Genomic DNA, 57,671 nt, shown 5'->3' with positions numbered 1-57,671 from the left:
GTCGTGATTGACTGGCGCCTAACGACTTTCGAATTGCTGTTTCGCGTCTTCGGGCAATTACGCGTGGCAGAAGTGCGCCGGCAAGGTTGGCACATACAACGAGCAATACCAATCCGGTCACGATCGTGAGAAACCCGACAGCTTTACGTAGCTCTTCACTCAGGCTTTCCGGAAGAGCGCTCGCTTTGATTACACGGAAAGCCAATCCATCGTTGTATCGTGGCAAATCCTTTTGGATTTGCGGCGCGACTTGATCGAGCTCAGATTGAGCCTTCTCGATATTGATTCCATCCTTCAAGCGCACGGTCAGGCTCAGCCATCCCCACCCGGGACTTTCCAGTGGAATACCACGCGGCCTCACTTGTTCATGCATTGCGATGGAAGTCCACACGTCTGCATCGGCAGTCAAATAGGTACCATGAAAACTTTTTGGCAAAACACCAATGACGCTGAATGGATGTCTGTTCAAATAAATTTTCTGACCTAGAATCGCAGGATCCAGATGAAAATGACTATTCCACAAACGATGGCTGATCAGAGCCACCGGACTAGCCCCTGCCTGATCATCTTCAGGAGAGAGAATCCTCCCGGCCAGTGCCTGGACTTGAAACGTTTGAAAATAGTTTCCGCTGACCAGCTCCGCATTCAGGGTGGTTGAACCTTTTCCCGTTCCAAAACTGATCGCTGTGTGTTGGTGTGCTGCAAGCTCCAGACTCCGCAAGCGATAGCGAAGCTGTCTGTAATTCGGATACGAAACTATTTCAGAACCACCATCTGTTTGTAGTGGGTAGATTCGAACCATCTGATCCGGTGAGGGAACAGGGAGTGGGCGCAAAAAGAGTCCGTTGGTGACGCTAAAAATGGCGGTATTCGAGCCGATTCCTAAAGCAAGGGTCAGGATAGCAACTATGGTGAAACCAGGGTTTGTGCGCAGAACGCGCAACGCATACCGAAAATCTTGAAACAAGATTTCCATGTGTTGAGGCAAGGCAAGGACTGTGCCAATGGATTGTAGACGGGCGAGTCGCCCGCACTACATCCCTCCCGTCCGGTTACGGGATTTTGCTGTCCGCGCGCGAACTATTTTTTGCTTTGAATCCACCGATCGATTTTGCGTTCCAAAACGTCCAGAGGCAAGGCGCCGTCCAGCAGAACCTGGCTATGAAATTCGCGCACGCTGAATTTGTTTCCCAGCGCTTTTTCGGCGCGTTCGCGAAGTTCCCGAATTTTCATTTGTCCGATCTTGTATCCAAGCGCCTGACCTGCATTTGAGATGTATCGCTCAGCTTCACTGACGGCGCGGGCTTCCTTCACCGCAGAATTCTCGTACATATAGTTCAGGACATCCTCGCGAGTCCAATCCTTCGCGTGCAAACCGGTATCCACCACCAGGCGGATGGCGCGCCACAATTCCGCGTTTAGCGATCCGAAGTACTGGTATGGATCCGTGTAAACGCCAAGCTCCTTGCCGAGTGATTCCGCGTAGAGTCCCCAGCCTTCTATGAAAGCGCCATAACCCCCGAAACGCCGGAACCGCGGCAGATTGTCCAGCTCTTGCTGGATTGCAATTTGAAAATGATGACCTGGTGCCGCTTCATGAAGAGAGAGCGCTTCCATTGCCCATTTCGGCCGGGCAGAAAGGTCGTAAGCATTCACATAAAAAACACCGGGGCGTGAGCCATCAGGGGAGGCACTATCGTAGGAGCCACCGGACGCAGACTTCTCACGGAATTCTTCCACAGCGCGAACTTCATAGTCCGCTTTCGGCATCACATCAAAGAGCTTTGGCAAAAGCGGTCGAATTTTTTCTTTCAACTGGCGATAGCCATTGAGAAGATCTTCACGTTTTGTGTAATAAAATCGGGGATCTTCATTCGCAATCTTGAAAAAAGCTTTTAGATCTTCTTCAAAACCGACCTCTTTCATGACTTTGCGCATTTCATCGTGGATTCGTTTTACTTCCGCCAACCCTATCTGGTGAATCTGTTCCGGCGTGAGATCGGTTGTTGTATAACTTTTCACATTGTACGCATACCAGGCGGCTCCTTCCGGCAAAGCATTGAGGCCGACAGTCGGACGTGTTTTCTTCATGTAATCGTCACGAACATAGTCATGCAACTTGCGATATGCAGGAACAATCTTGTTTTGAATCGCATTCTGGTATTCTGTGGTCAGACGCTTGCGATCTTCCTGATTGAAACTTTTCGGAAAATTCCGAATCGGTCCCCAGAAAATGCTTTCTTCCGGATTTTGCACAACGTGTGCTTTCAGCTGCGGCAAGACCTTCTCCATCACGACGGCCGGCTGAACGTAATCCTTACCGGCGCCTTCTTTCATATTGACGATGGCTTGATTCATCCAGACTTCAAAACCATCGATCCGACGAAGAAAGTCTTCGTAGTCTTTAACCGTCTTGAACGGATGCGAACCTTCGCCTGACCCTTGCAGAGCAAAAAAACTCGGAATACTGCCCGATTGATCCACTGGAAGCAGGTGATTCGGAAAACGATAAGCCTCGATTTGTATTTCGCGATCCCTTTTGAAAATCTCGTACGTCAAAAGGTCCTGACCCGTTAACTGAGACGCGTCGAGAGTTTTGATTCTGGCGAGATATTCCTTTTCCAGATTTTCCATTTTCTTTCGATGCTCCGGTCCAATGGAATTTGGAAATTGATCGTTATACCGCTTATCCCCAATGGAAGTCGCCATAAAGGGATCCAATTTCAAAAGTTCTTCAAAGTAATTCTCAACGGTATCCTTAACCTGTTGATTCTCTTCAGCTGCCAGATTAACCGCGATGAAGAGAATGAGTAGTATGCAAAGATGTGCAATCTGCTTCATTTTTATTCCCGCTAATCTTAGTTTGTGTGTTCGGATTTCCCCTCCTTATGAAGGAGGGGATTAAACGGAGGTTGGGAACTACCAAATTATACAAACCCCCTCTTGATCTCCTCCCTTAATAAGGGGCGAGAAAAGGCAAATCAGCATTATGACACCACTTTTATTCCCTTTTATTCTTTTGTTGAAATTTACAGTATAGTAATAAATTTCAATGGATGAAGCTGCCACCAAGAGGGTTGTCATTATCGGCGGGGGGCCAGCCGGGCTGACCGCTGCATATGAGCTTTGCCATCGCGGGATCGAATCGATCGTTTTGGAAAAGGATCCACTCGTTGGCGGTTTGGCGCGCACCGTCAGCTATAAAGGTTATCATTTCGATATCGGCGGGCACCGGTTTTTCACCAAAGTTCGCGCTGTGGAGAAAATGTGGCATGACGTTCTCCAAAGCGATTTTCTCCATCGCGGACGCCTCTCACGGATCTACTACAATCACAAATTTTTCTATTACCCCCTTCGTGCGTGGAATGCGCTTCTAGGCCTCGGTTTTTTCAATAGTTTCTTGATTGTCACAAGTTACATCTGGGCTCGCCTTTTTCCTGATCCAAAGAATGATACTTTCGAACAATGGGTATCCAATCGTTTTGGGAAAAGACTCTATCGAATTTTTTTCCAGACTTATACGGAAAAGGTTTGGGGAATCCCTTGCAGCGAAATACGCGCGGAATGGGCTGCTCAGAGAATCAAAGGACTATCTTTGATAACTGTCTTGAAAAACACGCTCCTGAAGCAACAAAACCAGAAAAAAGGGGACGTAATCAAATCACTTATTGACGCTTTTCACTATCCCAGATTCGGCCCTGGCATGATGTGGCAAAGGGTTGCCGGTATCGTAACTCAAAAGGGTGGCGCGATCAGGCTGAATTCGGACGTGGAGAAACTGATTTGGGATGAAAATGGAATTCAGGCCGTTGAAGTGCGAAGCGATGGGAATCAGGAAATCATTTCCGGAACACATTTCATCAGCACAATGCCGATACGGGAGCTAATCCACAAACTCTCTCCCGAAGCGCCTGAAGAGGTGCGGCAGGCGGCATCCGCATTGAATTACCGTGATTTTGTTACCGTCGCTCTTATAGTGAACAAGAAGGAACTGTTTCCGGACAACTGGATTTACATTCATGATCCACAGGTGAAGGTCGGACGGATTCAAAACTTCAAGAACTGGAGCCCCGAAATGGTTCCGGATCCGGAGAAGACCTGTCTTGGTCTTGAGTATTTTTGCTTTGAGGGCGACGGTTTGTGGAATAAACCAGATGCGGAATTAATCGATCTTGCACGGAAGGAGCTGGAAGTTCTTGGGCTCTGCGCTCAACGGGACGTGGAAGACGGTACGGTTGTGAGGATGCAGAAAGCGTATCCGGTCTATGATTCCACCTATAAGCAAAGTCTGCAGTTGATACAGGATTTTCTGGAAAGGTTGAATAATCTACAGCTGGTGGGGCGTAACGGTATGCACAAGTACAATAATCAAGACCACTCCATGCTGACTGCGATGCTCGCGGTTCGAAACATTGAAGGGGAAACCTACGACCTCTGGGCCGTCAACGCGGATCCTGATTACCACGAAGAAGTGACAGGATCGCAGGCAGAAGATGAGTTTGCAATGCTTGCGTCTAAACAACCGATGGTTCCGGAACGTCTCACGCCGGCTCTGGATCGCGCGGTGATGAAAACACTTGCGAGAATGGATAAACTCGCATTTGCGACCGCTATCGGAACCGTTTGCGGGCTCTGCGTATTCATCGCAACCATCTGGGTCCTTATTGTGGGAAGGGTAAGTGGAGGACCCACGCTCTGGTTACTGAAAGAGTATTTTTACGGGTATACTTTATCGACGAAAGGAGCTTTCGTGGGTTTTGGTTACAGCTTCTTCTGGGGATTTTTCTTCGGGTGGTTAGTTGCGTACTTGCGGAATCTGGTGATTGGTATCTTTTTGTACTATGTGAAGAAGGAAGCCGAAGCATCTTCGTTCAATAATCTTCTGGATTATCTATGACACCGACCGAGCCACGTGAAGAAGAAAGACTAGTTCACGCAATCGTCATACTGAACGCCAAAATTTTTGGATTGATTCTAGGCATAGTCTTTGGCCTCATTATTTTTATCGCTACAAACTGGCTTGTCCTCAAAGGGGGCGACGTCGTTGGTCCGCATCTTCAATTGCTAAGCCAGTTTTTCATAGGTTATAGAGTCTCTTTTCTGGGTAGCATTATCGGTTTCTTCTGGGGTTTTGCCGTCGGCAGCTTGATTGGAACCACCATTGGCTGGATCTATAACCGCATTGTCGAACTCCGTAACTGAGTTTCACCATGGAGGGCGGGCGTCCCTGCCCGCCAAGCCGCGGGCACGGAGGCCCGCGCTCCGAATTTAATAAAATGCGGATTGGCGTGGACGCATGTTGCTGGTCGAACCGGCGCGGATTCGGACGTTTCACAAGAGAGCTATTGACCGCCCTGGCGGAAATCGATGATCGAAACGAATACTGGTTTTTTGTGGATCATCAGACCGCGATCGAAAATCAATTCCCCCAAAACGTCAACCTTGTGACGGTTTCCACGCAGGCAGCTCCAACTCAAGCCGCCTCTTCTTCCGGCCGGCGATCGATTTCTGATCTCTTGAGAATGACTCGTGCTGTCGCAAAACATTCACTCGATCTATTCTTTTTCCCTGCCATTTATTCTTACTTCCCGGTGTGGAATAGGACAAAAATTGTGGTCACAATTCATGACATGACCCCTGCGCGTTTTGCGCACTCAGTGTTTCCAAACAAAAAATTGGAATTCTTTTGGAACCTGAAAGAAAAAATCGCATTACGCCAGTCAGACCGGATCGTCACCGTTTCTCATTATTCCAAGCAACAAATCATGGAACATCGTGGCATTGCAGAATCACGAATCAGCGTTGTTTCGGAAGCTGCAGGCGAAGCTTTTCGGGTTATGCCGGAAGATGAAAAACGGTCAAAAGTTCTGTCCCGGTTCGGATTATCCGGCAACCGCTACCTGCTCTACGTTGGTGGAATCAGTCCGCACAAGAATCTTCAGATGCTCACGAAAGCATTTGGTGAATTGACGCAAACAGCTTCCTTTTCAGATTACAAACTGGTGTTTGCGGGGGATTTCGAAAAGGACTCTTTCTATTCTGATTATGAGGCTCTTAAAAACCTGGTGGAGCAGCTGCAAATCCGGAAAGGAGTCATTTTCACCGGCTATATTGATGATGGTGATCTGGCTCATCTGTATAACTCAGCTACGTTGTTTGTCTTCCCTTCATTGCAAGAGGGATTCGGCCTTCCTGCTGTGGAAGCAATGGCCTGTGGAACCCCGATCGTTGCCAGCAAGGCAGGATCTCTCCCCGAAATCATTGGTGAAGCAGGCGAATTTTTTGATCCTGACGATTCCAATCAAGCGCTTGAGACGATTCGACGCGTGCTTGCCGATGATTCGCTCAGACAACAAATGCGTTCCAGAGGATTGGAACGCGTAAAACACTTTCAATGGGAGAAAACTGCCCGTCAAACTCTTCAGATTTTCGAAAGCATGATGGAACCGCCAAGACGCCAAGACGCCAAGTTTTAAAAAAGATCATATCTTTGATATTCTTGGCGATCTTGGCGCCTTGGCGGTCCAATCATATGCGGTTTTGCATGGTTACCACGTTTTACCCTCCCTACAGTTTTGGCGGGGATGCAATCTACATTTACAGGCTGGTCCAGGAGCTCGCTCGGCGTGGACATAACATCGATGTCATTCATGACGCCGATTCTTTTTACCTGTTGGAAACAGAAGGCTTGAAAGGGGATTACCCGAATCACGATAACGTTACGGTTCACATCCTGAAAAGCAAAGCAGGGTTTTTGTCTCCGCTTCTGACTCAACAGACGAGCGTTCCTTACCTGAAACAGAAAAAGATACGGGAAGTGTTGGAGAAAAACCGTTACGATGTGATTCATTATCACAATATGTCTTTGATTGGACTTAAAGCGCTTCAATATGGTGATGCGGTTAAACTCTACACAACACACGAACACTGGCTGGTTTGTCCCATGCATGTGCTCTGGAAATATGATCGCGAAGTTTGTACATCGCGCAGTTGCATTGGCTGTCAGATTTACGGAAAAAGGCCTCCGCAATGGTGGCGCTACACGGATCTGATGAGAAAGATGTTGAACCATGTCGACATGTTTATCTCACCCAGTCGTTTCACTCTGAAGAAACATCACGAAATGGGATTGGATATTCCTATGGTCCACATTCCTTATTTCCTCGCAACAAAAAGTGGCGAAGATGAAGAATCTGCGTTTCCGCATACGGGTCCGTACTTCCTTTTTGTGGGAAGACTGGAGAAGATCAAAGGACTTCAGAATATAATTCCTTTGTTTCGGGATCATCCCGAATTTGAGCTCCTCATCGCTGGAGAGGGAACTTACACGGATCAACTAAAACAGATGGCGGCCGTATCGGAGAACATACAATTCCTGGGAAAACTCGGTCATTCAAAATTGCGCAATTACTACAAACACGCAAGAGCTGTGATTGTTCCTTCCATTTGTTATGAAGTTTTCGGAATTATCATCATTGAAGCTTTCTCACAGGAAACACCGGTGATCGTGAACAATTTGGGAGCTCTCCCTGAGGTGGTGGATGATAGCGGCGGTGGGATCATTTACAATAGTCAAGACGAACTTCTGGCAGCGATCAGGCGATTGGCCGAAGATGATCCTCTGCGGGAAGAACTTGGCCGAAAGGGTCACGGAGCATACTTGCAATACTGGAATGAGGAAAGTCACATACAGCAATATCTGGGATTGATTGAGCGAGTTCAGCAAAAACGTCTTGCGGGAGCAATGTCATGAAAGCGTTGATCACGGGCGGAGCCGGTTTTATTGGAAGCCACCTTGCTGAAAAGCTAATGGGGATGGGACATAGCGTTGATGTGATCGATGATCTTTCCACGGGCAACATCCGGAACATGTCTGGTTGCCAGGGCAAAGCGGAATTCCGTTTCATTCATGGTTCCGTGATGGATGAAGGGCTGATGCATATGCTGATCGACCGTAATGATATGGTCTATCATCTCGCAGCCGCAGTCGGCGTCAGCCTGATCGTGAAGCAGCCGGTGCGAACGATTGAAACCAACATCAAGGGCACGGAAGTCGTTTTGGAAATTGCAAAAAAATTTCGAAAGCGCGTGCTGCTTGCCAGCTCTTCAGAAGTTTACGGTAAGAGCGAAAAAGTTCCGTTCAGTGAAAATGATGATTGTGTTCTTGGCAGCACAAGTTTTTCACGCTGGAGTTATGCCTGTTCCAAAGCAATTGATGAATTCCTGGGGCTTGCCTATCACCGCCAGTTTGGTTTGCCTGTATTGATTCTGCGTTTCTTCAACACGGTCGGAGAGCGACAGACCGGACAATATGGAATGGTGATACCACGTTTTGTCAAGGCCGCGCTCCGTGGCGAACCGATTCAGGTGTACGGCGATGGCAAACAAACAAGGTGCTTTGCTCACGTAAAGGACGTTGTGAATGGAATGATTGCTCTGACCGAGGATGCCGGCTCGTACGGTCACGTTTACAACATCGGTTCGATCGAAGAAATTTCCATTGAGGACCTGGCCATACGGATCAAGGCATTGACCGGCAGCAACTCCGAAATTCGTTATGTTCCGTACGAAGAAGCATACAGTCACGCATTTGATGATCTCAGAAGAAGAGTCCCTTCGCTGGATAAGATTCAGAAGCGGGTCGGCTATAAACCGGTAAAGACGCTGGATGAAATACTGAAAACCATCATCGAATGGATGCGCGCTGAACCGTATGACGACAAATGATTTGCATTCCAATACTCACTTATCATTCCTTAGATTCCAGCGGTTCGGTGATTTCCACGGCGCCTGAAAAATTCCGACGCCAGATGAAAAATCTTTCCGATGCTTCCTTTGAAGTTATGAAACTTCGCGATGTTGCCGGGCGAATCCGCGAGAATCGTGATCTACCTTCAAAAAGCGTAGCCATCACGTTCGATGATGGATTTCAGAGTGTCTATGATGTCGCCCATCCTGTGCTGAAGGAATATGGATATCCTGCCACCGTTTTTCTGGTCACTTCGTTTTGCGGGAAAAATAACCGCTGGTACGGCCAGCCGGACAACATTCCCAGCTTTGATCTGCTCACATGGGACCAGATTGCGCAGATGAAGGAAGAGCAAATCGAATTCGGAGTGCATACAGCAACACATCCAGACCTTACGCGGCTTCCGGGGTCAAAGATATCGGAAGAAATAGTCGGCGCGCGCAAGACTCTGCAAGACCGGACAGGGCAACAGGAGGTTGCGTTCGCTTACCCTTATGGAAAACAATCGGCTGCCGCAAGAGCCATTGTGGAGTCTCATTTCTATGCAGCCTGTTCTACAAAAATGGAATTTGCAACGCCTCAGTCGGATGTTCATTTTTTGCCGCGCATTGACATGTACTATTTTGCCAACAACGATCTTTTCTCCACAATCGGCACTCCTTCCTTCGATCGATTTGTAGGGTTTCGCAAAACGCTTCGCGGTTTTAAGCGAATGATCACAGGGGGTTTGTAACGCCGGCTTCTAGCCGGCAAAATTGCTTATACTAACGTTTCAATGCCTCTAAGACTTTTACTTTTCGGCGGACTGTTGCTGCACAAATTGATCTGGGAGATCTGGAAAAGAAAATATCCTTCAGCCCAGCAGGTTCAACTCAAACCGCGTAACCCATTGCAAATTGTGCTGAAGTTGATAAAAATCGCGCTGCTGATTTTTTTTCTCGTTCAAACACTGTTTTTGGATGTGCTGCCGATCAAGGATCCTCCCTCTTTTGTGCGGAATCTCGGTTTGATTCTGTTTGTCCTGGGACTCTGTATGTCGATTAGCGCGCGCATTCATTTGGGTCCGAACTGGCGGAATGTTGAGGATCTACAGCTGGCGGAAAAACACTTGCTGGTGACAAATGGAATCTATCGTTTCGTACGGCATCCGATTTATGCGGGTGATTTGCTGCTGGTCATCGGCCTGCAGCTGGCGTTGCAGTCCTGGTTGTTTCTGCTGGGACTATTGATCGCGGTGGTGATCGTCCGCCAGGCAATTGCTGAAGAGAAATTGCTTTTAACGAAATTCCCGGAATACCATGATTACTGTGTGCGAACAAAACGATTTCTCCCCTTTCTTATTTAGACTTCGATGAAACGGCCTCATGTGGTAGTTTTGGGGGCCGGACCGGCAGGTTTAGGCGCAGCGTTTCATCTGGCTCGGAGGGGAGTGACCGACGTAACTGTCCTTGAACAGAACCCGCACGCCGGAGGCAATGCAGGAAGCTTTGAGATTGAGGGCATCCGCGTCGATTTTGGCAGTCATCGTCTGCATCCGGCCTGCGATCCGGAAGTGCTGAAGGACATACGAAGTCTGTTGGGCAACGATTTACTCGAACGGCCCCGTCACGGCCGGATTCGCATGCAAGGGCGGTGGATCCACTTCCCGTTGCGTTTGATCGATCTGGCTCTTCGTCTTCCTCCCAGTTTCGTTGCAGGAGTGATTACGGATCGGATCGGCAAATTTTTCCGGAAGAGTACAAGGAAGCAGGACTCTTTTGCGAGTGTTCTGGAAGCCGGCCTTGGAAGCACGATCTGTCGCGATTTTTATTTTCCCTACGCGCGAAAATTGTGGGGTGTGCCTCCGGAAGAACTGGCTGCAGTTCAGGCTCATCGAAGAATCTCCGCAAGCTCTCTGACGAAAATTTTGTGGAAAATCCTTTCCACCATGCCGGGACTTCGTTCACCCGGAGATGGTTACTTTTTTTATCCGCGCCTGGGCTACGGACAAATCTCCGATGCGTTCAAAGATGCTGCGCTAAAAGAAGGCGCCCAAATCCATTTTCAAGCGCGTGTCGAGCAGGTGGAGCTATCAGAGAACAGAATGACGGGTGTGCGCTATCAAAAAGACGGCACTTCACATGAACTGAAAGCCGGCAATGTTTTCTCCACAATTCCTGTGAATGTGCTTGCCCGAAGCGCTTCGCCTGGTCCACCGCAATCCGTGTTGGATGCGGCGACAAAAATTCGCTTCCGCGGAATGATTCTGGTGTATCTCGTTTTGGATGAGGATCGCTTTACAGAATACGATGCTCACTATTTTCCGGAACCGGAGATTACCATCTCGCGTCTTTCCGAGCCCAAGATTTTTTCCAATGGAACAGGAACGGCGGGAATCACCGTTTTGTGCGGTGAGATTCCGTGTGACGTGAATGGCCCTATCTGGAAGCAAGCGGATGAGGAACTCGGGCAGGTTGCGCTGGAGTCGTTGCGGCGCGCTGAAATTCCGATTACGGCGAACGTCCGAAAGATTCTAGTTCGCCGGTTGCCCAACGCTTATCCCGTTTATTACCAGGGTTATGAAAAATATTTTGAAGGGTTGGATCGGTGGTGCAATCAGGTAGAAGGTCTTGTGAGCTTTGGCCGTCAGGGACTTTTTGTGCATGACAATACACACCATGCTTTATTCATGGGTTACGCGGCGTCAAAATGTCTTTCAGACGATGGACAATTCGATCGCAAACGCTGGGAACAATACCGCAAGATGTTTGAATCCCACGTGGTGGAAGATTGAAAACAAAGTAGCGCGGACGTCTCGTCCGCGGGCATATGGAGCGCAGGCTTCCAGCCTGCATTACGGGCCGCGGGCATCCTGCCCGCAATCTTAGAGCTATGGAATACCGCTTTCTTGATGACTTCGACCTGATTGATTTACATCCTATCTTCCTCCGCGCTTTTTCCGATTATTTCGTTCCGATGAATCTTACGCGGGATCAGTTTTCCGAACTTTTAACGCGAAGAGGAGGACAAAAGGAATTATCCGTTGCGGCATTTCAGGAGGACGAGCCGGTTGGATTCACAATCAATGCGTTCGATCACTATCAAGGGATTCCTACCATCTATGATGTAGCAACCGGAATTGTTCCTGAAGCGAGACGAAAAGGAATCGCTCAAGGAATATTCGAATTCAGCTTATCCAGACTGAAAGGAACGGGAGCCACTCGATACGTGCTTGAAGTATTCGCGAAAAACTCCGCGGCGTTCACTTTATATAAAAAGACAGGTTTTTCCGTTGAGCGAGATCTCGAGATTTTCTCCGGTCCAAAAGAAGCGCAGTCCCGCCAGTCTTCTTTCACCATAAAAACGATCGAGCCGATGTGGGAACTCTTTGAACGATTCTGGGACTGGCATCCCTCCTGGCAAAATTCAATATCATCGATACAGCGAAGCAAAATGCCAAAAATTTTGCTTGGCATCTTTAGTGGATCCCAGCTCATTGGTTACGGCATCGTATTTCCTGACACTGGTGACATACCGCAATTTGCCATTCAACATGATCACAGAAAACAGGGCGCAGGCGCAGCACTGCTGGCCGCTCTTCAAACACACGTTCAACCGGGAAGATCCGCGCGCATTGGAAATGTGGATGGATCGGCTACCGGAACCATCACCTTTTTGCGGCGAATCGGTTTTGAATGGTCTTCCGCGCAATACGAAATGCAGATGAATTTTAGTGAAACCTTAGACACCAGTTGAACACCGATTCATTTTCCTGCCGCAAACTATGCGGCTTCAAAACGGAAGCGGTCACCGGATTTGGCCAGCTCGGTAAGGATCTCGGAAACATCCTGAAGATCCTGGAATAGGGCATCCACCAGTTCGTTGTGCGGCCCTCGCATTCGGAATTCTATCCTGGAGGAGGAATCTTTTACCGATGCTTTCAGTCCCTCAATTGACTTCAATCCTTCTTCAGCACTGTGCCATTCCAGCTGATCGCGCAATCGTTTCTTCAATTTTTCAGCTTTTTCTCCTTCCACCATATCAATTGCTGAACGAAGTAAGTCAGGTTCCATATAAGTGAAAGAATCGATGGTAGGGATATTCAGATTCCTGGCCAGTTCCTCAAGACTCGAAATTGCATGGGGGATAATGTTTCCGTATTCCCGGTCAGGAAAAAAGACCGGCCCCTTTTTCTCCGATCTAACCATCAATGCGGTCGACATTGCACCACTCCTTAGCGTCGCTCTTGCGCTATTTTACCAAACTATAAATGGAGTTCATCGCGTGTATGTCCCGAACGGCGCCAGGTAAAATAGAGAACACAGGCGGTTACCAGAAAGACTGGCAAGGGAGAGGCGCCGAACGGTAGTAATTCTTTCAGAGCTTGCATGCGGCTCAGGGTTGTGAAAACAGGCAACTCCAAGCCGTCACTAAGAATCTGCTTCACAGGTTCCAGAATTCCTGAGCCTCGTTCCACGTCGCGGTACATCGCGAGACACCAGGATTGAAACAGAGCCACCAGTGACACCAGCAATGCAAGTGCGCGAGGCAAGGCCATGAGTACCATCACAGCCGGTATAAACAAGAAAGGGACGATCGCCACCAGATACCGGATTCCGGTATTGAATTGCAAGTTGGTGTAATTGACTCCACTAAAAAAAATCCAAAGACCGAGAAAGAAGAGGAAAAAGAACGTTTTTTCCAATCGCGGGAAATTGTAACGCCGGATCAAGAAGGAAAAGGGAGCCAACAATAAAAGGGGACAGCTCAAAAACAAACCGTAACGGTAATCAAACAACAGGGACCACATCAAATGTGGTCTCGGACCCACAAACCCGCGAAACCCTGTTTCCACCCATGGGTTGATCACCGGCATGTGGTATTGCGGTGGATAAAACGGATGCCCAAAACTCCTCCATTGATAGAACCACAGTAAGAGAATCGGAAGAAACGCGCTCGCAATAAATAGCAAGCTATTCCCCAAACGATTTTCTTTGTTCTTAAACCATCCGTACACGAAGAGTAAAGTAAGTAAGATGACGCCGCTGTAATCCAGCAATACGGCGAGTCCGCCTGCGAGTCCGGCCAAAGTAAAGCGCCATTCCACTTTCCAATTCGTTCGCGTGGCTGGATTCCACAAAAGCGTGAAACCGGCAAAAACGATGTGTGCCGTCATTAAGTTTTGATTCAGCGTTCCGGTGCGAAAAAAAATGGGAGTAGCAAATCCATAAAGAATGGATAGCCAGAAAGCGATTCGGTTGGAATCAAAAATGCGGCGCAAAACGTAAAACATCATCACAACACCGGCAGCCGATAAAGGCGCCATGCAGAAAACTTGCATAACCAATGCGGCGAGTCCCAGCTTGATGTCCAGTCCGCGCTGCCACGCTTGCGCATAAAACTTGCGCGCCATCGGCCACGGGGAATCATAATGAGGCGGACTCACCGATCCGGACGCGCTCCGGCTGTTCCGTACGCGATCGACAAGAGGATCGATCCAGAACCGGTTCAAGAAATAGGGCAGCGATGCGATCATCGAAGCGCCTGGATTGTTATTGATGTGCCATCCGTATCCTTTCTTCTCAAAAAGATCCGGATGTAAACCGGCGTACTCATCCACTCGAAACGAGCAATGATCTCCTAGCGAGGCAGCAAGATAAATTTCGCGAACGATGTTTGTCGCAAAATGCAAAGCGTAAAGGATCCAGCAGGTGAAGAACAAACGAACGGCAATTCCGCGCGTTGAAAAGCGCCATGCTGACGGCTGAGAAGCCATAGTTTTCCAGCTTAGAATAGGGCAAAATAGCGGCATGAACAACGACCATCGCGATGCATTATTCAACATGCTGTTTCTCTTCACTCTTGGTGTCGCGACTTTTTTACGCATGTACCGTTTAAACGAAGGTCTGTGGTTTGATGAAGTGCTCACAGCCGTTCGTTACGTAAGGCTTCCGTTCAACGAACTGATATTTGCATTTGATTCTGAGAATCAGCATTTCTTTTATTCCATCCTTGCTCATTTATCTATAGTGCTGTTTGGTGAAAGTGAATGGGCCCTCCGTTTGCCGGCAGTCATCTTCGGCGTAGGCGCCCTCTGGCTCGTTTCCCGGTTTGGATGTGAGGTTACTAACCGGTTAGAAGCCCTTCTCACGGTGGGCCTGTTGTGTGTTTCGTATTTCCACATCTGGTTCAGTCAGAATGCAAGAGGCTATACGGGCCTTCAATTCTGGACCATGGCAAGCGCGCTGCTTCTCTTGCGCTGTCTGGCGTCCAATGACCGCAAGAAATGGATGCTTTACGGAGTAACGCTCGCTTTAGGAATGTACACACAGCTGACGATGTTATTTGTTCCTGCAGGTCACTTTGTTATTTATTTGTGGAAGGTCCGGCGCGAGATAAAAGTACGGCCATGGGACGGACTTCTGTATGGATTTTGTCTTGGTGGCCTGCTCACGCTCCTTTTGTACTCACCTGTTCTCGGGAAAATGTTTCTGACAATGGGCGAAGAAAGTACGGTGGCCATGTGGAAGCAGCCCCTGTGGACCCTACTTGAGATCGTTCGAGGAATGAAATTGCATTTTGCTGGAGGCATCGTCGCTCTGGTCGCTTTGCTCATCTTCGGAGCAGGCCTCTTCAGCTATAGCCGCACAAAGCCAATCGTCGTTCAATTGTTGATCCTGCCCGTTTTGATCGGGTCAGTGATTACTCTGGCTCTCGGACATCCCCTGTGGCCCCGTTTCTTCTTTTTTAATTTTGGTCTGGCAATGCTTGTTCTGGTTCGGGGAACCATGTCCCTTGGAGCTCTTTTGGTTCCGGAGAAGTACGGCCGGTTTCCAGGCACAGCCATCTGCATCCTGTTGATTTTGCTTTCCGCGCTTGCATTGCCTCGAGCATATGGCCCGAAACAGGATTTTCTCGGAGCCAGGATTTTTGTGGAAAAGAACAAATCGCCCCGCGACGTGATCGCGACAGCCGGGAGAATTAGGCTGGTCTATCACGGGTACCATCGCCTTCCATACGAGAAAGTAGAAACACCGGAATCCCTGCGCGCTTTGCAATCTGATGGTTCACAGTTGTGGGTGCTGTACATATTTCCGGAAGATGCAAGAACTCTGTATCCGGAAATGATGAAAGCGCTGGAAAAGGATTTCGATCTGATCAAGACCTTCGATGGTTCGCTGAACGGCGGAACGGTTTATGTGCGACGAAACCGCCAAGACGCCAAGGCGCCAAGATAGAGAGGATTTTTTTTCTTGACTTTATTTTAGTTTATACTAAAATATAGCACATGGAAGTATTTCAAGCATTGCAAACGCCGAGAAGGCGGGAGATTTTGCGATTGGTTTGGGACGAAGAGCTCTCTGCCGGTGAGATCTGCCGGCGTCAGCGTGATGTCACGTTCGGAGCTGTTTCCCAGCATCTTCGCATTCTGGAGGAGGCTGGCCTCGTGTCAAAGCGTGAAGAAGGAACGTTCCGTTTTTACCTCGCAAGAAAGGAGGAGCTGGGAGCTCTCCGCAAATACCTGGAGCAAATGTGGGACGACGCTTTGTATCGCTTGAAGATTCGCGCCGAGCTGGAAAGTGCCCGGCGTGGGCCACGACAAAAGAAAAGGAGTAAATCATCATGACCACCGGTCTGACACACAATCTGGAAAGGAAGATTCTGATTTGCGCAAAGCGGTCAACGGTATTTCGATATTTCACCGATTCGAAACGTTTCGCCGATTGGTGGGGCGAGGGATCCACTATAGAAGGGCGGCCGGGAGGGTCAATGAAAATCCGCTTTCCCAATGGAATCCAGGCTTCAGGGAAAATCCTGGAGATCGAGCCACCCGAAAGAATTGTGTTTTCTTATGGTTTTGATTCGGGCAAACCGATTCCACCGGAAGGCTCGCTGGTCACGATCACATTACAAGAACTTTCGGACGGCACACAGGTTACGCTGCGGCACGAGTTGTCTGATGCGGCTGTGCGTGATGAGTTCATCCAAGGATGGCGTTATCAGCTCGCTCTCTTTGCAAACGTTGCTTCCTGCGACCAGCATTCCGATATCCAGAACAAAGTGGATGCTTATTTCGAGTTGTGGAATTCGAAAGATCCGGAGGCACGAAGGCAGAAGATGGAGACGCTCCTGGAAGGAAATATGAGTTTTCAGGATAAGTACAGCTGCACATCCGGACTTGAGGATTTGAATGGGCATCTTTCCGCGATCCATCATTTCATGCCAGGCTTGACGATTGTTAGAGATGGCGACGTCCACGAATGTCAGGGCGCTGTGCTTGCGCATTGGAAAGTATTGAAAACGGATGGAACAGAAATGAGCAAAGGCACGAACATTTTTCTACTCTCGCCGGCAGGAAGAATCCGTTGGGTCACAGGCTTCTGGGGATAGTTTGTAGTTTGCGAGTCGTCCGCACCACATCGGGAATGCTGTATGATAAAAAAGCGCTCCTGCTGCTATGTTGCTCATACCTTATGGTCATGAAGATCAAGTTGTCAGACGACGATCCTGGATCACTTACTTTTTGATCGGACTCAATGTTCTGATTTTTGTTACCCTCTCATCCTCTGCGCCCGATGAAGTTGAAATAGACAAAGCTGCACAGGATATGCTTCGCTACTACCGGGACCACCCTTACCTGGAGCTACCGCAGAATCTGCTGAAACTTTTCGATCAGGAATCACTTAAAGAAGTCGGGGAGAAAGACATCTCGGGTCTGACGGACCAGCAAATCGCAGAGGAGCAGGCGGTTCTGGATAAAAAAGCTGAAAACGTTTGGAAGATGATCGAGGAATCCCCTGATTTTCAATACGGTCATCGTCCGGTTAAGCCCCACTGGTGGAGTTTTATCACCAGCATGTTTTTGCACGGTAACTGGGAGCATCTCCTTGGAAACATGCTTTTCCTCTACATCGCCGGTTGCACGATTGAGGATCTTTGGGGAAAACCTCTTTATCTCACCTTTTATCTGAGCGGTGGAATTCTGGCTGCGTGGACGCATGATTTGAAATTCCCGGAAAGCGAAGTCCCTTTAATCGGCGCATCCGGAGCAATTGCCGCGATCATGGGCGCGTTTCTTGTGCGGCTGTATAACACTCGTATCAAGTTTTTCTATTTGATTGGAATTTGGATTCGCGGCACTTTTCTTGCTCCCGCATGGATTGCTCTTCCTTTGTGGTTACTCATCCAGTTCTGGTCCGCCGCGACTCTTGGAGAAAGCGCCGGTGTGGCTTTCTGGGCTCATATCGGCGGTTTCCTTTTCGGAGCGGTATTCGGAATTGCGATGAATGTGCTCCGGTTCGAAGAAAAATTCATTGACCCATACATTGAGAAGAAGATTGGAATTGTTCAGGATTCCCGTTTCCTTCGCGCGATGGAATTATCGCAAAAATCAAATTATGTGCAGGCAAAAGAACTTTTGCATCAGGTAATCCAATCGGAGCCGGATCATGTCGAAGCATATATGGAATTAAAGAGGATTGCGCTCCTTAATGGAAATGAAGAAGCGGACCGCCAATATACGGCAAATTTATTGGAAGCATTAATACGCAAAAGGGACGTTAATTTGATATGGGATATTTACAGCGAATACGGACGAGGCACTATAAGATCAAAAGCGCTTCCGCCAAAAACGTTACTCGGATTGGCCGCTTTTTATGAACATTTACCGGATTATAGAACCAGTCTTGAAATATATGAAAAGTTGATCGGGATTTACCCCGATGATCCTTTGACGATCCAGGCCTTAATCAAAGCAGGTCATCTTTGCATGGATAAGTTGGATCTCAAGCAAAGAGGCATCGAGTTTTTGTCAAAGGCGTATTCGCATCCAAAGGTGGATTCGCAATGGCATGCCATATTGAAATCTGATCTGCAACGATATCGCATCTTCATTACGCCTAAGACCCCGGAGTTGGATGAATCAATATTCGATCCGCACACTATCGAAACTCCGAAGGACGCCGACTTTGTGCTTCTGCCGGATCCCGGTTTCAATCAAAATAGCACAACCGTTTCCTGTTGGATTGAAAGATGCACAGTGGAAGGGATGCAATTACGAAATGAGAAACAGGAACACGGACTCCTCCCGTGGAAACAGATTCGTTATATTTCTGTTGGACGGATCAAGAATCCATCTCCCACTGCGCCAAAGGCTGAAAAAGATTACCTTGTCCTGGATCTTGTTGTGCCTGATCCAACCAACAGGGGCAAGTATATTCATTACCGGACATTCAGTTACCGTTTTGATTTCAAAAAGATGTTTCCTGGCGCGCCGCTAACTTCCGGCGAATCTTACAAGAAGATGATTGAAAACATTCTCGCCAGCAGCAATGCCACGCCGATGCCGGATGAGAGCAAATGTCTCTCCGGTTTTGCCACTTATAGACGGTTAAAGGAATATGAAAACGAACTCAAGCAACAGCTCGGGCTGTAAAGTTTACGCCATTCTCTTTATGTTGCTCTTTGGTTTCCTTCAGGTTTGCCACGCCGACTTTCTCGTACATTTGAAGGATGGGACGTCAAAAAGAGTTAGTAAGATGGAGTTCCGCGGTGAGAAAACCTACTTGTTTCTTTCTACCGGGATAACCACCACCGTGCGGACCGACGCAATTGATTATCGCAATATGGGCTTGAAGCGTCCGGATTTTCCGTATGGTTTCTCCACCGATGGCATAACGGTCCACAAGATCGAGCAAGTCGAGGTAAAGACTGGTCCCTCACAGGAGGAGCTAAAAGCTCAATGGGATTCTGCTGCCCAAACGGCCGTTGCTGTTCGACCGGCCGGCTCGGTCGGAAAAGGTCAAACGGTCCATATTGTTCAGAAAGGTCCCTTTTCCACGACCGTCATTGTTCGTGACAAAAGGACAAATAGTTATAGAAGAATCGTGCTGAGCGACGAAATGTTTCAGGAAAATTTTGAGCTGACAACGCAGAAGGTAGCCGCCAGAACTAAAATAAAGAAACCCGAGCCGACCGAGGAACCGAAAGAGCCCGAACCGGTTCAGGTAGTCAGCCTACCTGCAAAAAAGATCGCACCAGTCGAAAAGCGATCACCTGCGTCTCCCTGGATTCCACTCGGAATGAGTTTCGGGCTCCTCGCACTTGGCTTCGCTTCGACAATATTCTTATCTAAACAAGGTCGTAGTGGCAGAGCATTTTCCATCCCGCGTGTATACAAACGTTAACTAACTAAAGGTTCTCCCTCAACTCTAAATTGTATTTGCATGAAAATGGTCTGCTAGCCTCCCGGACGAAGTAGAGCATTTGTTGGCAGGACGTATGCTCGTGCTATGACAGGCAGCGTGAGAGAACAATCTCATTCGAAGACAATGGCAAATGCTCTGCCACTACTTTTCTATTTTTCCTTAAGTTGTTTTTCGATTGCCCCGCGATCAATTTCGCTCTTTTTGTTTTCTGTTGCTTCGATTTTTACCGTAGGGGCTTCTTTTTTCACAAGTTCCGCTTTTTCATTTGCAATCTTTTCGGCCATGATTTCGGGAAATTTGTCCGGTTTAATCCAGCCCTGTTCGATTGCATGTCTTGCAGCTGCAAGAGTGTCATCCGTCAGGATCAACGTGCTTCCCGCGTCAATTACTTTTTTGGCGAGCTCCCGAATTGCCGCCGGCCTTTTTAGATTGCGACTTACGTTTCGTATGTAGATTGCGAGAATCCGTTTCGGGTACATCGACAGGACCTCATGATAGATCTCAGGGTCCTTTTGTCCGCTGTCGCCAATCAAAAGGAAAGGAAGACCCGGCAAGAGATCCAGAATATGCCGGATTGATTGCAATTTATGCTCGCGATGTTTGTGAGGAAGACCGCTGCGGTAAGTTCCCCAATCCCGAAGCAGTAAAGGTCCAATGGGAATATTCTGCAAGTTAAAAAATTCCATCAACAGATCATATAGATTCCAGGGGCTGCTTGATACATAAAAAAGCGGATTGGTCGGTTTGCCATCTTCTTCGTGCAAGGCCTGGTAAAATGCTGCGACGCCTTTGAATGGCATCCGGGTCCTGGCATTTCCCAGCGCCACGTTTTTTACCATGCGAAGAAAATTGGTGGCATCCGATTGCAACACGGTGTCATCCATATCACTGATAACTCCAAATCTCGCACCTTTAGGAGCTACCATGACAAGTCCCGTTTCACGAATCGGTTCTTGAGCGGGATGGAACGGACTTAACAGCTGCAAATCCACCGGATGCCAGAGATTCTCATCCGGTAAGGGCTCTGGTGTTTGCAAAGTGACCGTAAAGTACCCTTCTTCATTTGCCGTTACTTCTTCGGAAACCTGATTCATCGACGCGATTAATCGCGCGCCGGGAATCTCATCGCTTTCAAATCTTTTCCAAACATTTCGAAGATTTTTCCATGCCGAATCGTGTTCCGTGGAAAGACCCACGTTTTTGTTTTCCAGGACCCGGCCTTTGAGAAAGATTTTGAATGAGCTCCCGTAACCCCTGTACGGAACAATCTGCGGATTTTTGATGCGAGACATGATTTTGCCGTTCTACGTTAGCGAAGTAGCGCGGACGTCCCGTCTGCGTATGCCTCAGGCGAGACGCCCGAGCTACTTTGATTACGAATTGTATCCCCGACACAGGGTTCCGTATACTATTTAGGATAGGATCTCATGCCAAAGAAGAAACACAAAAAGACGGCTGCGGAGAGAAAATCAAAGTTGCTTCTGACGATTGTGATCAGCGGGGTGATTATCCTAAGCGTGATTCTTTTTTTGCTCAATTACGTCTACGGACCTCCGGTAAATAAATGAAGCTTCCTGTTCAGCCTCCCATTCAGCCAATGCTCGCTGTTCTTTCACGCCAACTTCCGGAAGAAAACGGATGGATATTTGAGCCCAAGTGGGATGGGTTTCGTGCGCTGGTTTTCTGGGATGGCGATGAGCTTATGATCCAAAGCCGCGACCTGAAACCATTGGGCCGGTATTTTCCGGAGCTTGAGGAGCACCTGAAGAGAATTATTCCTAAAAAAATCGTCCTGGACGGTGAAGTTGTAATTGCGAGCTCAAAAGGTCTTGATTTTGATGCTCTGCAAATGAGAATTCATCCGGCCGCATCGCGCATCGCCAAGCTCGCAAAAGAAATTCCTGCGTCTTTTGTTGCTTTTGATCTGCTGGCGCATCTTGGTACGAATTACATGAACCTTCCTTTCGAGAAACGGCGGAAAAAACTGGAACTGATCGCTTCGAGATTCAGACCACCGGTTTATTTGACTCCCGCTACAACGGACATCGCCACGGCAAAAGATTGGTTTGTTCGTTTTGAAGGAGCCGGGCTGGATGGTGTGATCGCCAAAGAGGCGAATGAGATTTACATTCCCGGCAAGCGCGTGATGATGAAAATAAAACATCAGCGCACGATCGATTGTGTTGTCGGTGGTTTTCGCTGGTACAAAGATCAAAAAGGGAAGGCGATCGGCTCATTGTTGCTGGGATTGTATCGTGGGAAAACGTTGCATTATGTGGGGCATGCTTCGAATTTTCAAAAAGAGGAACGCCAGAAACTCGTAAAATTCTTGAAACCATACCGGGACAAAACGGGTGCTGACGGATTTGGAGCAGGCCGAGCGCCCGGCGGAATCAGCAGATGGTCGCAGGCCGACGCCGCTACGAACTGGGTGCGTTTGCGTCCGGAGCTTGTCTGTGAAGTCGCGTTTGATCATTTGCAGGGGGAACGCTTTCGCCACGCTGCCTCATTCTTGCGTTGGCGTCACGACAAACCGCGCAAAGAATGCACGTTCGATCAAATCGAGACGGCCGTTCCTTTCGAACTCCAACAAATCTTTAAATGGGGCACCTAAATTCACCGCAGAGCACGCCGAGAGCGCAGTGATAAGAAATGAAAATTCTCTTTTTACCTCTGCGCCCTCAGCGATCTCTGCGGTAAAAATTTATGCACTATAATGGAAGGAACTTCCAATGGCTGAGCCGCAAAAAGACTCTTTGATCGGTTCCAGGATCCGGGAATACGAAATCCTCGAACTCTTAGGAAAAGGCGGAATGGGCGCCGTCTACAGGGCACGCCACGCATTTCTGGACGAAGAGCGAGCGATCAAGGTGATTCACGCCCGGCTAGCCGGCGGCAGCAGTTTTATCGATCGTTTCATCCGTGAAGCAAAGATTCTCACCAAACTTCGTCACGCGAATCTCGTGCAGCTTTACGAATTTGGAACTCTCGAAACCGATTCTTTTTTTATGGTGATGGAATTGATCAGGGGAGAGAGTGTATGGCACAGGATCCGCAGAGTCGGACGAATTCCGATTTCGGACGCGATCAGGATCATGCGGCAAGCGGCATCCGGACTACAGTGTGCTCACCAAAATGGAATCATCCACCGGGATATTTCTCCGGATAATCTCATTCTCTTAAATGACCGGGAACCGGAAGTCACAAAGGTAATTGACTTTGGAATAGCGAAACCTCTGTTGGAGACTTCCTTGCAATTAACGGCGGTCAATCTGTTCATCGGAAAACCGGAATACTGCAGTCCGGAACAGTGCACACTTTCCGGAGAAAGACAGACGTTGGACGGTCGATCGGACATATATTCGCTCGCCGTAACTTTTTATCAAATGTTAACCGGGAATCTGCCCTTTTACTCGAAGAGTCCTCAAGGTTATTTCATGAAACATGCGCATGAAATGCCGAGTCCGCCTTCCTTTTATTTTCCCGCGGGAACCTTTCCGGAATCGTTAGACCGTCTAATTTTAAAAGCTCTGGCAAAACGTCGCGAAGAACGTCATCAGACGATCGACGAATTTCTGGCGGAGTTGGAGTTGTCTACGACTCAACCGGTTCCGCTTGTACCCCTTCTTTCCGAACCGGAAACGGGCGAAGTCTTTGCGGGACGCTACTTAATTGAAGGCAAACTCGGTCACGGCGAAATGGGAATGGTCTTCAAAGCGCTGGATAAGATTTTGGAAATCCCAGTTGCTTTAAAAACCGTTTCACTCGACATCGCCGAAGACGAAAAAACACTGGCCAGATTCAAAAGGGAAGTTATCCTTGCGCGCAAAGTAACTCATCCCAATGTGTGCCGGGTTTACGACATCGGCGAGCAAAACGGTGTCCATTACGTGTCCATGGAGTTTGTAGAAGGAAGGACACTTGCAGATTACATGCGTACGCAAGGACGGCTTCCGGCGGAAACATCGATCCCGATTCTAGAGCAAGTATTGCATGCGATCCGGGAAACGCACCGCGCCGGCATTATTCACCGGGATTTGAAACCGCAAAACATCATGATCGATGTGCGGTCGCGCCTGAAAATAATGGATTTCGGCATCTCTTTATCGGCTGATTATTCCAGGATTACGCAGACCGGGTCGCTTCTTGGATCTCCGCATTACATGGCTCCGGAAGTGTTTGAAGAAAAAGCGGTCGATGCGCGCGCCGATTTGTATTCCATAGGCGTTCTCATGTACAGCTTGTTAACCGGACGTCTTCCTTTCGATGGTCCGACTCCTGTAGCCGTCATTTATGCTCATTTAAAAGCGGATCCTCCCAGACCTTCTGAGATCGTTCCGGCTTTTTCTGCTGATCTCGAACGGATCATCATGAAGGCTTTGCAAAAAGAGCCCGAGAACCGCTACCAGAGCGCCGAGGAAATACTGAACGATCTCGCTTCATTTGGTCAGCCTGTCTCTGATCCGCAGTTGCAGGCAAGTGAGCAATTGACTCACAAGTTGATTGCGGAGCATAAATTCGCTCAAGCGATCAAGGTCCTTCAATCCTTGTTGAAAGATCAACCGGACAACCCGCGCTGGAAAAAACTGTTAAAAAACGCGCTTTCCGAAAAGACAAAGCGGGACATTCGCCACACCAGACTCTTTATCCGCAAAGGGAATTTTGCGCAGGCGCAGTTCGTCCTGGAACGAATCGGTAATATTCAACTGGAAGGTACCGGCGTTCTCAATCAGCTCAAAAAACTGCAGGACCAGTTGATCGCGGGGAAAAAACAAGCGGTCGGATCTTACTTGCAGGAAGCCGAAGACCGGCTGGAGCGGAAGGATTACCTGGCGGCCATGGCCAGCTTGGAGTCCGCGTGGCATTTGCAACCAAATGACCCGGACATCATCAGCATGCAGCAACGGATTCAGCTTGCCCGCGAAGACGAATTTACAGAGAAGTACAACAGGAAAATGGATGAGGCCCGGTCGCTGTTTGCGCAGGGAGACGAGGAGCAGGCTTTTGGAATTGCCCAGGAAATTCTGGAAGAAAATTCTTCGCATCGAGCCGCTAAAGAGTTGCGCGATCAGATTCTGGAAAGCAGGTGGGAGAAAGTTCAAGATCAGATCAAACAGGGGCTGGAGTTAGCCGTGCAGCCGCTTTCTTTTTGTGATTTTGAGGTCGCCTCGAAGCTGCTGACAAAACTGCATGCAAATTTGGGAATCGATACTTGCCGGAAGGAAATCGATCGGATCCGAAAAGCAGTCGTATCCCTGGAGTCTGCCTTTCAGGCGGAACAATATGATCAGGTCCCTCGAATCTTGAATAAGTTGTTGACAAAAGATCCATTCGGCTGGTTGGAGCCGCATCAATCGGTATTCGGTGAAATTGAAACGTCAGCGGCCGAAAAACTATTTGAGCGGGACAAATTGCTTACGGAGGCCTTTTCGGAAACCAGAAATTTGCTGGATTCGGGCCATTATGTTGATGCCCTGAACAGGATCGACACACTTCGCAGTCAAATCTCTTTGCCGGAAGCGGACGAACTTCGGTTAGAAATTTTGAGCGCATATCGCGGAGCGAGGTTGCAGGAGGCGCAAGAGTTCGCTTCCGGGCTTGAATGGGAACGTGCCATGGAATGCTGGAACGAAATCTTGCAACTATTTCCGGATTCGGAGGAAATACAGCAAGCGCTAAGCGACGCGGAGAACCATTTAAGAGAAGAGTTCTACATTCAAGAAGAGCTGCTCCGGCAATTGAAGGAGTGTTACTCGCTCGTGTTGAAAGAACATTGGCAGGAAGCGCAGAACAAGGTGGAAAAATTGTTGAAGTCGATTCAACCGGGGTATCGCCTGATCGAATGGGAGAGACAGATTGAAACTCTTGAAGCTGAAATCCTTCTTCACACGCGCGAACAACAAAAACATCTTGAAGACGTATCGGAAGAATTAAGAAAAATCAAGGGATTATATAAGCAGGGTGCATATGCCGAAGCCCTGGAAAGGATTTCTCCCCTTCTGGAAAAAGATGTTGTTGAACAGGAAGCCCTGGAACTAAAAAGTTCCATTGAAGAAGCGATCAACGCGCAGCACACTGCCCAGCGCCTCCAGTCCGCGCTTCAAAAAGGAAAAGAATACTATGACAGGCACAGATGGCAGAAAGCCATCGAATGCTGGAAAAAAGCAAGCTCGCTGTCGGATGAACCTTATCTGAAAGAATGGATTGAGCAAGCTCAGCAGCGTCTGAAAAAAGAGCGACAAATCCGCCTATCCATTATTGCTATGCTGGCCGAGGCGGAAGAGCTAATTTTCTATGGCAACTTCGAGGAAGCGCACCGAAAACTGGATAAGTCCAGGAAAGCGCTGGCAGAATTTTCTTTCGACGATCTGGCCGAACAGGTTCGTTATGTTTCTAATAAGTTAGATGCTGAAATACAAAAGGATGAAGCGTTCCGGACTAGCATCCAGGGAGAGTTGGAAGAAGCGGCATTGCTTTATCATCAACGACTTTACCATCAAGCGCTCGAAAAGCTGGATCAAGTTTTGGATCAGCAGCCGGAAATGGAACCCGCGATGCAGTTGAGAGCGCAGATAGAAGCAGCGGAAGCCGAAAACCGGAACGTGCTTGAAACGATACGCGCCGTTGTGAAACTTGTCGTAAAAAGAGAGTTTAAACATTTGCCGGATTTATTGATTCGTTTGAAGGAGACTGCAAGCCGAACCGCTTATGCGGAAGATGGAGACAGCATTATAGATGAGTTGCCGATGCTGGTGATTGAAATTGAATCAGGGGATATATCCAGAATGCGCGCCCGCATGGATCGTTTATTTTCCAGGTCTTTACTGTTATTGGAGTATGAAACCGTTTTGAGAGATTTTGCCGAGTCGGTGGAAATAAAAAAGCAAAAGGAGGCCGATCTGGGAGTGATTCTTCAGAAGGGTCTGCAGTATTTGGAATCAGGCGACCGTGAGGGAGCACTTGGCGCTTTAGAGAGCTTTCATCGAGTGCTTCCTGAAAAACACCAGCGAATCAGAAGTCCGAAAATAGATATCAACAAAACGGGGTCCCTTACAGAAGACGATTTGAAGATTACCGAAGTGGAGTTAGAAACTCTGCAACATCAGCTGCGGCACAGCGAAGTGGAAAACATCCTGAGCGCCGCCCGCGAAATCCTGAATCAGGGAGATATACTCGGCGCACAGGAGCTTTTCATGCAGGTACTCGAGTTGGAACCGGAAAATGAAACCGCTCGCGAGGGTCTTCGGCACATCGATCAATCTTCAACGCAAAGTCGCAAAGACGCAAAGTAAAAAGTCTTCACGGAGAAATCAATGATCAAAACACATGGTTTGACGCATTTAAGTTTAGCGGTTGGTGATCTTACATCATCGAAATCTGGTTTGAATGAACTCTTTGTAGCGCCGGCTTCCAGCCGGCAATACATTTTGAGGTATACAAGTCTGGCCGGCTGGAAGCCGGCGTTACAAACAATTGGCGAGGACAAAATGCTACGAATACTACTGATTCTCTGTTTCTTTGTGTCCACAGCGTTTTCAGCTGAAACGGTTCGTGTTCAACCGGAGGCTGAATATCCGATCATCGATGTGAATTCCACCCACAGTTGGGATGCCGTCCGTAAGGAATGCTTGCCTGCAAAATCTCCGGACGACTCCGTCGAGCGCTGCACCATCAAAAAGCTGGGAGATTTGGGGCAGCTGGATGACAAGAATTTTTACTACGTCCTTTACGAATGGCTCGACAAGTATGAATCGGAAAATTATGGTAAATCGAATTATTCCACACAGTATCCACGTACGAATACTGCAGTAGTGCTTTTTTACTCCGACAAAACTTCGCCCAACATGCTGCGCCCTTTTTACTCGGATCGCACCGATCTGAATGTCGGCTGGTTCGAAGAGCCACGAATTATTAAAAGCGCAAGCGGAGTGTTATTGCAAATTCCGCACAGGTCCGCCAGTACCGCAAATGCAGAGCTGGATAATGTGCTGATGTGGAAGGATTCAGGGTGGCAAATTTTGGATACTCAATCCTGGATGGAAGATTTGCGGTCCCGGCTGCCCAAAGATTGCACGGTCATTCGGGAGACGCTGGTAAATTTCGAGCAGATGAAGGCAAGCAACTATGTCTGGCGTTCTTCAGACGAGAACTGCTGTCCAACGTGCGGACGCTTTTCGGCGACGCTGGCGTTGGAAGAGGATCGGCTGGTGATTAAGAACTTGCAACATGATTTAAAGGCCCGCCTGAAGTAGAATTCGTAGTGGCAGAGCATTTGCCACGGCTTTGCCAAAGACGTGGCAAATGCTCTGCAACTACACGACATAAATTTTGCCGGGTTCGCTACAACGGAAGATTGACGCTCTTTCACTGGGACTTATTTTTATAGTGTTGGAGGGTAGCAACGTTGAAGCCGGCAATTTGTCATGGTCTTGTTCTTTTCCTGATTGTTGCACCTATCGTTCTTGCAGGATGCGCGGGCCGGCCGAAAGCACTGCCGCAACGACCACTGGCTCCTGAAGTACTGGACATAACGCGCCAGCCTTATGCGGAACTTTTCGAGGAAGCCTCACGTTTTCGCTACACATCTGCTCAGCTTGAAAAAATGAAGGATTATCTGGATGAATCGAAGGATTACTGTGTTGATGTGTATGAGAACCGGAGCCGTCAATATGAAAATGAGCTCCGTTCAGCAAGCGGTGATTTGTACATGGTCGGCGGCAGAATCGATGAAGGTGAGCGCCATCAGCGACACTGTCAAATCCAAAACTTACGCATCCTGAAAGCCAGGGCTGACATTCTCTCCGATCAGGCAATTCCAGTTGCGTACGACAATCGCAAAGCCAAAGTGGACCTCATTCAACACTGGCCGGCTGAGCGTCAGCGGATCAACCAGGAGCTCTCCTCCGGTTCTTACCGCAACCGGCGATGGGCCAATGTAAATGACATCGGTTATCGAGTTGTTGCCGAAGACCAGGAAGACGATGTAAAAACCGGATTGGAAGCGATCATTCAGTTGAGGCGGCAAGGCGCAATGCCACCTGAATTGGAAAGCTCAATCGTTCAGAATTATGTGTCGAATCTTACAGAGAATCTGGCAAAGCATTCCGATTTGCAGGTTCCTGTAAAAGTCACCGTTCTCAATTCCAAAGAGATCAATGCCTTTGCGCTGCCGGGCGGTTTCCTGTTCATTAACCGCGGATTGCTGGAGGCTGCTGATAATGAAGCGGAAGTCGCAGGCGTCATCTCGCACGAAATCGCACATGCTGCCGCGCGCCACGGGCACAAACTGCAGCGAAAAGCGAATATGGCGAACATTTTAATTCAGGCGGCAAGAATTGCAGGAGCTGTTGCGGGCAGTCCCGGTCTCTACTACGGTCTCAATTATGGAGCGATGGGCCTGGGACTTGCATTGAACCTGAATATCCTTGGAAAAAGCCGCGAATTCGAATTAGAAGCAGATCAACTTGGTGTGCAATATGCATGGCATGCCGGTTATGATCCTCGTGGCTTTTCTCGTTTCTTCGATAAAATGGCCACTGAAAAAGGGTACGCAAGCGGAGCATCCTGGTTCAGGACTCATCCTCCATTCTATGAACGAATGGTCGGCGCGCGACGCGAAATTACTTTTCTGACCGAGCGGCGCGAACCGGCTGTCCAAACGGATGAATTTAGCAAAATGCGAGCGGCTTTTAAAAATATACCGCTTCCGATTGAAAGAATGGATCCCCGTAACCGGCGGCAACAAACGGTGATGCCAATCCGCACGGAAGGATGCCCTCCACCGCACGAAACGCAAAATGTTTCCGGCGGTGTTCAATATCTGGAAGACCTCTGTAGACTCGGAGCCGAAAAAGACGAAGAGCTTTAGACCTTTATAATTCCTCATCATCAAAGGGCGCAAGAAATTGCGCCCGCACTCCTTTTCGGTGCCAGAGTGATGAGTAATGAGCGATGAGACCTGCTGAGGAATACTCATTTCTTATTGCTCAATACTTTGGTACTCATATATGATGAATTCGTGGATTTTGATACAAGAGTAAAACTGCAGATTTATCAGACGATCGCGGAAACAACAAAAGCACCTTCCTCAGCCGAAGTTGCCCGGATGCTTGGAGTTTCAAATGATCAAGTGGACGAGGCGTATCAGCGATTGCACGCGAAACGCCTTCTTGTTCCAGAACCTCAGGATCCTTCGCGAATCCGCATGGCGCCCCCTTTTTCCGGTATACCAACTTCCTTCCGCGTGGAGATTGAAGGGAAGTCTTATTTTGCAAATTGTATCTGGGACGGATTGGGCGTTGCTGCTGCCCTGCAAAAGGATGCAATTGTAAATGCCACGGATGGTTATACGAATGAGCCGATCCTGCTTGAAGTGAAAAATGGTTCTGTGGTGCCGCAGGAATGTGCGGTGCACTTCGCTGTACCTGCTGCTCTTTGGTGGAAGGATGTTATCTTTACGTGATCCACAATGCTTCTCTTCCGGTCGGAAGAGAATGTCGACCGGTGGTGCGAATCCAAAGGGACTCCGAAGCGTCCCATTTTGAATCTGCATCAGCTCTGGTTTCTTGCATTGCAATGGTACGAAAATCGTTTAACGGTGGAATCAAGACGTCCTGCCGCAGAAGAGATGGTGGAAATCTTCGGACAGATTGGGCTGACCGGTCCATTCTGGGATCCAAAAACTGATGTCTGGAGCTCTTGATCGTTTGACCCCGAAAGTTTCGGTGGTTGTCGCTTCGGTTGTGGGCCCACCTTTCGTCGATGATTGCATCGCTTCACTCGCTCAACAAGAAGATGAGCCCGATTTTGAAGTGCTTGTTGTCGATTGTCACGGCGAAGGAACCCGGAATCGCCTCCAGCAAAAATATCCTTTCGTAAAAATATTTCCGCAGGATTCAAGGAAAACGATTCCGGAGTTACGAAGAATTGGAGTAGAAAATGCTCGTGGAGATTTCGTTGCGATCATAGAAGAACATTGCACTGCAGCAAAAAACTGGGTGAACACTATTGCAAACTCATTCGATCCTCAAGTTGCAGCAATCGGAGGCACGGTTCAGGATGATAACTACGTACGTCTTCGAGATTGGGTCACTTATTTTGTGGAGTACAACGCTTACATGCCACCGATGCCGCAGGGAAATGTTTATGATTTACCCGGGAACAACGTCGCTTTTCGCAAAGAGATTCTCTTAAAGCATCTATCTCAGCTCAAGGAAGGTTATTGGGAGGCGTTTCTATACTCTAGACTTGCAGAGGAGGGTGCCATCTTAAAATCTGTGCCCGCAATGGTTGTGTATCATCGAGGTCCGTTTCCATACGGATATTATCTGGGCCAACGCTATTTATTCAGCCGCGCGTATGCCGGCGCCCGCAGGAAAGTGATGCCGCCCGGAAAGCGCTTTATTTATACTCTGGTTTCACCTGCGCTTCCGGCCTTGCTGCTGGCGAGAATTTCTGCCAGAGTGTTGCAAAAGAAACACCGGGTAGGCAAATATGTCCGAACGTTTCCTTTATTGATTCCTGCGGCCGTTGTTTATATTGCCGGTGAGCTGATGGGCTATTTGTTCGGACCTGGCGATGCTTTGATGAAAGTGGAATAACGCATGGATCAAGAACCGGAATTATCGGTAATCGTTGCTGTGGTAAGTGATGTCCATCATTTGCGCAAGTGTTTGGAATCTCTGCGGACACAAAATGATCCACCCTCAATGGAAATTGTTGTTCCCCACGATGGATCGGATGTTGCAATTCCAGCTCTGGAACAGGATTTTCCCGATGTGCAATTTTTGAAGATCGACGACTTACGCACGATTGTCAACCGGAATGGAGCAAGCCGGGAGCATCACGATGAATTGCGCGCGCGGGGCTTGAGCATCGCGCGCGGGAAAATACTTGCATTGATCGAAGATCACGGACGCGCTCATCCAGATTGGGCGCGACGACTCGTAGAGTTTCATCAGCAACCACATGCGGCCATCGGAGGTTCGATGGAAAACGATGTGGATCGGGCACTCAACTGGGCCGTTTATTTTTCTGATTTTGGACGTTATCAAAATCCGCTTCCCTCCGGCCCTTCTTACTTTCTTACGGATGCAAACGTCTCCTACAAACGTGAGACGCTGGAGAATACTCGATCCCTGTGGCAAAATTCCTTTCACGAAACGACCTTCCACGACCATTTGTTACAAAGTGGAAAAACGCTTTGGCTGGCGCCGGAGTTGATCGTGTATCAGCACCGCCAGAATCTGAGTCTTGCAAAAGCGCTGAAGGAACGCTATGTTTGGGGGCGTTCCTTTTCCGGCACTCGCGCGCAGCATTGCGGTATCGCTCAACGTCTGACGTTTCTCGCGCTATCACCGCTTCTTCCATTTATTCTGCTGGGCCGGAAAATCCGTGCTATATTACAGAAAAAGAGATTGATCCCTGAATTCATGAAAGCTTTTCCCTATCTAATTCTTTTGACTTTGTTCTGGTCTGTTGGCGAATTTGCCGGCTACTGGACTGCAAAGCCGGCAGGGAAGGCATGAGCTTTGTGAACCGCGCGATTCGCCACGCGCGAATCTCTTCGAAGAATTACGGGACTCCCGGAACTCCTCCGTTCTTAATTCTTTTTGTCACTTCGATTTGCAATCTCACATGTGAGCACTGTTTTTACTGGCGCAGCCTGAATCAAAAGGATGATTTGACACTCGAGGAAATCCTCGCGCTTTCACGCGGATTGGGAAAAGTGGAGAATTTGAATCTCGGAGGAGGCGAGCCCTTCCTTCGAGCTGAATTCGCCGAAATTTGCCGCGCTTTCATCCGGAATAATGGAGTCAAACAGATTTATTGTCCGACCAGTGGTTACTTCACGGATCGCACCGTTCGTTACCTCACAGATATTCTTGAGAATGAACCTGACCTGGAGCTTTTCGCGGCGGAGTTGTCGCTGGATGGCACCGAAGAGTTTCACAATACATTTCGCGGAAATCCGCGGTCCTTTCAAAAAGCCATGGAGACGTACGATCAACTGTCGGAGATGCAGAAGCACGATCCGCGGTTGCGCATTCATGCAATTTCCACCGCGACTTCCGGCAACCTTGAAGAGATCCAAAAGCTGACGACTTATTTGTATGAGCGGTGTCCGGCGATGGATCATCACAACCTCGCGTTGATTCGAGGCGACCGGAAGAATCCATCCCTGCAGGGTCCGGAACTGCTCGCCTATACAAAGTTATACGAGTACGTACGTCATTTGTGGGCGCCGCGCGAAAAAGGACGTTTCGGTGGATCCGTAGAACCGATGTTGCAATGGGCTAAAATTCGCACTGCTGAGGAAAGACAGCAAGTCGTACCGTGCCGCGCAGGTGTGCTCAGCGGCGTGGTTTATGCAAATGGAGATGTTTCGGTTTGCGAGACCCATCCACCACTGGGAAATCTTCGCCACAAAACATTTCATGAAATCTGGCAATCCCCGGAAGCTCAGGCTCTGCGACGTTCGATTGAGTGCAAAGAATGCTATTGCACGAACGAGATTTTCCTGTGGCCAAGCATTGTCTATCAACCCCTGCAACTGGCCCGCGCATTTACGGAGTCAATAATCTTGAACAGAAAGTAGCGCGGACGTCCCGTCTGCGCTCTCGCAGGCGAGACGCCCGCGTTACATTCGCAAAAGATGCAGGATGACGGGATAGGGTTTGGCGCCTAAATTCCTGTACCAGAACTCAACAGGGTTTGTGGTCTCACCTTTCGTTTTTGCCTCCTGATAAGATTCCATCGCCGTTTGAAGCCACACATGAGGTGAAGAGCCCCCCTTGATCGCCATGATCTTGCTATGTCGCATGCCCGTCAAAATGAAATACGTGTTAAACAGCAGGAAGGTCCACACCAAACAGGCTGCAGTCAAACCAATCGTAAGTTTCCTCGACCTTTTGAACACTTCCGACAGTCCGAATACCCAAAAAATATAAAGGTGCGTCAGGAGTCTTTGACCAAAAGTGCTTCCGGGAAAAATGATTGCGGCAAAACGGATGCTGATGATAACCACGATCGCGACGGCCACTGCGAGTAATGCCTCAGACCGTTTTTTGATTGCTGCGAGAACAAGTCCGATCGATGCAATGAGAGCAACAGGAGACCACGGGTAGATCCCTGGAACTGGATGAAAAAAGATCCAGAAGAAACGGAAAAAACGTTTCTGAGCTCTTTGCTGAACGTCGATGACATATCCCGTGGCAATCAATTTTCCATACTGGCTCAAATTGAAGAAAGCGTGAACGATCAGAACTGGCAGCGCTCCTCCAAAAATTTCCAGACTTGTGTGAATCGCCTGTCTCCAGCCTTCTTTCCGTTCAAAATAGAGCACTCCTAAAACCATGACAGGCACGATAACAATATTGTTGTTTCGCAACAGCACCGAGAAGGCCAGAAAAAAGCCGAGCAGCACATTTCGAAAACGAATGAACCCGACCTGTAGTTTGTTCTTCGAAATGGCCAGCAGGAATGCCGCAGTCACCAGAAATGTATCAGATGCATGAGTGAAGGAAGGAACCGTAAATGTGTAGAACAGCAAGGGCGTTCCAAGGAAGCAAGAAAGTGCCAGGAACAGAGACCTGCCCGGGGAGAGTTGTTGATGATGGATGAGGAAATAGTAGGCTAGTATGATGGAAAGAAAAGAATAAAACACACTCCCAAGAAAAATTCCAAGATTGTGAGAAAAGGGAAATTTAACGTTTTGCGCATAGGGCCGCGCTTCGCGAATCGCCGGAAACAAATCCATAGTATAGAGAAAAGGAGCGTACAGGAAAGCGATGCCGCAAGAATAGTAAGAAGCTACTTTCGAATTGGGCTTTGGAATGACTCGCACTTCCCGGTATTTTGCGCGCTGGTTTTCGAGATTGAAGTCGTGATCCTCCAGAAGACTGACAACCAGGGCGTAATAGGAGATTCCATCGTTCTGGATCACAGGCCTGCCATAGAAAAGACCCAGGCAAACCAACACGAGCGCAAGGCAGCCAATCGCCAGAAAATGTGTGCGCATTCGGGCTTGATGTTAACATGAAGTTTGCCCCCAATGAACATTTGTGAAAGCGCCGTGTCTATAGTTCTTTGACTTGGCGTCTTTGCGTTTTGGCGGTTAATATATGGTAGGAGTTGCCGTATGACCAACGAAGAAGCTTTTGATTACATAAGAAGTCTGAGCAGTTTAGAAGAGGACAAGATCCGGGAGGTTTTGGCAGCGCAGTCCAAGCAGTCCGGATCGGAATACATTCTAAAGGATGAAGACAGTAGCACCTCTTTTCAAATTCGGTACAACGAGCAGGATGGATTTATCATCGATGCGCTATTCTCATGATTATCCACACATCTGAAAACGCAATCAGCAGGCTTCCGCAAGTTCAGCTCGACAGTTCTTTCCCAACGCGAGATATAGTTCACATGATTCTTGCCGGCGGCCCATCTCAGACTCTGTACAATCTGTCGTCAGGGGAACGGCAGCGCGCCGTTGATTTCCTTTGCCGCGAAGCAGGAGTGATTGAAGAAGATGCACACGGACCGTACTTCGCAATGGACCGGCCCGACAGGTTGAACGAATCGCTCGGCGTATTTGCGGTTTCGGGAGTGCACTTCAAAGGAACTCCGATTGTAACAACTCGCGGCACTGAAGGGACATTGGAGGATTTGGCCGATTCGGCAAAGAGAACTTTTCAAAGTGATCACCGCGAAAAAAGCTGGTCCCTCATGCTCTTTTCGACTTATCCTGGAATCACGTCCGAATGGGTCAATGAAAAAGGGGAACTGCTGAGTGTTGAACGAATCTTGCAATCAGAATGCGCAAAGAAGTATGGCAATGGGCACTGCTTCGGAACGCATCGCCTGGAAGGCATTTCCTTCGCGCTCCGGCGATTCTGCTTGGAGGAGGACGTAGAGCCATCACATTTGAACGGCGCCTGGCTCGATGCGTACCAGTACATTCAGGAGGCTGTTCATCTCATCAAGAAATCGCAGAGGGATGATGGATCGCTGCAACGGTGCTGGTTTCGCAAGCAATCACTTCCGGTCACTCCGCTGGAATGGCGCGAAACATTGAAGGAGGTTGGTTCATTCAAGAAAAGGGATGAGTCGCTCGTTTATGCGACCGGTCATTGTCTGGATGCGATCAGTTCTCTTGCCGAATTCTTGCCCGATGATCATGAATGGATGCAGAATGCCTGTTACATCCTGGCGCAAACGATCGAGACGCACTGGACTGCTATAGGCCGGAAAATCGGTCCGCTTACGCATGCGATCCATGCCCTCAAGCTCCTCGATGTTTAAATGCACTGTAAGCGATGTAGCGCCGACGTCCGGTGTGAGCAGTTTGCAGGCGAGACGCCCGCACTACTTTGATTACAATGTATCTTGGTATCTTCCTGATTTCGGCAGCTACGCTCTTATTTGAAATTTCTCTCACCAGGGTTTTTTCTGTATTCTTTTTTCACCATTTCGCATTTCTAATTATCAGCACAGCCCTGTTCGGTTTTGGTTTGAGTGGCATCTTTCTGTTCTTTTTTCAGAAAAGAATTGGAAACCTGAAGAACAGCTTGAGTCTCGGAGCTCTGCTGTTTGCTATCACGATTCTAATCTGCTACCAGATCATCCTACTTCTTCCGCATCAGTTCAAAGACATCGCAGACAACCCGCGCCAAATCGTGCGCCTCGTGTTTTACTACGCGATTCTCATTATTCCCTTCTTCTTCTCCGGTTGTGTGATCGGGTTAATTCTGAGCAGCTTCACCGAAAAAGCAGGAAGACTTTACTGCGCTGATCTTATTGGCGCAGCGCTGGGCTGCATTTCCGTGTTGTGGCTGGTTCCTGCTCTGGGAGGTTCCGGCGCCATTGTGGCCTCCTGCCTTCTCGCGGCTTGCTCAGCATTAGCCTTCTGGCCTTCCTCGCGAGTAGTTAAAATTACGTCTTTTCTGTTTGCAGGAGTGGCACTTTTGCTGATTCCCGGTGCTGAAAGGCATTTCTCTCTGCCGATGACTCAGATTTTTCAGGAAAAGCACGGCAAATTCTATGGCGCGCCCAATCGCAAAATAGAATATTCAGCATGGTCTCCTGTCTCCCGCCTTGATGTTCTTACGACCGCTCCCAGTAAATTGATTTATCTGGATGGAGGCTCCAATGTATCGTTTTTGTTGCCCTTTCGGGGGCAGTGGGAGAAAATTCAGCCGCGTGTGAATAATCGCACGGTCCCATTCCTGATCGCGCCGCGAAAATCTGCTTGCATCATAGGGCCGGGTGGCGGTGAAGATGTACTCAATGCTGTTTCGTTCGGACTGGATAAGATTGTAGCTGTAGAGATGGACCCTCTGATGGTTAAAATCGTTCAGGAAAGGTATCGGGAGTTTTTAGGCAGCACTTTTCAACATCCTACTGTTGAGCTTGTAAACGATGAAGGCCGAAGTGTTTTGCGCCGAACAAAAGAGCAATTCGATCTCATTCAAACGGTGCACAATTGTTCGCCAATGGCGCTCGCAACAGGAGCCTTCAATCTTTCAGAAAGCTACTTATTTACGAAAGAAGCATTTCAGGAATACTGGGATCGGTTAAAACCGGGCGGCATGCTTGCCATCAATCGTGGAGGGATACTCCGCGCGGCGCCGCTTGCTTCTGTAGTACTTCAGGAAAAAGGCATCCCGGATCCGGAAAATTATGTGTTTGTAACGCAGCGAAGAGGTGGGGATACCGGATTCTATCTAAAAAAAGGAAAAATCACAGAAACTGAAATTCAGACTTTGCGCGACTCACAAAAAATGGCGAGAGTTCAGCTGATTTACGCGCCCACCGAAGAATTCAAAAAGGAAAAAAACATTTATTACAAACTGCTTACGCCTCGTTTGCGTGATCCCTTTATTGAGAAGGCCGACATCGTATTGGCTCCGCCGACCGATAACTGGCCTTTCTTTGATCATTACCAGCGTCTCGGAAGTTTTCAGACTTCTACTTCGATATTACCGGATGAACTGAACAGCGCAATCCGGTTTCATAATATGGGTGATCTCGCCCTTTATACACTGTTGGGAGAAGCTGCCATACTCTCTTTTCTTTTCATCATTCTCCCGCTTTTTCGTTTGAAGAAGATCAAGTCTGTCATCTCACCATTTCCGATTTTGCTTTACTTTTCCGCAATTGGAGCCGGTTTCATCTTGATTGAGATTTCACTTTTCCAAAAACATATATTGTTCATGGGACAGCCTGTTTACTCCATCACCTCGGTTCTATTCTCACTGCTGATTTCTGCCGGCGCTGGCAGTCTTTTTCTACAAAGATGGTTTGTGGAAGGACGTGAAAGAAGCTGGCTGCTGCGTATCCTGATTGCATTGACCGTTCTTGTGGCAGTAGAAATGTTTTTGACACCTCGTTTGCTAAATGCTTTTCTTGGTTTTTCTATGATGCAGCGTTTTGTGATTTCCGGTTTGAGTATCGTGCCGTTGGGATTCGTGTTGGGAATGCCATTTCCCCTTGCATTAAGAATCGTAGGAAAAAGATTTCCTGAAGCGATCCCCTGGGGTTGGGGATTGAACGCTTATATGACTGTCGTTGGTTCCATTCTGTGTGTAATATTTGCGCTGACACTGGGATTTCGTATGAACTTTCTTATAGCTCTCGCGATTTACTGGGTTGGGTTCTTTTCTTTTTTCATTATGCTCAAAATGAATCGTGGATCGTAATCGTAATCGTGATCTTAATCCTGATCGCAAATCGAAGTGAGATGTGGGTAAGGATTACGATTACGATCAAGATTATGATTCACGATTATTCTTTGATATGATGCGACAGGTTATGAGTATGCAGAAAATGAGAAGAAGTCTTAATTTGTTATTCGCTTTTTTGTTTTTTTCATCCATTGCTTCCGGTCAGCAACTGGAGCCCGCTTCCACCTTTCGCTTGTTGAACTCAGGATACGGTGCAATCGCCCTCGGAATGGGAGGCGCATATGTTGCAGTTGCCAACGATTTAAGCGCGATCTATTGGAATCCTGCGGGGCTGGCCCAGCTTCCGGGCCTTCAGCTTTCCGTGGACTACCGTTATATGGGCGACAGCGATGAAGACTTTTCCGACGAAGTCTTTCCGGATCGTTTCGAATCCATCCAGCGGTTTGAGGTGAGTGGCAACCAATTTCAGGGCGTTAGCTTTTCTTATGGATTTCAAACAAAAAACATATCGATTGTGCCCGCTTTTGCATGGCACAGGCTGGCATCAACGGGACCTGAACGTCAGCTCAAAGAACAAGCCGGCGTTGTTGAATTTGTGTCAAACACTGTCTTCTTCCAATCCGAAGGAACTTTTTTGGAAGAGATCAAGGACGACGAAGAAGAATTTGCATTTGGAATAGCCGCGCGCGCGTCGAAAGCAATCATGGTTGGTGGAACATGGTCATTTCTCCGTAGTGGACCGGAATACAATCTCAGTGGAGATTTTCATGACAGCCTTCTTTCACCAACAGTGCATACGCGAACCGATTTGGCGCTTCGGCAGACATACCGCGAAGAGCGCAGCGGAAATTACCTGAAAATTGGGTTGTTGTTTTTTCCGCAGACCCGGGCGAGCTTTGGTGGATATTTGCGTTTTCCGTATACCGTTGAATCGGACATCACACTTCGCAAGACGGGGCCATTTACGCGGGTTGACACATTTCGCAATCCTCAAGGTGTAACCGGTGTGGAAACGACTACAGGGAATCTCGATCTAAACATTACAGCTCAAAGCACACTGGATGTTCCAATGGAGTGGGGAGCCGGGATCGCGGTTCGTCCCTCAAACTCTCTTCTGGTTAGCGGTTCTCTGACTTACTCCGACTGGAAAGATGCCACCAGGGTGATCAGTAATTCCTCCGATCCCCTTATTCTGCAAAACGAAACGCTTCCGTATCCGGCCCTGAGGCCAACCGCAACCCAGGAATCGCTTCTGCAATGGCGCGCCGGCACGGAATATCTCTTTGGTCATTTCGGACGCGGTCTTGTGCTCCGAAGCGGAATTTTCCGCGATGGGCAGCCTTACGCTGATGCAAACGGAGAACGGGTTTATTTTAATGGATACAGCGTGGGCGCGGGATTCGGAATCGGTTCCTGGCGCCTGGATGCAGCTTTTGTTTCGGAAAAAGGCGTAATTGTGTTAACGCCCAATAGTCGGAACGACTCGCAATTCAAGAGCCGCCGCTGGATTTTCACCCTCGCCTATATTTCTGTATAGCCTCACCGCAGAGAGGCAGCGCGGCCTGTGGCCGCAACCAAATTTAAGATTTCAGATGTTAGATTTCAGATTGAAATTGGAGAATTGTAGATTTGAAGAGTGTTTGTGCCGTTTGTAACGCCGGCTTCTAGCCGGCTAGACCTTGCATACCTCTATCAGCTGACTTTTCGGACAGTCTCGCCGGCGTTACAAACTGTTTGACAACTTCGTCCAAAATACAAAGCTTCAGAAGTCAATAAACGATCCCTTTCTCTGCGACTCGGCGCCTCTGCGGTCGCTGATAAAATCTTCTCTACAGCTCGATTTCGGACTTGTTACCGCATCCGAAAACCGAACAACGGTCGGTTTCATTCCAACACTCGGAATGATGAATGGTCCGGCATTCGCGACAAGATACCGCTTTTTCATCTTCAAGCACCGGATTTCTGCAGTACGGACATACCGCAAGTCCTTTTTCGCTGGACTCCTTCCGGTCCTGATAGCTCAAAAGAAAGCGAAGAAACGTAATCGATGCTCCTAGTGTTTTTGGCCACTCTTCCAAATCCTCAAGCTTTCGGAACGTTTTTATTCCAACGACCGCGCCGGATGAAATTTTCAGTGAATCGTAAAATTGAAGTTTTTGAATCAGCGCTGGAATCTCTTTTTGCTCGAGCAATCCCCTGGTGTCCTTGCCGGAAGACTGCGCAAGCTTTAAGTCCTGTCGTTTGAAAGAGCGCTGGATTTTGAATTCGAAAGGCAATTGAACCCAAAAGGCAATCTGAAACTGATAATGTAGAGTTTCCTTCTTCAAATAGACCTGGAAATCAAACAAGCGGGAATGACAGGTCCAGGTCCGGATCCCATAACTATCCGTGAACTTAAATCGATCGGGATACCCTTTCAAGCTCGTGTCTATGTAGTGAAAGATTTCTTCGAAATTTGGATCAGGCTCCTCTTCTTTTGAGTCAGACTCTATTTTACCGACCAACTTTGAGTGCAAAAACAAAAGCAATATCGCTGCGACCAGGATAAGAAAGAACCACTCCATACAATTCTGCTTGAATGTTTTAGTCTTTGGTAGAGAATCCTTTTATGGTTTAATTCATGTCAAAAAAAACTCTTGTCTGCTTATGGCGATAGCGACATTTTTAAGTCTAACCTTGTTATTTTATCTGATACGTTCGCGAGTGATCCTCTTTCATTTGTTTTCCGCAGCCATCCTGGCGGGTTTTGTGGTTTGGACAGGTCGAACTCTGACTGCAGGTTCAATCGAGGAATGGACCCTTACCACGGTTGGCCTTCTCTTTTACTGGTTTGGTCTCACCATTGTGCGTATTATGTTAAAGCGAAGCGTTAGCCTTCAGATGCTCGCCAATTATGCGGTGAATCATCAAACGGAAACAGCAAGCAAAGAAATCGCGAGCCGTCTGAAAGATGCAAGACAATTCGGGCTCATATCTGTGACAAATGATGGATACCAGCTTACCGCATTCGGCTCTTTTGTCGCGGCCCTCGTTGTTGTGTCCTATTGGATTCTGAGAATCAAGTAATGGGTGTCGCTGTCATGATTCTTGCAGGATTCGCTACCGCTGTTTTCCTGAGTGAAGTTGCGCTAAAGGGTAGAAAGCTCCAAACAGGACTAGCCGGAGTTCTACTGGTGCACATGGTGGTAGCGGGTTTGTTGCTGGTTTATTTTTTTGCGACGGGACGTCCGGTGTGGGACACGCTTCTGATCTTCTGGACAGGAGCATTTCTGACATCGTTTGGAGTGAGAAGTCATATGGAAAGCTCGATTCTGTTGCGAATTCTCTCTTTTTTGCGCAGGCGGATAGTCTCAGAAAGTGATTTGCTGCAAGAGTACGAATCTCACTATGGGGCAGCTCAGCGATTGGAGGATCTCTTTCTCGGAGGTTTTCTTGAGCGAGGACCTGGTGGAGCAATCATCACGACGAAAGGCAAGTTCATTCTTCGCGTTGTTTCACTCTTGAAATAGTCAAATGCCGCGATGGTGAAACGTAAATTTTCTTTAGAGAATCCCACTTTCGCTGCACTCTCGCTTCTACTGTTAACAATTCTGTTTAGTTATCCGGCCCCATTTCACTTATCTGATCGCTTAATCGGCAGCGGTATGGATGCATGGCAATTTCCCTGGAATAATTTCGTGTTCCGGCAACAGATTTTGGGAGGCGAAGATCCCTACTACACGGATTCTATCTTCTTTCCCATAGGAACCAGCCTCGCACTCCACTCTTATACGGAGTTTAACAGTGTAACCGGCTTGCTATTCTCTCCTTTTTTCAACGATATTGCACAGACCAATCTTGCGATTTTGCTCTCTACGTTTCTTACGGCCTTTGGCACATGGTTGTTAGTGCGGGACTTGACAAAAAGTTCTGTTGCGGCCCTTTTTGCCGCGATCGCATTCGCGTTTTGCCCATTCCGTATGGTTCGGATGGGAGGCCATGTGAATTTCGCCATCACTCAATGGATTCCACTCGGGCTTTGGAGCTTTTTTCGGCTAGTAGATACAGCCAGGCTCCGTTATGCTGCTGCGCTCGGGTTCTTCTTTGCGTTGGCCCATTATTCAAATCAGTACTACAGCGTATATCTGATTTTGATTCTTGGAATATTGTTGCTGGCAGGCATGTTGTTTCTACCCGAATGGAGGAAAATCACTTTGCTGCGCAATGTTTTATTGGCTGCCGTCATCGGTATTATTTGTTTAACACCGATTTTAATTCGCTTTTACAAGGACCAGCAGGCAGGCATTCTCCGATCCATGGATGCGGAAGATCTGGCCAGAAAAACTGCGGTTAGCCTTGACGATTATGTAAATATCGGAGTGATGAATCCATGGATCGCAAAACATTTGCCAAGGGAAGTGGTGAGAGACAGGTATACCAGGTTGTCGGCCGGGTTAGTGGCGTTGATTACTGGATCCATTGGATTCATTCTCGCTATTCGACAAAGACAGAAACTGCTTTTGTTGATTGCGGGTGTAGGCATTTTCTTTATGCTGCTGTCACTTGGTCCTATAGTGGGATTGGGTTCTTTCGAATTCATTCTTCCCTACTCGTTGCTTATGAAAATACCCCTGATCAACCATGTACGCGTGCCCACGCGATTCAGTATCATCGTCACGTTTTGTATTGCGATCTTAGCCGCTTATACAGTTCTTGTTGCGCTCAGGAACAATTCCCGTGTAGCGAAGATTCTGATTGGTGTTTTATTTCTCCTGTTAGTCGTTGAATTGTCCCCTATACCTGTATACACGCTTCCTCTGACAAATTCGCATGTTTTTCATACGATAGGACAAAATCCTGGTTCCTCTCTCTTAACACTTCCATACCGTTTTGATGGCATGGCTTCCAAGGAGGTCGCGTACCAAATCATTCACCGGCAAAAGCTGTTCAACGGACGGGTTTCACGAGTTCCTTTTCAACAGACCAGATTTTTCTCGGAGATTCCCGTGGCGCGCATCTTCAGACGGATCACACTGGATCGAATCGTGACGGACTCTCTTTTGAAACGAGATAGCGAAATCGCTCCCGTATTCCGAAGCCTTTTCGACTTGCGTTATGTTGCTCTGTTTCCACCATACAGTAAGTCCAATGGCTATGAAACTTTGCTTTTGCGGCTTTTTCCTGACGCGCAACTTCTAAATAGAGGACAAGAAATCCTCGTCTACGAGTTACCCAGGCTAACGGCGTCCGTTTATGAGCTTCGAGGACGTGATGATGCTCTCTCTTTGTTTTTGTATGAAAACTGGGAACCGGACGACGTGAAAGAAAAAAGGCTGTTTGTCTGTAAAAAAAGTGAAGCACGTCTTTTGCTACCTGCCGTTTCGGAAAAGCAAAATCTGGATGTTGAGTTGCGTTTGTTGACAGAATCACGTGTGATTCATCTGAAGTTGCTGGCGGATGAAACGCTGATTCGAGAGGCGCGCCTGGAGGGTGACCGTAAAACCATTCGTGCCACGATTAACGGGTCTCAAGTTAAGGACTCTCATCGCCTGCTTACACTTCGATTCGAAAATTCTGATCCTGTCGGCCTCCAATTCCTGAGATTTCGCATCCAGTAACTAGTGCCGTGTAACACAAGGTTCTCAGTGATTCTCCCCCCTTATGAAGGGGGAGTTAGAGGGGGGTTGTCTTCTCTTCTCTCGATATGAAAAACGACCCCCTCCCAACCCCCTCCCAATCTTCCCCTTAATAAGGGGGAGAAGTCAGTAAACATTCATATGTTACAGGACACTAGTTTGGCTTGCTTTGAAGGATTATTCTGATTAGAATCGCTTCTCCATGACGCGTGTTTTTTCCGCAGCATTGCTCGCATTGTTTCTGTTTACTGGTTGTCGTGCCTCTCAGAAATCCGGTGTCGAAGGATTCTGGATCGGCGCATTTTCGACACAGGGACGGATCCAGAATCTTCCTGCGAAATTGAATGTTCGTGGGGATGCGACGTGCGTCGTACTCAGGCATCCCGGTTCAAAACTGACAATTGAGTTAGAAGGAACCTATTCTAAAGGAAGCACCGTCCGTATTTTGTCGGCCGGGAAAAATGTAGATATTCCGGTAAAAGGGGGACGTTTCAGGCATCGTTGGAGTCACTCTTCAAACGAATTGGCCGCGCAGGCCTGGCTACGCTTTCAATTTTCACAACCGGACCTGGTGATTGATTATCTTCGTTTTTCAGAAGGGCGTGAGCATCCAAAAACTTTGGTCTTTGCGCTGGATGGGGCTACGTGGCGTGTAATGAAGAAACTGGTCAAGGAGAACCGTCTTCCTCATATTCAAAAACTGATGCGGAACGGAAGTTATGGAGAATTGATTTCCATCCCCAGGACGCTTTCCCCGGTTGTCTGGACTTCGATTGCGACAGGCCAATCCCCGCAACAGCATGGAATTCTGGACTTTCTGGATAAAAAGAAACGTCCCGTTCATTCCGGTCAGATCCGGACCAAACGCATCTGGAATATCCTTTCCGAAAAATCTTCGCTGACAATCGGTGTGATTGGATGGTTCGTAACCTGGCCTGTTGAGTCGGTGAATGGATTCATGATTTCTGATCGGGCGATCCACTCCAAGATGTCTGATCGAGAAAGGATGCTTTCGATTTATCCTCCCGAGGTCCAATCCTATTTCGAATCGGTTTTCGAGAGCCGAAAGCAAAAATACGTAGCCGAATGCAAGCGATTTACTTCCTTTCCTTTGGATCCGCAATTCGAAAAACTCAATCCTCACACGATGGCGTATCGTAAACACCGGATTCTAAATCGTCGTCTTTTTCCGGTCTATCTTCAAGATTCCGCATACGTAGAGGCAGGTCTCGACTTGTATTCATCTTTCCAACCGGATGTGTTTTTTCTTTATTTGCGTGGCATTGATTTCTCTCAGCATTCGTACTGGTTTCATATGAAGCCTGAAGAATCCTGGCCTCCGATTGATCCGGAAGAAGTTAAGGATTTCCATAATATTGTGGAGAATTATTATGTTTACGTGGATGAACAGATCGGTCGCTTTCTGGAGATCGCGCCTCCTGATGTTACAGCCCTGGTTATCAGCGATCACGGATTTAAGACGCACATAAAAGGACATACGGGGAACGAACGAGCGGTTGCGTATCATGAACGCGAGGGAATTTATGTTTTCAGCGGCCGGGAGTTTAAACAGAATCACGAACAAAATGGATTTTCTATTTATGACGTCTGCCCGTTGGTTCTAAATCGTTATGGATTACCGGTAGCATCCGACATGGCGGGCAAGGTGCCGTTAGAACTATACAGCTCGGCATTCCCGCGGCGAGAGTCTAAGAAGATCGCGAGTTATGGCCCGAACAATGAAAACAGGGATTTCGATTCTATCGGTACGGGGGCCGACCGGGAAATCATAGAACAACTAAAAACTCTGGGTTACATTTCCGAATGATTCGCAAACTGTTCGTAATTGTTCTTATTTGCATCTTTAGTTTCCTCGGTTGCCGGAAGGAAGAAAAGCGAACAGGTCCACCACTGATTCGCCTTCACGAATTATTGGAGGATCCATCAACAGAAATCAAGTCCGATGTGCCGATCACATCTTCAGGATTTCAAGATTTTCAAGGAGAAGGCTGGACGACTGGCACGAATTTTATTTCTGCATCCGATAGACGGGCGATCTTCCTTTTTCCTGAAGCACAAAGGAAAATACAGGGATTCCGGCTGAAGTTTCAAGCTCGTTCTGCTGTCGACCGGAATTTAAAAATCACCGTACAAAACAAACAAATTGCAGTTTTCCGGTTGACTCCGGAATGGAAACAGTATCAGTTAAGATTTTCCTCCAGGGATTTAAGCAAGCCGACTGTCAAGCAGCTGATATTTCAATTTGACGGCGCAGATCCTGCCGCAGCTTCTCCTTATGCCGATTTCCGCGATCTTCAAACGTCATCCTATCTATGGGGTCGCTCCACGCTTTTCAAAGATACTCGTTCTTCACTCGCTATCCGCGCGGCTTCGAACATAATCTTTCAGGTTACGCTTCCTGCGCAAAAACCGCGGCTCTTCTTTGGTATTGGAGTGCCTTCGAGAAAAAAGGAGACTCCTCAACAGACTCAATTCGTATACAGCGTCATCATCCACACCAAGTGGGGTTCAAAGGAATTACTCCGAAGGACCATGCATTCTTCTCCGAAAGATGCGAAATGGAAAGATGAATCAGTAGATCTGAGCGATTTTGCCGGCAAACAAGTGAGATTGGAATTAAAGTCTGAATCTCCATCCAGTAACCTGGATTCCTACATCGCCTGGAGTTCTCCAGAAATCTACGATGTTGCTTCGATGACAAACAAACCGAATATCATTCTGATATCGATTGACACACTTCGCGCTGACCGCGTGTTTTCGGGTTTTGCTCCCAATCTTGCCGCTTTCGCGAAACAGTCGATTGTTTACAGAAATGCATACTGTACTTTCCCAAGTACGCTTTCCTCCCATACTTCGGTGATGACTGGCCTCTATGTTGCCTCGCACCAGGTGTCCAGACCCACATATCAGATTGTGAGAACCAAACTGATTCCACGCGAACTGAATACAATCGCTGAAGTTGCCCATCAAGCAGGGTATTACACCGCGGGTATCACAGATGGCGGATTCGTATCCGGCTTTTATGGCTTTGAACAGGGATTTCAAGAATACCTTGAGAATCCTGAAAAGTCGCATAATCGTGTTGCAACACTGGATAATGCGCAACAATGGATCGGGACCAACTCGAATCGTCCGTTTTTCCTGTTTTTACATTCCTATACCGTCCATGAACCTTTTCATCCTCCTGCAGATGTCTTCAGAAAACTGTTTCCAAAGCCTGCTCTGGATCAGCCTCCGCATATAACTATGGAATGGCTCGACAAAGTGGTGGGCGGCAAGCTTATACCAACCGAGCAACAAAAAGAATTCGTTCGACAGTGTTACAATGCCGAAGTCTATTTCTACGATCAGAATTTTGGCCTATTGATGAGGAAATTGAAACAACTAGGCCTTGACAAAAATACAGTGATCCTGATTTTCGGAGATCATGGAGAAATGTTTTTTGACCGGGATAATACTTTCGGCCACGGGAAAACTCTTCACAAAGAGGAAATCTCAGTTCCCTTGATTTTAAGTCTTCCGGGTAAGAAGCAGGAAGAACGAACGGACCTCGTTTCCCTCGTTGATATCTATCCCACTTTAGCGGCTCTCATGGGCGCTGAAATTAGGAATCCGATTGATGGCATCAGTTTGTTGGAGCCACCCGGCAGCGCAAAGCGGTCGCGACGCACGATCTATTACGAACTAACTTACGGTAATGAAGCCAAATGGGGAATTCAAAGCAACGAATTTAAGATGGTGTTCGATAAACAGAAAGGGCAGCAATCTTTTTACGATTTACGTAAGGATCCCGAGGAAAAGAACGACCTGAGTGCGACCGCACCCAGAACCATGCAATCAATGAAAGCTCTCCTTTCTGCGTATATCCAGAAATCGGTCACGCCCACGGAGCTGGTAAAAGGTGCTCAGGACAAAAAAGAAAGTGATGAACTGCGGGAGCAGCTGAAAGCGCTCGGTTACATTAATTAGCGCGTTCGTCCGAAAAGTGTGGGTAACTGAGACTTTCATTTGATTGAAATGGTCGCTTCAAATGATCCACCTCAAAAGAACAGAAGAAGGTCACTGAAACTGGCGCGAAAAATACTTTGGGCGAAATTACGATCTCGACGCCTGGGAGGATATAGGTTTAAAAGGCAGACCAGTATAGACAATTACATTGATGATTTTTACTATTTTGAGATTTACGAATGTGGAATTGAAAGATTCAATCGAAGGTGTATTAACAAGTATCAATCAGCGGTTAGAGAAACGGGAGATGCTCATTCGACCTACCCTCACCCTACCCTCACCCTCCCCTCTCCCTTCCGCTGTCTTACTTTTTCAAATCAGAATACCTATTCCACAGCGGAAGGGAGAGGGCTCCCTTACCAGATCTATCGCCGACAATTTTGGGACGTTACCAATTTATTCGCTAATAAAATAGTGACTAAAGTTGCTACTACAAACGTTTAAGTGAAAATGGAATTCTCAAAAGCAAAAAAGATCATCTACTCATTCATCATAGTTTCTTTCTTGTTCCTTTCAGCCGAAGGTCTATTAAGACTTTTGCGGGTTAAGTTTCAGGCAAGATATTCCAACCTCGCGGGTAGACTCTGGATGAGGGGAGGTGTGATGCAGGATCCTGACCTCCCCTGGAGCTGGATGCCGCAACCGGGTGCTATCTGTCATATCGATGGAAAGACCGATTTTCGTTTCAATTCGCTCGGTTATCGTGGTCCAGTTTTCACAATCGAAAAGCCTTCTGACACACTGCGGATCGTATGCATGGGAGACTCAGGAACGATGGGATGGAAAGTGGGAGATAATGAAACGTATTGCACGTTGCTTCCCAGCCTGATAGAGAAAAAATCCGGGATCAAAGTGGAGACGATCAATGCCGGTGTGTTTGGATATACTTCGCATCAAGGATTGAATCAACTTAAGAGAAGGATTTTACCGCTTCGGCCTGACATCATTACCTTCTGTTACAACTGGAATGATCATGCAGGAGCGATCCAAATGTTCGGATCAGGAGGAAAAGGAGTTCAAAAACCGGACAGAGATCTTCCCGCAAAGAAGCGTCTCTGGGCTCTCGTCGCGCTTTCTCATCTTAAAACTTTTCAGTTTCTTGAAAACGCGATCCTGAAAGCCGAAGCCTTTGCGGCCCGAGACATTAACGATGAAGGCGTGGGGACTACGGATCCGGCCTCCAAAATTCGAAGAGTACCCCCCGACCACTACAGGCAGAATTTGGTGACCATGATTCAGATCGCTCGCGCCAATAAAATCACACCGGTTTTGGTGACCCAACCGTTCAACCCTAAGGTAGGACCGAAACGAAAGATTCACCGGGCGATTCAGAAAATATACAATGAGATCGTCATCGAAGTGGCGAACAAAGAGAAGGTTCTGCTTGTCGATCCTCGTCCTTCTCTGGAAACGGATGTGGCTCATTTCACAAGCAATACTCATCCATCTGTCAGTGGACATAAGAAAATCGCCAGGTTGGTTGCAAATGCCATTTCCAATTCGCTCCGTTCAAACTTACTTAAATCGTTTCACTGCTCAACATATCCAAGAGCTTTCAAGTTTTCACGGACAGCCTCATCGAGTTGTGGGGTTTCCATTTTTTGAGGTTTCGCTTTTTTAGAGTCCAGTTCCATCAGAAGAACTTTGCGCAGATAACCCGCACGAACCAATTCTCGATTGATGAGATTGTCTTGTTCGAAAGGATCTTTGCGCAAGTTGTATAACTCATCCCTGTATTTCTCGTTTCGAACGTACTTGTAGTCATCCAGTACGAGTGCGGTCAGAAGTTTGCTGGAGGAATGCACCACGATTTTCGGGGCCGCAGGAACGCCCTTTTTTAGATAGGGAACAAAACTGTTTCCGTTTGTCTGAATGCCCCGGTTGGACAACCCCAGAATATCAACGAGAGAAACATATAGATCGGCTGTCTGAACCGGAAAATTCACCTTCCGGTTGGACAGTCCTGCATTGTTGGGAAACTTTATCACAAGCGGGATTCTAGCGCTTTCTTCGTATACCTGGCGATTGTGCCCCAGAAATCCGTGTTCCCAAAAAGCCTCTCCATGATCGGACGTGACAACAACAATGGTGCGGTGATCTATCCTCAGCGATTGTAGAGATCGCAAAACCTCAGCCACTTGCGAATCGGCATAAGCGAGATTGGCATCATAAAGAGCACGCACGTGGTCGCGGTCCGCTTCTGAAAACGCGGAGCTAGCGGCTCTGATTCGGAGTTGATCAAAGATGTTAACAATTTTTCCCGTATAGGATGAGCTCGCAAACTTTCGAATCCATTCTTCTGGCGGTTTATAGGGATCATGTGGTTCACGGTAGTGTAGGTAAGCGAAGAACTTGCGGTTGTTATGTTTCCCCAGCCAATTTGAAAAAGCGCGCGTGATTTCTTCGCCACGGCCAGTATATCCTTTATCACGGAAAACCTCACGGACGGTTTTGAACCCTTGTGTCATGCCAAAGGATCCCGAAGCATTTCCGTTAGCTAAGAAGACAGCCGTCTCGTATCCGGAACGCTGCATCGTTTCAGGCAAGGTAAAAGCGTTGGCGGGAAGTTTGTTCTGATGAGTAAGAATTCCATGCCGTTGGGGCACCTGACCTGTAAGAAGTGTTGTGGTAGAGGCCAATGTATAAACAGCATTGGTGTAAGCGCGCAGAAACTGTACTCCTTGGGCTGCTAAGCCATCAATCACAGGTGTTGTGTTCCGTTTGTACCCGTAACATCCAAAGTGTTTTTGGGCAGCGGCATCGAGTACGATCAAAACAATATTTGAGTCCTTTAATGATTTTCGGAGCTCAGTGGCACCGTTCGGTAACTTCCGGATTCCTGATGTGGTGTGCAGTCGAGGTTCAATCCACGCGGTTTTAGTGGAACCGAAAGCTGTGTTTCTTGCCAATCGAAATTCCAATTTGTAAATAGCCGGTTTTACGAAGTCGAGCGGAATTCGAATGTTCCGTAGCACTTCCTGGTGAACATCCTTTTCAAAAATCTTGAGTTCCAATCCATTCTCTGCCGTCATGTAAATGGAAAAATTGGCATGTTCATTCTCACTCCCGGCTTGAAAAGGCACGAAGTAGTAGCCGAATTCCAACACCGTATCCGGCGAAATTGTTTCAAAGAAGTTTATGGAGCCGCCGGTTTCACAGAACAGAGCTTTTCGAACTTTACCTTTTACACGCAGGTTTTCAATAACGGGAAATTCTTTTGGTTTCCTGAATTCTGCTACCGATCTGCTTCGAGTAATGATGGCGGAATGAGCTCCGAGTGTTTTGTCCGGAGGAAGTTTTAGCTGCACTTGAGTCGTTTCTTCCGGCAACGGTATGACGTCTTTGACAGTGCTTTGTGTAACAGTAAAACGGCTGATCAGAGTGTTTCCTGCGTACACTTCGACCGGAAACGTTTCCATAGCACGCAGGCGTAGATGCAAAAACGACGGGTCGGGAACGGACAGATTCCACGAAATCTGAGGAGTCGCAGAAGTTGTCCATCTTAATCTTCCGCCGGATTGCTTCTGTGGTTCAGACCAGGAGGAAAGAAGCTCCGACGCTTTCGGAGTCGCAAAAAGGAGCACTTCCGTGTCCGGTTTCCTTTCGGAGAATTGAATCTGCGTAAGAAGATCAACTGTCTTTCTAGAATTGCAGGAAAGGGAAAAAGCTAGTATTAAGAAGAGAGCGATGTGGTGCGGGCGACTCGCCCGCTGATGATGATAGTGCACGGTGTTTGTTTTTGCGGACGAGTCGTCCGCACCACCCACCACACTTTTCAGTGCAGTACCTCAACTGCGTCGATATCTGCTCCAGGACTAGGACCGGCATTGTCACAGGTCGCATCCAGGAATTGAATGCGCTCCCGATCCTGAATCTTCACAATCCGAATATTGTTCAAACCGCTTCCGGCAAGATCGAAGTCGCAGAAGCGATTGCAGATTTGTTCTCCAATACTAACAAAGGGACCATTTTCACTCTGGCTCACAAATACGCCAACAGCCTCCGTGGAAACGGCCTGATACACCCGAATGTCCGCTCCCGGAAGATCTTGAATACAAGATCCCATATAGAGAGTGACGTTCCCTTCGACTCCAAGCGAAAGAATCCCGTCCAACTCCAGCTTTCCCTCCCCCGTTTGACTGAAATCAGGAGGCCCAAGTATTTCATTTTCATCTTGAAAAGCATTTGTTGGAATGCAAGTAAGCTGTTTGTCCAGCACCGCGATCGCGTGTACTCCCTGCGCCTGACAGGCTTGAGGTAAAGCCTGTGTAGGAGATTCTTCGTCACAAGACACCGGAAGCATAGCGAGTAAAATCAAAGACAAAATTTGTGACAACCGCAACAATACTTTCATTTCAAATCTTCAAAGTAGCGCGGGCGTCTCGCCCGCGGAGATCGAGCGCAAACGGGACGTCCGCGCTACTTTGTTTTTTATTTGACTGCTGATTATACCCAATTGCGGACTTGCGAGCTAGAATATCGCATATGAATTTTCCATTACGATTGCGCAATGTTGCAATCCGCATGGGATTGGTCGTGTTTGGTATTTCGGGATCATTGATTTTAGCCGAAGTGGTTGTTCGCTTCTGGTCGAACTATTCCGGGCAAGTTGGAGATGAGCGCAGGCTGGTGACCCGCGAAGAAGAGCGGGCTGCACAAGCGGTACGCCACAAGCCGAACGCTGAATTCACATGGTTTGGACATGCTGGATTGATTAAGGAATTCGCTGTTCCTTGCCGTTGGAATTCTTATGGATTCAACGATCGGGAATATATTTTTGAGAATCCCTTGGACCATTTTCGAATTGTTTTACTTGGTGATTCTTTTGTGGAAGCGCTGGAAGTACCTCTTGAGAAAAGCTTTCACAAGATGTTGGAAAAGAAACTCAATGCTAGAGGGTTTCGTAGAAAATATGAAGTGATTGCGCTCGGAAGATCCGGAAACGGCCCACGGCGAAATTATCTATGGCTCCAAAAGTTGGGAATGAAATATCGTCCTGATCTTGTCATCATGGAATTCCTGCCAACCAACGACATTGTTGACGATTTCAACCCGCTCCGACTGCGCCGGGACCGTCAAATTGAAAAGTTTCGTGAGTTCTCGCCGCTAATCGACCAGCCCCCGATTTATGTGCCTGATAGCCAAATTCTGAAACATTCAAAACTATTTCCGGCAATTGTCCAAAGCTTTTTGAATCTAAAATTCAGATTCTTCAGATCTTCTTTGCCGGATAAAGAGCAGATCCCATTGCAGTATTTTGTTTACGCCGCAAACTATGAGCCGATCTGGAAACAAGCATGGAAGATGACACTGAACCATATCAAAAACACGAGGGATCTTTCCGTTTCGGGCCAAAGCGATTTCCTGCTGGTCTTCTTTGATGAAAGGTTCAAACTGAGCCGGGAAGGTACGCAGCTCCTGTTGAAGACTTACCCGGCCATGGCGAAATTCAAATGGGATTTCGATCATCCTTCAAAAGTCTTAACCCATTTTTCTCAACGGAACGGTATTCGTTTTTTAAGTCTTGAACCGCTGTTACAAGAGGAATATCAAACAAACAAAATCCCATTGCATTATGAATATGATGGGCATTGGAATGAAGCCGGCCACAAAGTTGCCGCGGGAAAAATCTACGACTACTTGATCCGGAATGAACTTGTTTCAAGGAATTGATCCACTGACCATACCGGGGTATAAAAGTGACGTGCTGAAATTGAACTATTTGCTAGGCGCCGTCCTGTTTTTGTCCATCGTATTCATTTCGGGCATACACGGCTTCCTGCTTCAATCGCTGGCTTCGTTACTTCTTCTAACCGTGCTTCTTGTGACAGGTTGGGGGATGAGCTGCTATCTCTTTCGAGATAGACACATTACTCTGTTGTTCGCATTTCCAGTTGGATACATTGTTCATTCGTTGCTGCTTGCCTTGATCGCACGTTTTTACGGTTTCAACCGGTTTGTGCTGATCATTTATTTGATCCTGGCAATTACCTTTTTGTTCTTAAGGCGCGCGGAGCTGAAAAAATCAGTGGGAAGCTGGAAGAATTCCGATTTTTGCCTGTTGATGATTTGGCTTCTGGCGGCCGTCGCTGTCACAGCCTGGCCGCTGCTACATGTGGGAACAAGGATCACGGAAGGTTATGCATTCCGCGCATATTTTAACGCCGATTATTTTAAGCATCTGGGCATAACGGGCACATTATCGCAATCCGGGATTCCGCCGCTGAATCCCTATTTAAGCGGATCCACCCTTCATTACTACTGGTTTTTTTATGTCTTGCCTGCTTATTGGAACAAGCTATTTACGACCTACCCCGCTGAATTCATGATGATTCAATTTACTTTTGCCGGGTCACTGATGTTTGTTGCCTCCTTGTTCGCTGTACTTCGGCAATTGATTCGTTCACAAAGGGTGCTGGGGATCATGCTGACGGTGTTTTTATTTGCAGGCAGTTACGAAGGACTCTATGCAATTTATCATCTGCGCAGTAAAAGCCTGCCGATCGGACATTTCAGCGATCTAAATATTGATGCGATCACGAGATGGTTTTGGAGGACGCCACAAATTGACACGATGTTTCGGGCGCTTCTTTATGCGCCTCAGCATCTACTTGTTCTTACAGTGATGTTGATGGCTCTACTGCACAAGAAAGAGGAAACGACTTTGGGATCCAGGCTTTTTTTGATGGGGCTAATTTTTTCAACGCTTGGATTTGCGGCGATCATAGGTGCTGTATTCATCGCTGGCAGTCTTCTTTTTCTTCTTCTGGCATTTCTGAAGGAACCGCGTGCGAAAGCGAAGGAGTTACTTTTAACCGGTTTGGTTGGGGCACTGTTTTTGTTCGTGTATTTTCCTTTTCTTCATATGTTCAAACTGGGAGCAGGCGAATGGTCTTTTGGTTTGGTTGCAACTGTCTGGCAAACTTTGCCTCAATATTTACTTCTAAATTGGGGAGCGCTTTTGTTTTTAGGAGTTTCAGGAATTCTTTTTTCCGTGCGTGATTTTCCAGTTCGCTTTTGCGTCTTTTATTTGCTGTTATCCGTCCTCTGTATGCAGTTTGTGCAGAACCGGATGGGCGGCTCAGAAGTAACACTGAAACTGGGCTATGTCTGCAATGTCTGCTTGCTTTTATTGACTGCCGGGTTTCTTGCGCGCTATGAAAAACGGTTTGGAATCATTTTAGCCATTGTATTACCCCTGATTCTCCCGGCGAGTATCACCTTATTTATGGACGTTTACAATTCGCAAGATGTTCACAATCAAAGATTCACGACGGTCATTCCTCAAGAGGATGCAGAGGTTTACGGCTGGATGCGCGAAAATCTGCAACCCCAATCGGTCGTGCAGTATTACAGCATCAGCCGGGAGACCGAACTGGTAAGTCCGATTCCATCGTTTGCTCACCGCATGGTTTACGTAGGGGACAAATTTCACGCAAAAGCATTTCAGGTGGATGAACAGGAAGTGGCGCGCCGCGAAAACGTAGTTTGGGCTCTTTTTCACCGGAACGGTACCCGTGCTCATTCTTTGGCCCGGAAGGAAGGGATTCAGTACCTGTTCGTTAGCGCCGCCGAAAGCTCGGTTTCAGAATCGCGGTATCAACTTGTGCCTCCGTTTTTCAGCACCCTGTTTCAGAATGGTAAGGCGTTGCTGGTAAAAGTGAATGAGATTCAGTCAGAGGTTTCAATGGAAGATTCCGAAGTCATGATTCGGAACGAACGTGACGAGCCGGTTTTGAAAGTTACTTTCATTGAACATTTCTATGATTCCGAACCTGTACGATACGAAGTTGGCCGGTGGATGTCCAATGAGGGTTTGATTCTTGTCGAGTCAACTGAAGAGATGTCCGGTGAATTTCAAATGAATTTGAAATCGCTGAGACGTTCTCGCAGCACTCAAATCTTCTGGAACGATGAGCTTGCCGCGACCGTAGAAGTTCCGGTAAACGCCGTAGCCGTTTCGGTCCCGGTAAAAATTGCAAAGGGAGAGAACAAGTTGTTGTTTCGCTGTCCTGATGGGGCCGAACCGGTATCAGAAAGTCGAAAGGATTTGTTCAGTGTTCAGATTTCCAGCCTTCGTTTCGTCCGCAAGTAAGCTCATCAACGAAGTAGCGCGGACGTCTCGTCTGCGCAGCTTTCGCCGGCGGGACGCCCGCGCTACTTTGCTAAGGTTGTATCAGACAAGGTTACGAGTACAATGAGTGGCCATGATTCATTTTAGAAAAGCGTTTTACCTCAACATTTTCCTGATCGCTGCGTCGACGCTCTTGTTGGAAATTTCGCTGAGCAAGATTTTCTCCGTGATCTACTATCACCATTTTGCTTTCCTGATTATCAGCACTGCTTTGTTTGGTTATGGTCTCAGCGGTGTATTTTTATCGGTATCAAAATGGGTAAAACGAACATCCCCGGATCATTTGCTGTATGTATCAACAATTCTGTTTGCTTTTACGACTGTTGTTTCTTACAGGCTGATTCTCTTGATCCCGTTGAAGTATGAAACACTGCTTTTAGAACGTATTCAGATCCTCTATCTTGCTACGGTCTATCTGCTTGTTGCCCTGCCTTTCTTTTTCAGCGGGTTGTCCATAGGTGGGCTGCTGGCCACTTTCAATTCGTACGTCAGCAAACTTTACTTTGCGGATTTGGCCGGCGCCGCGATCGGCTGCTTTGCGATCATTCTGACGCTTCCCGGGTTTGGAGGATCGGGCACCGTGCTTGTTTGCGGCATTGTTGCGTGCCTTGCTGCGCTCGGCTTCGCGAGTTCGCGTAAGAAGGCCATTTTACCGGTGCTCCTGATCATTTTGTACGCGTTCTTAATTCCCGGTTCGGAACACTATTTTCCCACGGCCACAAAATCTCCGAAACGTCAATTTACCGAATCGATTCAACGCGTCGACTCATACTACACCGAATGGAGTCCTGCTGCGCGCATCGACGTCGTGGGAGGCATCATCTGGATTGATGGCGGAACGAACCAGTCCGGAATGCGGCGCATTCCACCAAAGGAAAAATTCGATCGGACCCCGCCCGAGTTTCCTTTTCGAATCATTGAAGTTCCGTACAATTTCGTTACTTCTCCAGACCTGTTGATCATCGGACCGGGAGGGGGAGCAGAAGTGGCGCAAGCGCTACCATACCGTTCGAAGTCCATTACCGGCGTGGAGTTAGATCCGGTAATTTCTAAACTCATGTTGGGAATGTTCAGCAGATACATCGGCAACATCTACACCAGGCCGGGCGTGCAGCTCATCAATGAAGAAGGGCGCAGTTACCTTCGCCGAAGCCAGCAGAAGTATGACATCATTCAGCAAAAGGCAAATTCACATCCTATGGCGGTCGCATCCGGCGCGTTAAATCTTACGGAGACCTATTTGCTCACAAAAGAGGCGTTTCATGAATATCTGGATCACTT

Annotated in this window: 45 protein-coding genes and 1 pseudogene (1 of these 46 running past the window's edge); 37 read left to right on the top strand and 9 right to left on the bottom strand. The window is 47.9% G+C overall.

Features of this window, described 5'->3' with window-relative positions:
- Together L0156_29245 and L0156_29240 are read right to left on the bottom strand one after the other, a co-directional pair.
- Nucleotides 1-976: the 5' portion of an ABC transporter permease gene (locus L0156_29245; GenBank protein MCI0607092.1), read on the bottom strand. The gene continues 1,448 nt to the left of window position 1, outside the view; the window shows 976 of its 2,424 coding nt (coding positions 1-976); it begins with the start codon at nucleotides 974-976; its stop codon lies beyond the left edge, outside the window.
- 104 nt (nucleotides 977-1,080) lie between these two features.
- Nucleotides 1,081-2,841 carry a DUF885 domain-containing protein gene (locus tag L0156_29240; protein ID MCI0607091.1) on the bottom strand — a complete coding sequence of 587 codons (1,761 nt, stop codon included), beginning with the start codon at nucleotides 2,839-2,841 and terminating at the stop codon, nucleotides 1,081-1,083.
- 211 nt (nucleotides 2,842-3,052) lie between these two features.
- On the opposite strand from L0156_29240, the pseudogene L0156_29235 reads away from it, so the two are divergent.
- The 9 genes and pseudogenes from L0156_29235 (at nucleotide 3,053) to L0156_29195 (ending at nucleotide 12,484) form a co-directional block, all read left to right on the top strand.
- A pseudogene (locus L0156_29235) lies at nucleotides 3,053-4,489 on the top strand (NAD(P)/FAD-dependent oxidoreductase).
- A 404-nt stretch (nucleotides 4,490-4,893) separates the two neighbouring features.
- The gene (locus tag L0156_29230) at nucleotides 4,894-5,202 is read left to right on the top strand and encodes a hypothetical protein (protein ID MCI0607090.1); all 309 of its coding nucleotides are present in this window, start codon (nucleotides 4,894-4,896) and stop codon (nucleotides 5,200-5,202) included.
- A gap of 74 nt (nucleotides 5,203-5,276) precedes the next feature.
- On the top strand, nucleotides 5,277-6,476 hold the full coding sequence (locus tag L0156_29225; protein MCI0607089.1) for a glycosyltransferase family 4 protein: 1,200 nt from the start codon (nucleotides 5,277-5,279) through the stop codon (nucleotides 6,474-6,476).
- 68 nt (nucleotides 6,477-6,544) lie between these two features.
- A complete protein-coding gene (locus L0156_29220) occupies nucleotides 6,545-7,753 on the top strand; it encodes a glycosyltransferase family 4 protein (protein MCI0607088.1) in 1,209 nt (402 codons plus the stop codon).
- Entirely contained in the window at nucleotides 7,750-8,727 is a 978-nt protein-coding gene (locus L0156_29215) for a GDP-mannose 4,6-dehydratase (protein ID MCI0607087.1), read from the top strand. Before L0156_29220 ends, L0156_29215 begins: the two co-directional genes overlap by 4 nt.
- Nucleotides 8,724-9,482: a polysaccharide deacetylase family protein gene (locus L0156_29210; GenBank protein ID MCI0607086.1), complete on the top strand. Its 759-nt coding sequence runs from the start codon at nucleotides 8,724-8,726 to the stop codon at nucleotides 9,480-9,482. The genes L0156_29215 and L0156_29210 overlap by 4 nt, the downstream gene beginning before the upstream one ends.
- Before the next feature lie 42 nt (nucleotides 9,483-9,524).
- A complete protein-coding gene (locus tag L0156_29205; GenBank protein ID MCI0607085.1) occupies nucleotides 9,525-10,094 on the top strand; it encodes an isoprenylcysteine carboxylmethyltransferase family protein in 570 nt (189 codons plus the stop codon).
- A 6-nt stretch (nucleotides 10,095-10,100) separates the two neighbouring features.
- Entirely contained in the window at nucleotides 10,101-11,522 is a 1,422-nt protein-coding gene (locus tag L0156_29200; GenBank protein MCI0607084.1) for an FAD-dependent oxidoreductase, read from the top strand.
- Nucleotides 11,523-11,620: 98 nt separating this feature from the next.
- On the top strand, nucleotides 11,621-12,484 hold the full coding sequence (locus L0156_29195; GenBank protein MCI0607083.1) for a GNAT family N-acetyltransferase: 864 nt from the start codon (nucleotides 11,621-11,623) through the stop codon (nucleotides 12,482-12,484).
- 26 nt (nucleotides 12,485-12,510) lie between these two features.
- On the opposite strand, the gene L0156_29190 is transcribed toward L0156_29195, so the two are convergent.
- Together L0156_29190 and L0156_29185 are read right to left on the bottom strand one after the other, a co-directional pair.
- Nucleotides 12,511-12,951, bottom strand: coding sequence for a hypothetical protein (locus L0156_29190; GenBank protein MCI0607082.1), 441 nt, complete (start codon nucleotides 12,949-12,951; stop codon nucleotides 12,511-12,513).
- Nucleotides 12,952-12,992: 41 nt separating this feature from the next.
- Entirely contained in the window at nucleotides 12,993-14,504 is a 1,512-nt protein-coding gene (locus tag L0156_29185; GenBank protein ID MCI0607081.1) for a hypothetical protein, read from the bottom strand.
- A gap of 34 nt (nucleotides 14,505-14,538) precedes the next feature.
- On the opposite strand from L0156_29185, the gene L0156_29180 reads away from it, so the two are divergent.
- The 5 genes from L0156_29180 to L0156_29160 all read left to right on the top strand — a co-directional run bounded on the left by L0156_29180 (nucleotide 14,539) and on the right by L0156_29160 (nucleotide 19,914).
- Nucleotides 14,539-15,966, top strand: a complete 1,428-nt coding sequence (locus L0156_29180; protein ID MCI0607080.1) for a glycosyltransferase family 39 protein — start codon at nucleotides 14,539-14,541, stop codon at nucleotides 15,964-15,966.
- A gap of 50 nt (nucleotides 15,967-16,016) precedes the next feature.
- Entirely contained in the window at nucleotides 16,017-16,355 is a 339-nt protein-coding gene (locus L0156_29175; protein MCI0607079.1) for a metalloregulator ArsR/SmtB family transcription factor, read from the top strand.
- Nucleotides 16,352-17,119 (top strand): SRPBCC domain-containing protein, encoded by a 768-nt coding sequence (locus tag L0156_29170; GenBank protein MCI0607078.1) that lies wholly within the window; start codon nucleotides 16,352-16,354, stop codon nucleotides 17,117-17,119. The genes L0156_29175 and L0156_29170 overlap by 4 nt, the downstream gene beginning before the upstream one ends.
- Before the next feature lie 67 nt (nucleotides 17,120-17,186).
- Nucleotides 17,187-19,163: a rhomboid family intramembrane serine protease gene (locus tag L0156_29165; GenBank protein ID MCI0607077.1), complete on the top strand. Its 1,977-nt coding sequence runs from the start codon at nucleotides 17,187-17,189 to the stop codon at nucleotides 19,161-19,163.
- Nucleotides 19,129-19,914: a hypothetical protein gene (locus tag L0156_29160; GenBank protein MCI0607076.1), complete on the top strand. Its 786-nt coding sequence runs from the start codon at nucleotides 19,129-19,131 to the stop codon at nucleotides 19,912-19,914. Before L0156_29165 ends, L0156_29160 begins: the two co-directional genes overlap by 35 nt.
- Nucleotides 19,915-20,084: 170 nt before the next feature.
- On the opposite strand, the gene L0156_29155 is transcribed toward L0156_29160, so the two are convergent.
- Nucleotides 20,085-21,227, bottom strand: coding sequence for a DUF2183 domain-containing protein (locus tag L0156_29155; GenBank protein MCI0607075.1), 1,143 nt, complete (start codon nucleotides 21,225-21,227; stop codon nucleotides 20,085-20,087).
- A gap of 135 nt (nucleotides 21,228-21,362) precedes the next feature.
- Here L0156_29155 and L0156_29150 point away from each other — a divergent pair, with 135 nt between their 5' ends.
- From L0156_29150 to L0156_29105, 10 genes are all read left to right on the top strand, one after another.
- Nucleotides 21,363-21,503 (top strand): hypothetical protein, encoded by a 141-nt coding sequence (locus tag L0156_29150; GenBank protein ID MCI0607074.1) that lies wholly within the window; start codon nucleotides 21,363-21,365, stop codon nucleotides 21,501-21,503.
- The gene (locus L0156_29145) at nucleotides 21,500-22,549 is read left to right on the top strand and encodes an ATP-dependent DNA ligase (GenBank protein ID MCI0607073.1); all 1,050 of its coding nucleotides are present in this window, start codon (nucleotides 21,500-21,502) and stop codon (nucleotides 22,547-22,549) included. The genes L0156_29150 and L0156_29145 overlap by 4 nt, the downstream gene beginning before the upstream one ends.
- 118 nt (nucleotides 22,550-22,667) lie before the next feature.
- Nucleotides 22,668-27,227, top strand: coding sequence for a protein kinase (locus L0156_29140; GenBank protein MCI0607072.1), 4,560 nt, complete (start codon nucleotides 22,668-22,670; stop codon nucleotides 27,225-27,227).
- 21 nt (nucleotides 27,228-27,248) lie between these two features.
- A complete protein-coding gene (locus L0156_29135) occupies nucleotides 27,249-28,187 on the top strand; it encodes a hypothetical protein (protein ID MCI0607071.1) in 939 nt (312 codons plus the stop codon).
- A gap of 152 nt (nucleotides 28,188-28,339) precedes the next feature.
- Nucleotides 28,340-29,803 carry a M48 family metalloprotease gene (locus L0156_29130; protein ID MCI0607070.1) on the top strand — a complete coding sequence of 488 codons (1,464 nt, stop codon included), beginning with the start codon at nucleotides 28,340-28,342 and terminating at the stop codon, nucleotides 29,801-29,803.
- Between the two features lie 150 nt (nucleotides 29,804-29,953).
- A complete protein-coding gene (locus tag L0156_29125) occupies nucleotides 29,954-30,397 on the top strand; it encodes a hypothetical protein (GenBank protein MCI0607069.1) in 444 nt (147 codons plus the stop codon).
- Nucleotides 30,398-30,403: 6 nt separating this feature from the next.
- A complete protein-coding gene (locus L0156_29120) occupies nucleotides 30,404-30,637 on the top strand; it encodes an alkylmercury lyase family protein (protein ID MCI0607068.1) in 234 nt (77 codons plus the stop codon).
- On the top strand, nucleotides 30,621-31,535 hold the full coding sequence (locus tag L0156_29115; protein ID MCI0607067.1) for a glycosyltransferase: 915 nt from the start codon (nucleotides 30,621-30,623) through the stop codon (nucleotides 31,533-31,535). Before L0156_29120 ends, L0156_29115 begins: the two co-directional genes overlap by 17 nt.
- Before the next feature lie 3 nt (nucleotides 31,536-31,538).
- Nucleotides 31,539-32,462 (top strand): glycosyltransferase, encoded by a 924-nt coding sequence (locus tag L0156_29110; protein MCI0607066.1) that lies wholly within the window; start codon nucleotides 31,539-31,541, stop codon nucleotides 32,460-32,462.
- Nucleotides 32,459-33,532, top strand: coding sequence for a radical SAM protein (locus tag L0156_29105; protein MCI0607065.1), 1,074 nt, complete (start codon nucleotides 32,459-32,461; stop codon nucleotides 33,530-33,532). The genes L0156_29110 and L0156_29105 overlap by 4 nt, the downstream gene beginning before the upstream one ends.
- A gap of 42 nt (nucleotides 33,533-33,574) precedes the next feature.
- Here the strand turns inward: L0156_29105 and L0156_29100 are convergent, their stop codons facing one another.
- Complete coding sequence (locus tag L0156_29100) at nucleotides 33,575-34,954, bottom strand: hypothetical protein (GenBank protein MCI0607064.1); 1,380 nt, start codon at nucleotides 34,952-34,954, stop codon at nucleotides 33,575-33,577.
- A 120-nt stretch (nucleotides 34,955-35,074) separates the two neighbouring features.
- Between L0156_29100 and L0156_29095 the strand changes: the two genes are divergently transcribed.
- The 4 genes from L0156_29095 (at nucleotide 35,075) to L0156_29080 (ending at nucleotide 40,149) form a co-directional block, all read left to right on the top strand.
- Nucleotides 35,075-35,269 (top strand): hypothetical protein, encoded by a 195-nt coding sequence (locus tag L0156_29095; GenBank protein ID MCI0607063.1) that lies wholly within the window; start codon nucleotides 35,075-35,077, stop codon nucleotides 35,267-35,269.
- Nucleotides 35,266-36,231, top strand: a complete 966-nt coding sequence (locus L0156_29090; GenBank protein ID MCI0607062.1) for a hypothetical protein — start codon at nucleotides 35,266-35,268, stop codon at nucleotides 36,229-36,231. The genes L0156_29095 and L0156_29090 overlap by 4 nt, the downstream gene beginning before the upstream one ends.
- Before the next feature lie 77 nt (nucleotides 36,232-36,308).
- Complete coding sequence (locus L0156_29085; GenBank protein MCI0607061.1) at nucleotides 36,309-38,627, top strand: hypothetical protein; 2,319 nt, start codon at nucleotides 36,309-36,311, stop codon at nucleotides 38,625-38,627.
- A gap of 127 nt (nucleotides 38,628-38,754) precedes the next feature.
- Nucleotides 38,755-40,149, top strand: coding sequence for a hypothetical protein (locus L0156_29080; GenBank protein MCI0607060.1), 1,395 nt, complete (start codon nucleotides 38,755-38,757; stop codon nucleotides 40,147-40,149).
- Between the two features lie 292 nt (nucleotides 40,150-40,441).
- Here L0156_29080 and L0156_29075 read toward each other — a convergent pair whose 3' ends face one another.
- Complete coding sequence (locus L0156_29075) at nucleotides 40,442-41,176, bottom strand: hypothetical protein (protein ID MCI0607059.1); 735 nt, start codon at nucleotides 41,174-41,176, stop codon at nucleotides 40,442-40,444.
- A 112-nt stretch (nucleotides 41,177-41,288) separates the two neighbouring features.
- On the opposite strand from L0156_29075, the gene L0156_29070 reads away from it, so the two are divergent.
- The 6 genes from L0156_29070 to L0156_29045 all read left to right on the top strand — a co-directional run bounded on the left by L0156_29070 (nucleotide 41,289) and on the right by L0156_29045 (nucleotide 49,861).
- On the top strand, nucleotides 41,289-41,678 hold the full coding sequence (locus L0156_29070) for a hypothetical protein (protein MCI0607058.1): 390 nt from the start codon (nucleotides 41,289-41,291) through the stop codon (nucleotides 41,676-41,678).
- Entirely contained in the window at nucleotides 41,678-42,121 is a 444-nt protein-coding gene (locus L0156_29065) for a hypothetical protein (protein ID MCI0607057.1), read from the top strand. The genes L0156_29070 and L0156_29065 overlap by 1 nt, the downstream gene beginning before the upstream one ends.
- Before the next feature lie 12 nt (nucleotides 42,122-42,133).
- The gene (locus tag L0156_29060; protein ID MCI0607056.1) at nucleotides 42,134-44,209 is read left to right on the top strand and encodes a glycosyltransferase family 39 protein; all 2,076 of its coding nucleotides are present in this window, start codon (nucleotides 42,134-42,136) and stop codon (nucleotides 44,207-44,209) included.
- Nucleotides 44,210-44,429: 220 nt separating this feature from the next.
- Nucleotides 44,430-46,055, top strand: a complete 1,626-nt coding sequence (locus tag L0156_29055) for an alkaline phosphatase family protein (GenBank protein MCI0607055.1) — start codon at nucleotides 44,430-44,432, stop codon at nucleotides 46,053-46,055.
- The gene (locus tag L0156_29050; protein MCI0607054.1) at nucleotides 46,052-48,217 is read left to right on the top strand and encodes a sulfatase; all 2,166 of its coding nucleotides are present in this window, start codon (nucleotides 46,052-46,054) and stop codon (nucleotides 48,215-48,217) included. Before L0156_29055 ends, L0156_29050 begins: the two co-directional genes overlap by 4 nt.
- 489 nt (nucleotides 48,218-48,706) lie before the next feature.
- Complete coding sequence (locus L0156_29045; protein MCI0607053.1) at nucleotides 48,707-49,861, top strand: SGNH/GDSL hydrolase family protein; 1,155 nt, start codon at nucleotides 48,707-48,709, stop codon at nucleotides 49,859-49,861.
- Here the strand turns inward: L0156_29045 and L0156_29040 are convergent.
- Nucleotides 49,786-51,840, bottom strand: coding sequence for a sulfatase (locus tag L0156_29040; protein ID MCI0607052.1), 2,055 nt, complete (start codon nucleotides 51,838-51,840; stop codon nucleotides 49,786-49,788). The two genes, L0156_29045 and L0156_29040, sit on opposite strands and share 76 nt — an antisense overlap.
- Before the next feature lie 191 nt (nucleotides 51,841-52,031).
- Entirely contained in the window at nucleotides 52,032-52,610 is a 579-nt protein-coding gene (locus L0156_29035) for a hypothetical protein (GenBank protein MCI0607051.1), read from the bottom strand.
- 131 nt (nucleotides 52,611-52,741) lie between these two features.
- On the opposite strand from L0156_29035, the gene L0156_29030 reads away from it, so the two are divergent.
- The 3 genes from L0156_29030 to L0156_29020 all read left to right on the top strand — a co-directional run.
- On the top strand, nucleotides 52,742-53,929 hold the full coding sequence (locus L0156_29030) for an SGNH/GDSL hydrolase family protein (GenBank protein ID MCI0607050.1): 1,188 nt from the start codon (nucleotides 52,742-52,744) through the stop codon (nucleotides 53,927-53,929).
- The gene (locus L0156_29025) at nucleotides 53,907-56,351 is read left to right on the top strand and encodes a DUF2298 domain-containing protein (protein MCI0607049.1); all 2,445 of its coding nucleotides are present in this window, start codon (nucleotides 53,907-53,909) and stop codon (nucleotides 56,349-56,351) included. The genes L0156_29030 and L0156_29025 overlap by 23 nt, the downstream gene beginning before the upstream one ends.
- A gap of 112 nt (nucleotides 56,352-56,463) precedes the next feature.
- Nucleotides 56,464-57,671 (top strand): hypothetical protein (locus tag L0156_29020; protein MCI0607048.1); only part of this gene is annotated, 1,208 nt, incomplete at its 3' end.

This window comes from bacterium (genome assembly GCA_022616075.1).
Classification (GTDB): domain Bacteria; phylum Acidobacteriota; class HRBIN11; order JAKEFK01; family JAKEFK01; genus JAKEFK01.
This window is presented reverse-complemented; position numbering and strand designations above follow the sequence as displayed.

What these genes read in the sequence shown, in the direction of transcription:
- L0156_29215 (MCI0607087.1), top strand. Translation starts at nt 7,750, where the DNA reads ATGAAAGCGTTGATCACGGGCGGAGCCGGTTTTATTGGAAGCCACCTT.
- L0156_29165 (MCI0607077.1), top strand. Translation starts at nt 17,187, where the DNA reads ATGTTGCTCATACCTTATGGTCATGAAGATCAAGTTGTCAGACGACGA.
- L0156_29110 (MCI0607066.1), top strand. Translation starts at nt 31,539, where the DNA reads ATGGATCAAGAACCGGAATTATCGGTAATCGTTGCTGTGGTAAGTGAT.
- L0156_29135 (MCI0607071.1), top strand. Translation starts at nt 27,249, where the DNA reads ATGATCAAAACACATGGTTTGACGCATTTAAGTTTAGCGGTTGGTGAT.
- L0156_29035 (MCI0607051.1), bottom strand. Translation starts at nt 52,610, where the DNA reads ATGAAAGTATTGTTGCGGTTGTCACAAATTTTGTCTTTGATTTTACTC.
- L0156_29060 (MCI0607056.1), top strand. Translation starts at nt 42,134, where the DNA reads ATGGTGAAACGTAAATTTTCTTTAGAGAATCCCACTTTCGCTGCACTC.
- L0156_29240 (MCI0607091.1), bottom strand. Translation starts at nt 2,841, where the DNA reads ATGAAGCAGATTGCACATCTTTGCATACTACTCATTCTCTTCATCGCG.
- L0156_29030 (MCI0607050.1), top strand. Translation starts at nt 52,742, where the DNA reads ATGAATTTTCCATTACGATTGCGCAATGTTGCAATCCGCATGGGATTG.
- L0156_29185 (MCI0607081.1), bottom strand. Translation starts at nt 14,504, where the DNA reads ATGGCTTCTCAGCCGTCAGCATGGCGCTTTTCAACGCGCGGAATTGCC.
- L0156_29025 (MCI0607049.1), top strand. Translation starts at nt 53,907, where the DNA reads ATGAACTTGTTTCAAGGAATTGATCCACTGACCATACCGGGGTATAAA.
- L0156_29200 (MCI0607084.1), top strand. Translation starts at nt 10,101, where the DNA reads ATGAAACGGCCTCATGTGGTAGTTTTGGGGGCCGGACCGGCAGGTTTA.
- L0156_29145 (MCI0607073.1), top strand. Translation starts at nt 21,500, where the DNA reads ATGAAGCTTCCTGTTCAGCCTCCCATTCAGCCAATGCTCGCTGTTCTT.
- L0156_29160 (MCI0607076.1), top strand. Translation starts at nt 19,129, where the DNA reads ATGAAAACGAACTCAAGCAACAGCTCGGGCTGTAAAGTTTACGCCATT.
- L0156_29115 (MCI0607067.1), top strand. Translation starts at nt 30,621, where the DNA reads ATGTCTGGAGCTCTTGATCGTTTGACCCCGAAAGTTTCGGTGGTTGTC.
- L0156_29105 (MCI0607065.1), top strand. Translation starts at nt 32,459, where the DNA reads ATGAGCTTTGTGAACCGCGCGATTCGCCACGCGCGAATCTCTTCGAAG.
- L0156_29065 (MCI0607057.1), top strand. Translation starts at nt 41,678, where the DNA reads ATGGGTGTCGCTGTCATGATTCTTGCAGGATTCGCTACCGCTGTTTTC.
- L0156_29220 (MCI0607088.1), top strand. Translation starts at nt 6,545, where the DNA reads ATGGTTACCACGTTTTACCCTCCCTACAGTTTTGGCGGGGATGCAATC.
- L0156_29075 (MCI0607059.1), bottom strand. Translation starts at nt 41,176, where the DNA reads ATGGAGTGGTTCTTTCTTATCCTGGTCGCAGCGATATTGCTTTTGTTT.
- L0156_29090 (MCI0607062.1), top strand. Translation starts at nt 35,266, where the DNA reads ATGATTATCCACACATCTGAAAACGCAATCAGCAGGCTTCCGCAAGTT.
- L0156_29055 (MCI0607055.1), top strand. Translation starts at nt 44,430, where the DNA reads ATGACGCGTGTTTTTTCCGCAGCATTGCTCGCATTGTTTCTGTTTACT.
- L0156_29190 (MCI0607082.1), bottom strand. Translation starts at nt 12,951, where the DNA reads ATGTCGACCGCATTGATGGTTAGATCGGAGAAAAAGGGGCCGGTCTTT.
- L0156_29045 (MCI0607053.1), top strand. Translation starts at nt 48,707, where the DNA reads ATGGAATTCTCAAAAGCAAAAAAGATCATCTACTCATTCATCATAGTT.
- L0156_29155 (MCI0607075.1), bottom strand. Translation starts at nt 21,227, where the DNA reads ATGTCTCGCATCAAAAATCCGCAGATTGTTCCGTACAGGGGTTACGGG.
- L0156_29175 (MCI0607079.1), top strand. Translation starts at nt 16,017, where the DNA reads ATGGAAGTATTTCAAGCATTGCAAACGCCGAGAAGGCGGGAGATTTTG.
- L0156_29170 (MCI0607078.1), top strand. Translation starts at nt 16,352, where the DNA reads ATGACCACCGGTCTGACACACAATCTGGAAAGGAAGATTCTGATTTGC.
- L0156_29050 (MCI0607054.1), top strand. Translation starts at nt 46,052, where the DNA reads ATGATTCGCAAACTGTTCGTAATTGTTCTTATTTGCATCTTTAGTTTC.
- L0156_29120 (MCI0607068.1), top strand. Translation starts at nt 30,404, where the DNA reads ATGCTTCTCTTCCGGTCGGAAGAGAATGTCGACCGGTGGTGCGAATCC.
- L0156_29080 (MCI0607060.1), top strand. Translation starts at nt 38,755, where the DNA reads ATGAGAAGAAGTCTTAATTTGTTATTCGCTTTTTTGTTTTTTTCATCC.
- L0156_29085 (MCI0607061.1), top strand. Translation starts at nt 36,309, where the DNA reads ATGTATCTTGGTATCTTCCTGATTTCGGCAGCTACGCTCTTATTTGAA.
- L0156_29180 (MCI0607080.1), top strand. Translation starts at nt 14,539, where the DNA reads ATGAACAACGACCATCGCGATGCATTATTCAACATGCTGTTTCTCTTC.
- L0156_29100 (MCI0607064.1), bottom strand. Translation starts at nt 34,954, where the DNA reads ATGCGCACACATTTTCTGGCGATTGGCTGCCTTGCGCTCGTGTTGGTT.
- L0156_29140 (MCI0607072.1), top strand. Translation starts at nt 22,668, where the DNA reads ATGGCTGAGCCGCAAAAAGACTCTTTGATCGGTTCCAGGATCCGGGAA.
- L0156_29095 (MCI0607063.1), top strand. Translation starts at nt 35,075, where the DNA reads ATGACCAACGAAGAAGCTTTTGATTACATAAGAAGTCTGAGCAGTTTA.
- L0156_29150 (MCI0607074.1), top strand. Translation starts at nt 21,363, where the DNA reads ATGCCAAAGAAGAAACACAAAAAGACGGCTGCGGAGAGAAAATCAAAG.
- L0156_29195 (MCI0607083.1), top strand. Translation starts at nt 11,621, where the DNA reads ATGGAATACCGCTTTCTTGATGACTTCGACCTGATTGATTTACATCCT.
- L0156_29205 (MCI0607085.1), top strand. Translation starts at nt 9,525, where the DNA reads ATGCCTCTAAGACTTTTACTTTTCGGCGGACTGTTGCTGCACAAATTG.
- L0156_29230 (MCI0607090.1), top strand. Translation starts at nt 4,894, where the DNA reads ATGACACCGACCGAGCCACGTGAAGAAGAAAGACTAGTTCACGCAATC.
- L0156_29225 (MCI0607089.1), top strand. Translation starts at nt 5,277, where the DNA reads ATGCGGATTGGCGTGGACGCATGTTGCTGGTCGAACCGGCGCGGATTC.
- L0156_29210 (MCI0607086.1), top strand. Translation starts at nt 8,724, where the DNA reads ATGATTTGCATTCCAATACTCACTTATCATTCCTTAGATTCCAGCGGT.